At 37.6% G+C, this 57,349-nt stretch carries 61 protein-coding genes and 11 pseudogenes (2 of these 72 only partly in view); 43 read left to right on the top strand and 29 right to left on the bottom strand.

Features of this window, described 5'->3' with window-relative positions:
* A protein-coding gene (locus MTN95_RS00765; RefSeq protein ID WP_248336600.1) for a hypothetical protein crosses the window boundary here: on the bottom strand, positions 1–202 show its 5' portion. Its footprint begins 122 nt before the window's first position; only the first 202 of its 324 coding nucleotides appear in the window; it begins with the start codon at positions 200–202; its stop codon lies off the left edge, out of view.
* Positions 203–325: 123 nt separating this feature from the next.
* On the opposite strand from MTN95_RS00765, the gene MTN95_RS00760 reads away from it, so the two are divergent.
* The 3 genes and pseudogenes from MTN95_RS00760 (at position 326) to MTN95_RS00750 (ending at position 3,152) form a co-directional block, all read left to right on the top strand.
* The gene (locus MTN95_RS00760; protein ID WP_248336599.1) at positions 326–1,447 is read left to right on the top strand and encodes an amidase domain-containing protein; all 1,122 of its coding nucleotides are present in this window, start codon (positions 326–328) and stop codon (positions 1,445–1,447) included.
* A 692-nt stretch (positions 1,448–2,139) separates the two neighbouring features.
* Positions 2,140–2,661 (top strand): GNAT family N-acetyltransferase, encoded by a 522-nt coding sequence (gene satA / locus MTN95_RS00755; protein WP_248336596.1) that lies wholly within the window; start codon positions 2,140–2,142, stop codon positions 2,659–2,661.
* A gap of 258 nt (positions 2,662–2,919) precedes the next feature.
* Positions 2,920–3,152, top strand: a pseudogene (locus MTN95_RS00750) (SunI/YnzG family protein).
* 372 nt (positions 3,153–3,524) lie between these two features.
* Here the strand turns inward: MTN95_RS00750 and MTN95_RS00745 are convergent.
* On the bottom strand, positions 3,525–3,755 hold the full coding sequence (locus tag MTN95_RS00745; protein ID WP_248336594.1) for a hypothetical protein: 231 nt from the start codon (positions 3,753–3,755) through the stop codon (positions 3,525–3,527).
* A 107-nt stretch (positions 3,756–3,862) separates the two neighbouring features.
* Here MTN95_RS00745 and MTN95_RS00740 point away from each other — a divergent pair, with 107 nt between their 5' ends.
* The 5 genes and pseudogenes from MTN95_RS00740 to MTN95_RS00725 all read left to right on the top strand — a co-directional run.
* Positions 3,863–4,405 (top strand): GNAT family N-acetyltransferase, encoded by a 543-nt coding sequence (locus MTN95_RS00740; RefSeq protein WP_105954310.1) that lies wholly within the window; start codon positions 3,863–3,865, stop codon positions 4,403–4,405.
* Positions 4,406–4,728: 323 nt separating this feature from the next.
* Positions 4,729–5,085, top strand: a complete 357-nt coding sequence (locus MTN95_RS00735; RefSeq protein ID WP_024121536.1) for a hypothetical protein — start codon at positions 4,729–4,731, stop codon at positions 5,083–5,085.
* Between the two features lie 453 nt (positions 5,086–5,538).
* Positions 5,539–6,828: a Na+/H+ antiporter NhaC family protein gene (locus MTN95_RS00730; RefSeq protein ID WP_248336591.1), complete on the top strand. Its 1,290-nt coding sequence runs from the start codon at positions 5,539–5,541 to the stop codon at positions 6,826–6,828.
* A 956-nt stretch (positions 6,829–7,784) separates the two neighbouring features.
* Positions 7,785–7,904: a site-specific integrase gene (locus MTN95_RS21610; protein ID WP_227599419.1), complete on the top strand. Its 120-nt coding sequence runs from the start codon at positions 7,785–7,787 to the stop codon at positions 7,902–7,904.
* A gap of 123 nt (positions 7,905–8,027) precedes the next feature.
* Positions 8,028–8,215, top strand: a pseudogene (locus tag MTN95_RS00725) (peptidoglycan-binding domain-containing protein); the annotation flags it as partial.
* Between the two features lie 162 nt (positions 8,216–8,377).
* On the opposite strand, the gene MTN95_RS00720 reads toward MTN95_RS00725, so the two are convergent.
* The 7 genes from MTN95_RS00720 to MTN95_RS00690 form a co-directional block, all read right to left on the bottom strand.
* The gene (locus MTN95_RS00720; protein WP_227599420.1) at positions 8,378–8,938 is read right to left on the bottom strand and encodes a sugar O-acetyltransferase; all 561 of its coding nucleotides are present in this window, start codon (positions 8,936–8,938) and stop codon (positions 8,378–8,380) included.
* 121 nt (positions 8,939–9,059) lie between these two features.
* Positions 9,060–10,052, bottom strand: a complete 993-nt coding sequence (locus tag MTN95_RS00715; protein ID WP_248336589.1) for a carbohydrate kinase family protein — start codon at positions 10,050–10,052, stop codon at positions 9,060–9,062.
* The gene (locus tag MTN95_RS00710; RefSeq protein ID WP_248336587.1) at positions 10,027–11,526 is read right to left on the bottom strand and encodes a glycoside hydrolase family 32 protein; all 1,500 of its coding nucleotides are present in this window, start codon (positions 11,524–11,526) and stop codon (positions 10,027–10,029) included. The genes MTN95_RS00715 and MTN95_RS00710 overlap by 26 nt, the downstream gene beginning before the upstream one ends.
* Entirely contained in the window at positions 11,519–12,775 is a 1,257-nt protein-coding gene (locus MTN95_RS00705) for an MFS transporter (RefSeq protein ID WP_202853770.1), read from the bottom strand. The genes MTN95_RS00710 and MTN95_RS00705 overlap by 8 nt, the downstream gene beginning before the upstream one ends.
* 31 nt (positions 12,776–12,806) lie before the next feature.
* Positions 12,807–13,655: a carbohydrate ABC transporter permease gene (locus tag MTN95_RS00700; protein ID WP_105954317.1), complete on the bottom strand. Its 849-nt coding sequence runs from the start codon at positions 13,653–13,655 to the stop codon at positions 12,807–12,809.
* The gene (locus tag MTN95_RS00695) at positions 13,652–14,590 is read right to left on the bottom strand and encodes a carbohydrate ABC transporter permease (RefSeq protein WP_105954318.1); all 939 of its coding nucleotides are present in this window, start codon (positions 14,588–14,590) and stop codon (positions 13,652–13,654) included. Before MTN95_RS00695 ends, MTN95_RS00700 begins: the two co-directional genes overlap by 4 nt.
* Positions 14,591–14,602: 12 nt before the next feature.
* Complete coding sequence (locus tag MTN95_RS00690; protein ID WP_248336585.1) at positions 14,603–15,898, bottom strand: ABC transporter substrate-binding protein; 1,296 nt, start codon at positions 15,896–15,898, stop codon at positions 14,603–14,605.
* Between the two features lie 239 nt (positions 15,899–16,137).
* Between MTN95_RS00690 and MTN95_RS00685 the strand changes: the two genes are divergently transcribed.
* From MTN95_RS00685 to MTN95_RS00635, 11 genes and pseudogenes are all read left to right on the top strand, one after another.
* Positions 16,138–17,112 (top strand): LacI family DNA-binding transcriptional regulator, encoded by a 975-nt coding sequence (locus MTN95_RS00685; RefSeq protein WP_248336583.1) that lies wholly within the window; start codon positions 16,138–16,140, stop codon positions 17,110–17,112.
* Positions 17,113–17,457: 345 nt separating this feature from the next.
* Positions 17,458–18,030 (top strand): TetR/AcrR family transcriptional regulator, encoded by a 573-nt coding sequence (locus MTN95_RS00680; RefSeq protein ID WP_010788730.1) that lies wholly within the window; start codon positions 17,458–17,460, stop codon positions 18,028–18,030.
* 96 nt (positions 18,031–18,126) lie between these two features.
* Positions 18,127–18,651 (top strand): OsmC family protein, encoded by a 525-nt coding sequence (locus MTN95_RS00675; RefSeq protein ID WP_022553777.1) that lies wholly within the window; start codon positions 18,127–18,129, stop codon positions 18,649–18,651.
* An 84-nt stretch (positions 18,652–18,735) separates the two neighbouring features.
* Positions 18,736–19,100 (top strand): annotated as a pseudogene (gcvH, locus tag MTN95_RS00670) (glycine cleavage system protein GcvH).
* A 25-nt stretch (positions 19,101–19,125) separates the two neighbouring features.
* Positions 19,126–19,854, top strand: coding sequence for a DsbA family oxidoreductase (locus MTN95_RS00665; protein WP_248336581.1), 729 nt, complete (start codon positions 19,126–19,128; stop codon positions 19,852–19,854).
* Between the two features lie 136 nt (positions 19,855–19,990).
* Positions 19,991–20,326 carry a thioredoxin family protein gene (locus tag MTN95_RS00660; protein WP_127696734.1) on the top strand — a complete coding sequence of 112 codons (336 nt, stop codon included), beginning with the start codon at positions 19,991–19,993 and terminating at the stop codon, positions 20,324–20,326.
* 54 nt (positions 20,327–20,380) lie between these two features.
* Positions 20,381–20,815 carry an OsmC family protein gene (locus MTN95_RS00655; protein WP_248336579.1) on the top strand — a complete coding sequence of 145 codons (435 nt, stop codon included), beginning with the start codon at positions 20,381–20,383 and terminating at the stop codon, positions 20,813–20,815.
* Positions 20,816–20,850: 35 nt separating this feature from the next.
* A pseudogene (locus tag MTN95_RS00650) lies at positions 20,851–21,192 on the top strand (thioredoxin family protein); the annotation flags it as partial.
* Positions 21,193–21,235: 43 nt separating this feature from the next.
* Positions 21,236–22,171, top strand: a complete 936-nt coding sequence (gene trxB / locus MTN95_RS00645) for a thioredoxin-disulfide reductase (protein WP_248336575.1) — start codon at positions 21,236–21,238, stop codon at positions 22,169–22,171.
* Between the two features lie 481 nt (positions 22,172–22,652).
* Positions 22,653–22,970, top strand: coding sequence for a thioredoxin family protein (locus MTN95_RS00640; protein WP_248336573.1), 318 nt, complete (start codon positions 22,653–22,655; stop codon positions 22,968–22,970).
* Positions 22,971–23,194: 224 nt separating this feature from the next.
* Positions 23,195–24,259 carry an NADH:flavin oxidoreductase gene (locus tag MTN95_RS00635; RefSeq protein ID WP_227599431.1) on the top strand — a complete coding sequence of 355 codons (1,065 nt, stop codon included), beginning with the start codon at positions 23,195–23,197 and terminating at the stop codon, positions 24,257–24,259.
* A 132-nt stretch (positions 24,260–24,391) separates the two neighbouring features.
* Here the strand turns inward: MTN95_RS00635 and MTN95_RS00630 are convergent, their stop codons facing one another.
* Positions 24,392–24,865 (bottom strand): MarR family winged helix-turn-helix transcriptional regulator, encoded by a 474-nt coding sequence (locus MTN95_RS00630; protein WP_105954330.1) that lies wholly within the window; start codon positions 24,863–24,865, stop codon positions 24,392–24,394.
* Positions 24,866–25,080: 215 nt separating this feature from the next.
* Between MTN95_RS00630 and MTN95_RS00625 the strand changes: the two genes are divergently transcribed.
* Both MTN95_RS00625 and MTN95_RS00620 read left to right on the top strand, forming a co-directional pair.
* Positions 25,081–25,974 (top strand): DMT family transporter, encoded by an 894-nt coding sequence (locus tag MTN95_RS00625; RefSeq protein WP_248336571.1) that lies wholly within the window; start codon positions 25,081–25,083, stop codon positions 25,972–25,974.
* Positions 25,975–26,251: 277 nt separating this feature from the next.
* A complete protein-coding gene (locus MTN95_RS00620; RefSeq protein ID WP_248336912.1) occupies positions 26,252–27,541 on the top strand; it encodes a homocysteine synthase in 1,290 nt (429 codons plus the stop codon).
* Between the two features lie 320 nt (positions 27,542–27,861).
* Here the strand turns inward: MTN95_RS00620 and bglS are convergent, their stop codons facing one another.
* Positions 27,862–28,593 carry a beta-glucanase gene (gene bglS, locus MTN95_RS00615; RefSeq protein WP_105991897.1) on the bottom strand — a complete coding sequence of 244 codons (732 nt, stop codon included), beginning with the start codon at positions 28,591–28,593 and terminating at the stop codon, positions 27,862–27,864.
* Positions 28,594–28,707: 114 nt separating this feature from the next.
* Between bglS and MTN95_RS00610 the strand changes: the two are divergent.
* A pseudogene (locus MTN95_RS00610) lies at positions 28,708–28,883 on the top strand (hypothetical protein); the annotation flags it as partial.
* A gap of 40 nt (positions 28,884–28,923) precedes the next feature.
* On the opposite strand, the gene MTN95_RS00605 reads toward MTN95_RS00610, so the two are convergent.
* The 4 genes and pseudogenes from MTN95_RS00605 to MTN95_RS00590 form a co-directional block, all read right to left on the bottom strand.
* Positions 28,924–29,103, bottom strand: coding sequence for a hypothetical protein (locus MTN95_RS00605; RefSeq protein ID WP_024121541.1), 180 nt, complete (start codon positions 29,101–29,103; stop codon positions 28,924–28,926).
* Complete coding sequence (locus MTN95_RS00600; protein WP_248336569.1) at positions 29,093–30,229, bottom strand: response regulator aspartate phosphatase; 1,137 nt, start codon at positions 30,227–30,229, stop codon at positions 29,093–29,095. The genes MTN95_RS00605 and MTN95_RS00600 overlap by 11 nt, the downstream gene beginning before the upstream one ends.
* A 114-nt stretch (positions 30,230–30,343) precedes the next feature.
* Positions 30,344–30,484: a phage holin gene (locus MTN95_RS00595; RefSeq protein WP_227599435.1), complete on the bottom strand. Its 141-nt coding sequence runs from the start codon at positions 30,482–30,484 to the stop codon at positions 30,344–30,346.
* Positions 30,485–31,270: 786 nt separating this feature from the next.
* A pseudogene (locus tag MTN95_RS00590) lies at positions 31,271–31,635 on the bottom strand (YoqO family protein).
* Positions 31,636–31,748: 113 nt separating this feature from the next.
* On the opposite strand from MTN95_RS00590, the pseudogene MTN95_RS00585 reads away from it, so the two are divergent.
* Positions 31,749–31,894, top strand: a pseudogene (locus MTN95_RS00585) (hypothetical protein); the annotation flags it as partial.
* Between the two features lie 403 nt (positions 31,895–32,297).
* Positions 32,298–32,679 (top strand): annotated as a pseudogene (locus MTN95_RS00575) (hypothetical protein).
* A gap of 98 nt (positions 32,680–32,777) precedes the next feature.
* On the opposite strand, the pseudogene MTN95_RS00570 reads toward MTN95_RS00575, so the two are convergent.
* A pseudogene (locus MTN95_RS00570) lies at positions 32,778–33,377 on the bottom strand (ATP-dependent DNA ligase); the annotation flags it as partial.
* A gap of 38 nt (positions 33,378–33,415) precedes the next feature.
* On the opposite strand from MTN95_RS00570, the pseudogene MTN95_RS00565 reads away from it, so the two are divergent.
* From MTN95_RS00565 to MTN95_RS00545, 5 genes and pseudogenes are all read left to right on the top strand, one after another.
* A pseudogene (locus MTN95_RS00565) lies at positions 33,416–33,496 on the top strand (hypothetical protein); the annotation flags it as partial.
* A 193-nt stretch (positions 33,497–33,689) separates the two neighbouring features.
* Complete coding sequence (locus MTN95_RS00560) at positions 33,690–34,331, top strand: glycoside hydrolase family 11 protein (protein WP_105954339.1); 642 nt, start codon at positions 33,690–33,692, stop codon at positions 34,329–34,331.
* 305 nt (positions 34,332–34,636) lie between these two features.
* Positions 34,637–34,992 (top strand): annotated as a pseudogene (locus MTN95_RS00555) (hypothetical protein); the annotation flags it as partial.
* A gap of 308 nt (positions 34,993–35,300) precedes the next feature.
* Positions 35,301–36,203 (top strand): CPBP family intramembrane glutamic endopeptidase, encoded by a 903-nt coding sequence (locus tag MTN95_RS00550; RefSeq protein ID WP_248336567.1) that lies wholly within the window; start codon positions 35,301–35,303, stop codon positions 36,201–36,203.
* 402 nt (positions 36,204–36,605) lie between these two features.
* Complete coding sequence (locus MTN95_RS00545) at positions 36,606–37,007, top strand: UPF0715 family protein (protein ID WP_312842970.1); 402 nt, start codon at positions 36,606–36,608, stop codon at positions 37,005–37,007.
* 198 nt (positions 37,008–37,205) lie between these two features.
* Here MTN95_RS00545 and alr read toward each other — a convergent pair whose 3' ends face one another.
* Positions 37,206–38,387, bottom strand: a complete 1,182-nt coding sequence (alr, locus tag MTN95_RS00540) for an alanine racemase (protein WP_248336565.1) — start codon at positions 38,385–38,387, stop codon at positions 37,206–37,208.
* Positions 38,388–38,931: 544 nt separating this feature from the next.
* On the opposite strand from alr, the gene MTN95_RS00535 reads away from it, so the two are divergent.
* Complete coding sequence (locus tag MTN95_RS00535; protein WP_105991903.1) at positions 38,932–39,843, top strand: VanW family protein; 912 nt, start codon at positions 38,932–38,934, stop codon at positions 39,841–39,843.
* Between the two features lie 299 nt (positions 39,844–40,142).
* Here MTN95_RS00535 and MTN95_RS00530 read toward each other — a convergent pair whose 3' ends face one another.
* The 7 genes from MTN95_RS00530 to MTN95_RS00500 all read right to left on the bottom strand — a co-directional run bounded on the left by MTN95_RS00530 (position 40,143) and on the right by MTN95_RS00500 (position 44,835).
* Positions 40,143–40,934 (bottom strand): DUF817 domain-containing protein, encoded by a 792-nt coding sequence (locus MTN95_RS00530; protein ID WP_248336563.1) that lies wholly within the window; start codon positions 40,932–40,934, stop codon positions 40,143–40,145.
* Positions 40,935–41,067: 133 nt separating this feature from the next.
* The gene (locus MTN95_RS00525) at positions 41,068–41,289 is read right to left on the bottom strand and encodes a helix-turn-helix domain-containing protein (RefSeq protein ID WP_202853651.1); all 222 of its coding nucleotides are present in this window, start codon (positions 41,287–41,289) and stop codon (positions 41,068–41,070) included.
* Between the two features lie 10 nt (positions 41,290–41,299).
* Positions 41,300–41,782, bottom strand: coding sequence for a DUF2975 domain-containing protein (locus MTN95_RS00520; RefSeq protein WP_248336561.1), 483 nt, complete (start codon positions 41,780–41,782; stop codon positions 41,300–41,302).
* Between the two features lie 315 nt (positions 41,783–42,097).
* The gene (locus MTN95_RS00515; protein ID WP_105991906.1) at positions 42,098–42,775 is read right to left on the bottom strand and encodes an SOS response-associated peptidase; all 678 of its coding nucleotides are present in this window, start codon (positions 42,773–42,775) and stop codon (positions 42,098–42,100) included.
* 391 nt (positions 42,776–43,166) lie between these two features.
* Entirely contained in the window at positions 43,167–43,889 is a 723-nt protein-coding gene (locus MTN95_RS00510) for a YrpD family protein (protein WP_142396290.1), read from the bottom strand.
* Positions 43,890–44,251: 362 nt separating this feature from the next.
* Positions 44,252–44,455 (bottom strand): spore coat protein CotC, encoded by a 204-nt coding sequence (locus tag MTN95_RS00505; RefSeq protein ID WP_024121562.1) that lies wholly within the window; start codon positions 44,453–44,455, stop codon positions 44,252–44,254.
* A 191-nt stretch (positions 44,456–44,646) separates the two neighbouring features.
* Positions 44,647–44,835, bottom strand: a complete 189-nt coding sequence (locus MTN95_RS00500) for a twin-arginine translocase TatA/TatE family subunit (RefSeq protein WP_248336559.1) — start codon at positions 44,833–44,835, stop codon at positions 44,647–44,649.
* 264 nt (positions 44,836–45,099) lie between these two features.
* Between MTN95_RS00500 and MTN95_RS00495 the strand changes: the two genes are divergently transcribed.
* On the top strand, positions 45,100–45,498 hold the full coding sequence (locus MTN95_RS00495; protein ID WP_024121564.1) for a hypothetical protein: 399 nt from the start codon (positions 45,100–45,102) through the stop codon (positions 45,496–45,498).
* Positions 45,499–45,589: 91 nt separating this feature from the next.
* Here MTN95_RS00495 and MTN95_RS00490 read toward each other — a convergent pair whose 3' ends face one another.
* Positions 45,590–46,024 (bottom strand): SRPBCC family protein, encoded by a 435-nt coding sequence (locus MTN95_RS00490; RefSeq protein ID WP_105954350.1) that lies wholly within the window; start codon positions 46,022–46,024, stop codon positions 45,590–45,592.
* A gap of 367 nt (positions 46,025–46,391) precedes the next feature.
* On the opposite strand from MTN95_RS00490, the gene MTN95_RS00485 reads away from it, so the two are divergent.
* From MTN95_RS00485 to MTN95_RS00460, 6 genes are all read left to right on the top strand, one after another.
* Positions 46,392–46,580, top strand: coding sequence for a hypothetical protein (locus MTN95_RS00485; protein WP_105954351.1), 189 nt, complete (start codon positions 46,392–46,394; stop codon positions 46,578–46,580).
* Between the two features lie 69 nt (positions 46,581–46,649).
* Positions 46,650–47,450: a hypothetical protein gene (locus MTN95_RS00480; protein ID WP_248336557.1), complete on the top strand. Its 801-nt coding sequence runs from the start codon at positions 46,650–46,652 to the stop codon at positions 47,448–47,450.
* 4 nt (positions 47,451–47,454) lie between these two features.
* A complete protein-coding gene (locus tag MTN95_RS00475; protein WP_059291759.1) occupies positions 47,455–48,075 on the top strand; it encodes a DUF4166 domain-containing protein in 621 nt (206 codons plus the stop codon).
* Positions 48,069–49,697, top strand: coding sequence for a YndJ family protein (locus MTN95_RS00470; protein ID WP_248336555.1), 1,629 nt, complete (start codon positions 48,069–48,071; stop codon positions 49,695–49,697). The genes MTN95_RS00475 and MTN95_RS00470 overlap by 7 nt, the downstream gene beginning before the upstream one ends.
* A 109-nt stretch (positions 49,698–49,806) precedes the next feature.
* Positions 49,807–50,118 carry a hypothetical protein gene (locus MTN95_RS00465; RefSeq protein WP_248336553.1) on the top strand — a complete coding sequence of 104 codons (312 nt, stop codon included), beginning with the start codon at positions 49,807–49,809 and terminating at the stop codon, positions 50,116–50,118.
* 239 nt (positions 50,119–50,357) lie between these two features.
* Positions 50,358–51,116: a poly-gamma-glutamate hydrolase family protein gene (locus MTN95_RS00460; RefSeq protein ID WP_248336551.1), complete on the top strand. Its 759-nt coding sequence runs from the start codon at positions 50,358–50,360 to the stop codon at positions 51,114–51,116.
* A gap of 22 nt (positions 51,117–51,138) precedes the next feature.
* On the opposite strand, the gene MTN95_RS00455 is transcribed toward MTN95_RS00460, so the two are convergent.
* The 3 genes from MTN95_RS00455 to MTN95_RS00445 are packed head-to-tail and all read right to left on the bottom strand — an operon-like array spanning position 51,139 to position 52,099.
* Complete coding sequence (locus tag MTN95_RS00455) at positions 51,139–51,591, bottom strand: YndM family protein (protein WP_044155741.1); 453 nt, start codon at positions 51,589–51,591, stop codon at positions 51,139–51,141.
* An 8-nt stretch (positions 51,592–51,599) separates the two neighbouring features.
* Positions 51,600–51,899: a spore coat protein gene (locus MTN95_RS00450; RefSeq protein WP_059335692.1), complete on the bottom strand. Its 300-nt coding sequence runs from the start codon at positions 51,897–51,899 to the stop codon at positions 51,600–51,602.
* Positions 51,896–52,099 (bottom strand): DUF892 family protein, encoded by a 204-nt coding sequence (locus MTN95_RS00445; protein WP_024121571.1) that lies wholly within the window; start codon positions 52,097–52,099, stop codon positions 51,896–51,898. The genes MTN95_RS00450 and MTN95_RS00445 overlap by 4 nt, the downstream gene beginning before the upstream one ends.
* Before the next feature lie 196 nt (positions 52,100–52,295).
* On the opposite strand from MTN95_RS00445, the gene fosM reads away from it, so the two are divergent.
* Positions 52,296–52,718, top strand: coding sequence for a FosM family fosfomycin resistance protein (fosM, locus tag MTN95_RS00440; protein ID WP_248336550.1), 423 nt, complete (start codon positions 52,296–52,298; stop codon positions 52,716–52,718).
* A gap of 81 nt (positions 52,719–52,799) precedes the next feature.
* Positions 52,800–53,228, top strand: a complete 429-nt coding sequence (locus tag MTN95_RS00435) for a hypothetical protein (RefSeq protein WP_248336548.1) — start codon at positions 52,800–52,802, stop codon at positions 53,226–53,228.
* Positions 53,229–53,621: 393 nt separating this feature from the next.
* Here MTN95_RS00435 and lexA read toward each other — a convergent pair whose 3' ends face one another.
* Complete coding sequence (lexA, locus tag MTN95_RS00430) at positions 53,622–54,239, bottom strand: transcriptional repressor LexA (RefSeq protein ID WP_010334405.1); 618 nt, start codon at positions 54,237–54,239, stop codon at positions 53,622–53,624.
* Positions 54,240–54,395: 156 nt separating this feature from the next.
* Between lexA and yneA the strand changes: the two genes are divergently transcribed.
* From yneA to tkt, 4 genes are all read left to right on the top strand, one after another.
* Positions 54,396–54,707, top strand: coding sequence for a cell division suppressor protein YneA (gene yneA, locus MTN95_RS00425; RefSeq protein WP_059291742.1), 312 nt, complete (start codon positions 54,396–54,398; stop codon positions 54,705–54,707).
* 17 nt (positions 54,708–54,724) lie between these two features.
* Positions 54,725–55,378, top strand: a complete 654-nt coding sequence (locus MTN95_RS00420) for a YneB family resolvase-like protein (protein WP_024121575.1) — start codon at positions 54,725–54,727, stop codon at positions 55,376–55,378.
* Between the two features lie 63 nt (positions 55,379–55,441).
* Complete coding sequence (locus MTN95_RS00415; protein ID WP_024121576.1) at positions 55,442–55,675, top strand: DUF896 domain-containing protein; 234 nt, start codon at positions 55,442–55,444, stop codon at positions 55,673–55,675.
* Between the two features lie 174 nt (positions 55,676–55,849).
* Positions 55,850–57,349, top strand: the 5' portion of a protein-coding gene (gene tkt / locus MTN95_RS00410) for a transketolase (RefSeq protein WP_248336546.1). Its footprint extends 504 nt past the window's final position; only the first 1,500 of its 2,004 coding nucleotides appear in the window; it begins with the start codon at positions 55,850–55,852; its stop codon lies beyond the right edge, outside the window.

Below are 57,349 nucleotides of genomic sequence, written 5' to 3'. Positions count from 1 at the left end.
TCCCTGATGATTTGTCACCTTCCCTTTTTTGAAGGATTGTGAAATAGCTTTGATATGGGTATCCCATTTTATAGATTTCGTGTCTTATGGCTCCTTTTTCTGAAGAAGTATTGAAAAAAACTGGTGAAAGGGGAGGCATTAAAATTAATATGATTAATACTGTGGCTAAAATAGATAGCAATATTTTGGTCCTTTTTTTCATTTTTTCCTCCTATGTCTTTTTTTGTATTTGATTTCATGTTATATTATTACATGTATTTTATGCCATATTTCCGTTGGTGTAAATGATCAAAGTTTCCTATATTCTGAAAACATGGAGGGTGTTATGAAAAAAGTACTGTTGACTTCTTTATTTTGTTGCTTGTTGCCTTTACTGTTTTTGTCGAATCATGTATTTGCCGCGTCTTCCGAAAATGAAGAAAAAGGTAGAACATATGTATCAAATGACATTGGTATGAAAGAGCTTAATACAATGTTAGAACAACAAAAAAGAGATTTTGAGAACAGTGAGCCTTTTGCTCATAAAAATGTTTCAAAATTAACTGATTCTGATGAAGGTGTTTTGTTGTATTATGCTTTCACCACAGTTGACAAACAAAAGCTGCATGAATTTACATATAAAATTAGTGATGTGACTACTTATGAAGAAAACAATAAAACATTTGTAGAGGCCTATATTGTTAGAAACTTTGTTTTTGGTGAAGAAAAAGTAGATACAGGATTAGGGGACAATATTAAATTAGAGATTTCTAATAATAATGTTTCCAAGAAACAAAGTCTTTCACCAGAAAGCAAAGTGGCACCTAAGACAAAAAAATCTTCTACGCTTCATTATGAGAATGAAGGTGACGATTCGTCAAATATAAAATTGGATGAGTTTTTAAAGAATTACAAGCAAGAAGTTGAAGAAAATAAGGAACTGTCAACACAACAAAAATCTGAAAAAAAGATCAACGAGGCGGAAGTCTCTGCATCTGCTGTAAAAGGATATAATCGTTGGAAAGCCATGGAATACGCTGACAAATATGCTTTGTCACCAAATAAAAATTATAAATATTATAAGAATGGAGACTGTACTAACTTTGTATCTCAGGCTTTAAGAGCGGGTTCAATGCCTTATTTCAAAGAGTGGAAGCCTTATACAAATGCATGGATTAATGCAGGTTCTTTTAGAAACTATATTTTAGAACCTGGCGGCATAAAAATGAAAACTGTAAAAGACGTTTATACGAATGTTGCGCTTGGTGATGTATATCATTATGATACTAGGAATAAAATAGGTCTTCCTCGTCCGGATGGTTGGATGGAGCACACTGCTATTGTTACTAGCCGAGCTAATAATAAGATTCTCGTGAGTTACCATACTACCAATAGACACAATGTCCCTAGAGAGTATTACACTTCCAAAGAGGGTGGAAAACGTTACGCAAGTAGCATCCGTATGTAATTAAGATTTTTGATTTGATGAAAATTATATAATTTTAGGACGTGGTGGCGCTGTTGGACTTTTCATTTCCAAAATCGCCACTACTTTTTTTGTTTAGTGACTGCGTGATATATCAAAATATCAAAAATAATCAATTATAAAGATGGAGAAGGGGAAGCCCGAGAACATGCATATTTTTCATAAAGAAAAAGCCACCATTTACCTTCCGTGTCCAAGCTCTTTTTAACAAGTGTTTGGTATAATTATCACAGGTAAAATAAACCGCTTTTAAGGACTGTCCGCCTAATTGAAAGAAATTATATAGTACATGTATGTTGTTAATTCTTTTGCTAATGAGCTGCTGAATTAAATTCTTATGTTTTTGTTTCCACGAATATTTCTTCTCCCTTATGCATCCTTGTTTCAAGTAATGTTTTTCAGAAGATGCAGTACAAATAATGATCTTGTGTGTGGTATATCAGCAAATTTAGGCCAGAGAGTTCCCTCATATACTCTCTGGTTTCTTTTATTTAAGCTGTTTTCGCAAAATTTGTTGTTTTCGGAAGGTGTTATTGATTCATCCTATAAATGACATATAATAGAATCTAGGTGTTCTTGAGCAAAAGAGGCAGAATAGTTGAAAAAAGTCGAAGTGAAAATAACGATATAATACAAGTTGTACTACATATCATTTCGTTTGGAGGCAGATTGATGTGATAATTAAAATGACTCAATTTAATATGAAGGATTTTAATAAACCAAACGAAAGTTTCATTGTATCAGGGAGAATTATCCCAACATTTAAAAACAATGTTTGGAAATATACAGAAGAGATATTTTTTGAACCTTATTTCAAAAAGTATGAAGATGATGAAGTTGATATCAGTTATATTCAAGAAGAGGGGAAAGCTGTATTTTTTTATTACGTTGAAAACAACTGCGTTGGTCGGATTAAGCTTCGTTCTAATTGGAATGGATATGCACTAATTGAAGACATGGCTGTTGCAAAAGTTTATAGAAAAAATGGTGTTGGGACAGCATTATTAAATAAAGCTATTGAGTGGGCAAAGGAGAATAGCTTTAGTGGTCTTATGCTTGAAACACAAGATATTAATGTTTCAGCTTGTCATTTTTATGCCAAAAATAACTTTGTAATAGGTGCAGTCGATACTATGCTTTATTCAAACTTTCCAACAGCCAATGAAAATGCGATTTTTTGGTACTATAAATTTTAAGTTTTAATAGATGCATTTCAATTATTTGAGAGAATTTGATGTATCTTCTTGTTGAAATGATGGACCATCAAACGACGGTCTATTTATATTCCCTTCAAGAATTCCACTGTGGTTTTATTTTTTGGGCGCTAGAATAAGCATATGGTCTTTTATTTGCCTTTTCATAAATATAGTCCACAGCATGTTCTTTTTTCAGTCTATGTTTGATCAGATCATGTTAAAATTTCACTGAATTCAAGTCAAAAGGGGAATGTGTTTATGCTGGGAATCAAAGTTGAAAAATCAAAAGAAAACTTAATAATCAATTGGCAACTATTCCAAAATGGAAATTCCAATCAAAGAAATTAACGATGTATTTCTTGGCCAAAAAAATTGGGTTTCCTTATGGATCTACGGATAGGGTAGTGATTAAAACAGCAAATAGCACTTATATTTTGTTGACCATTAATGCTGCTTCAATAATGAATAAAATCGCATTCTTTGAATCTTAAACAGTATGTAAAAGTAAGTTGGTGAGACTATATGTAATTTCTGAATAAAATTCTTCTTTTATTTAGAAAAACCATAACAAAAAAGATAGAAGGTGGAACCTCCTATCTTTTTATCCTCCCTATTCTTACGAACTCGCCAATTAAAGAGCCAACAATGAAAATAGCCAGTGGAATCACAGTAAACTTGTTTCCCAGTACCCCCATGTAAACGAAATAGCACGCACATAAAACAAGGAACAAAAGGATATATCTTTTTATTATCCTATTAATAACTGTTGTTTTTTCTTGTTGCATATTTTCACCTCGTTTTTATGGCCGACAACTTGCCGGAATTGGTCTGCTTCCAAAGAATTTAGCGCTGTCTGCTGTTCTTCAGACTTTCTTTCTTGACGAGTCTTCATAGAATTTTGTTCTATTGGCATAAGGATATGCATTACATTTAAAGGCATAACGATACTGGAATACCGTATAATATGCAGTTGTTTGTGTACCTGCTAAAAATGATACAATACTTAGTATGACATTGTAAGGTGCTTTTGAGACTGCGGCGATTGCTGCGGTAGCAACACCAACTGAAACTCCCTTCAAATTGTATTTACCCATGTATTTTCCACCTGGGGGAATCTTCATAGTTGATGCATTTGAGGGTGATAAAATTCCATCTTCTTGCTTGATCAGATTATCGATAAATTTGAATTAGGAGATTACAAATGCAAAAAATTGAAACCCACCGATTAATTTTAAGAAATTTTTGCGAGGCAGATTCTCAAGGCTTGTTGGAATATTCGGCTAATCCAAGAGTAAACTGCTTTCTTGATGACAGAATTTCTACGTTAGAAGAAGCTGTCTTAAGAGTGCAAAAAAGAAGCAAAGATGACTCTTATATTGCAGTCTGCTTAAAAGATAGTGATGATATAATAGGAGAACTATTTTATTTTAAAGAAGAGCCAGATACCTATTCTATTTGTTGGAATTTCAATGCTCAATTCGAAGGGATGGGATACGCAAGTGAAAGTGCGAAGGCTTTCTTAAAGTATCTCTTTATGCAAAAAGGAGCAAGAAGGCTTTATGCATATGTTGAAGATGATAACTATAGGTCTCAAAAATTATGTTACAGATTAGGTATGCGTAAAGAAGGTTATTTTCTTGAATTTATTTCATTTACTAAATACGAGGATGGAACACCTAAATATGAAAACACTTTTCAATATGCATTGCTAAAAAAAGAATGGTTAAAACAACAGCCCAGTTAATAGAATTTAGGGGGAATAGTCTCTCTTTTTCACCCTAAAGTTTATAAAGAAATATACTTAAATAAAACGGGGAGCTATAAGGAGACTTATACGAATTAACACAATGTTAAAGTATTGTTGCTTTTTCGAGTAAGCATCCTCAATCTAAATAAAAGAATGGTTATAAAACAAAAGTTTGCAAATGAGGTAGAGAACATGCTTAATGCAGGTTCTTTTTTTATTCAATTATTAAATCATTTGAATAATTGTCGATATTTAACATGTGTAAAGATGGAAAGGGTGCTCTAAGATTATAAAAAGCTCTGAAAGGATTGTGGTTATCAGTGGTAAATGTAAACTCAAGTGATCTTATTTATGATCCAAAATTCTTAGCATTTTGCAGTTTGGCTACTGAAGGGTATGGAGGGAATAATCCAACTCCTTCATCCATTAGTTTTAGTGAATTCTGTGAAAAACTTGAGAAAAATGAGGTAGTTGAACCCGAGAATAAAAAAAGCTCACTTGACATAAATAAGTCTTTAGATTATTGGAAATCCAGATTAAATGGTGGAGGTAGTCTTTCTGCAATGGATTTGAAGGTATTAGATATTATTAAAAAAGCTTACAACTTGGGCATGGTTAACAAAGATAACATGTTACTACGTAACGAAGCAATTAGTGCTTACAAGAACTCGATTTGAATATGAAAATAGCGCCCTTTTAATTATTGAATTTATTTTCTTGTAAATGCTCCTCATGTTCTCTGATGCTGCTATTATTTGAATAACAATTGCTATGACCGCAGATTGAGTTGGTGCATAAAGAGGAAGGGTATGAACCTTTTCCTTTTTATATTGTATTATTGATAATAGCTTTAAACAGTTTTTATGGCCAGTATCGTTGCGTGTTGCCATCTTCCCCCTCAAACACTCCTCATCAAACAGTTGTATTTGTATATGGAACTTTCCAAATAATCTGTTGATGAAAGTGTTATTTCCTCTTCTTGAAAAATCCTTCTTTCTTTTCTGTTTTTAATTTAATAATTACTATACTATTTTTCCGCTTGACTTTTTTACTGTAGCCTTTTAAAGTATGGAATGTTGTTTAGACTATGTTTAACGACTTTGATACTGAAATTAAAGGTGGCTACTTAGATGAAACAAAATGGAAATCCTTGGGCGCTATTGCCACTAGTCTTATTTGTAGGCCTTTTTGTCGGCTCTGGTGTATTGACTGGAGATTTCTATAAATTGCCGATATTGATTGCGGCAATTATAGCATCAGCTTTCGCGCTTTCATTTAACCAGAAGCAATCTCTCAATCAGAAAATAGAATGGTTTGCTTCCGGGGCGGGACATCCTGATATTATCATTATGGTTATCATTTTTATATTAGCTGGTGCTTTTGCTTCTGCAGCTGAGACGATGGGAGCGGTACACTCAACCGTCAACCTTGCTTTGAGCATTATTCCGAAGCAGTTTATACTGCCAGGGCTTTTTATCATTGCTTGTTTTATTTCTGTTTCGATGGGAACATCAATGGGGACGATTGCCGCAGTTGCTCCAATTAGCGCCGGTTTGAGCGGAGAACTTGGCTTGTCTACTGCAATCGCTATTGCAGCTGTTGTCGGCGGAGCTATGTTTGGAGATAATCTTTCTTTTATTTCGGACACCACCATCGCGGCAGTACGGTCACAAAAAACACAAATGATGGATAAATTTAAAACGAATTTTTTGATCGTTTTGCCTGCTGCTATCATAACTATCATTTTATTATTTTTTATACCGACAGGACACGTAGGACATACCGGAGCTGAATCTTACAGCTGGTTTAAAGTACTTCCTTATGTTGCCGTGTTAGTCTTTGCGTTAATTGGTTTTAATGTGGTGGCTGTCATTTTTGGGGGATTGATTTTAACAGGAATTATAGGGTTTGCAAGCGGCAGCTTGACGCTTGAGTCTTATTTTAAAGCAATTACGGATGGAATTGCCGGAATGTCTGATCTTATCATCCTTTCAATGTTAATTGGCGGAATGGTCGGCGTCATGAAACAAAACGGAGGGATTGACTTTTTGGTGGGATTCATTTCAAAAAAGATCAATTCGAAAAAAGGTGCTGAAGCCGGTATTGCCGGATTGGTCAGTGTTACTAACCTAGCTACTGCCAATAATACGATTGCTATTATTGCAGCCGGACCGATAGCCAAAAATATCTCTGATGAATTTAAAATCGATAATAGAAAGTCGGCAAGTATCTTAGATATCTTTTCCTGCGTGATACAAGGCTTAATTCCTTATGGCGCGCAGATGTTATCGGCCGGGAAGTTTGGGAATATTTCACCTGTCAGCATCTTGCATTACTCTTTCTATCCTGTTTTAATCGGGATCTGCGGCATCATAGCAATTATATTCGGACTGCCAAAATTCACAAGAAATGAGAAATAAATATAAAAAAGGTGCCAAACGGTACCTTTTTCTTTTTTAACCAAAATTCGTAAAAACATATAGAAATGATGAAAAGGAAGATAGAGAGTGTAATGAAAACAAGCTTTCACAAGGGTCTTAAAGCCCTTGTTATTTTTTATGTCTTCTAATTTTTAGAGGTTTATTTATTTGGAGACGTGTAGATTGTTTTAAGGAAGGATCATTCGAGGATATGGAATAGCATTACCAATATTTACATCGAACTTTTGTTCTATTGATATTGGATCAATAAAGGAGTGAGCCAAATTGCTTAGAGATCGAGGGACAATCTTATCCAGACTATAATATAGGAGAGTGTTTATCGTATGTATTGATAGATACATTTTCTATATCTTTTTGTTACTTATTTATAAACAAGTCTGATATTCTAAAGTATACAAAGTAAGCATAATAAGGAGGTTGAGATGATTAAGTGTTATCAATGTTTTAAATTCAAAAGGGGAAATTAGATGGATTGTTGCAAGCAGCAACTTAAATCCCGTAATACCCGTTATGACGTATGTTAAGTATCTTGATCTCTTGGGCCGTTCTGTAAACACTTTTAAAACATATGCATATCATTTAAAACTATATTGGAGCTTCTTAGAGGATAAAAACCTCAATTACGATTTAATTGATTTAAATGTATTGGCCGAGTTCATCAGTTGGCTAAGGCATCTAAAAGGCTCAATAAATTTAACCTATGTTAATGCGACACAAGCTAAGAGGTCAGAAAAAACAATAAACCGTAAAGTGTGTAATTGGATTTTAAGACTACATGACAAGAAGAGAATATTTTGATAAGGATGTAAAATCAGCTCTCACCAAGGAAATAAAAACGAAAAATAAAACTTAATGAATATTATTAAAGTAAAGAAACCTCGAAGATACATAAAAACAATTTCTAAAGAACATGTTAAAACCTACTTGCTTCTTGTTTGTCAATTAGAGATAAACTAATCATCAGGATTCTATTCGAAACTGGTCAAAGGGCAAATGAGTTGCTTAATCTAATTCTGAGTGATTTTAATCTCAGTAAATGCAGTGTTTACTGGTGAAAACAGAACAGATTATATAACATCGGAGACTATAAATCTTTTTCAAGATTACATTATCGAATCGAAAATCATCCTACCGGCTTCCGACTGGCGTTTTCAAAGATGAGAAGGAGAAAGGTAATACAGATTCAAAAAGAACTGGAGGCTCTTTACTTCTATCTGGATAAGGGAGCAAAGAATCATGGCGTTGACGGGGTGTTGGGCCGAAAACAGCAAATGCATTCAAAACGGTTCAACTGATGAATGGATTAACTCCAGATGGCATCTATGCTCCAAAAAACAAGGCGAAATTGGAAGTGAAATTAAAGTGAAAATACCCCCTTCTGTAACAGTAGGGGGGGAAATTCAGTTACCTCACTTTAGGACCTTTTTTAATGTTGATTAATAAAAGATGCGGTTTGATGGCTTCAGCTGATGAAAAAGAATAAAGCCTAACTGATTTAAGAATCATAACTCCTCGAAACGCTAGTGTATTATATTTCGAGACGTTTAATTAATTTAGCTGGATTGCCACCAACTACAACATTATCTGGCACATTTTTAGTAACAACAGAACCAGCAGCTATAACAACATTGTTACCTATCATAACTCCTGGATTAATTACTGAGCTTCCTCCAATCCATACATTATTTCCAAAAGTAATGGGTTTTCCATATTCTAACCCTAAATTGCGTTCTGTTGGATGAAGTGGGTGTGTAGCCGTATAGATTTGTACACTAGGTCCAAGCATACAATTATCACCAAATCGCACTTCACATACATCTAAAATTGTACAATCAAAATTTGCGAAAAAGTTATCTCCTACATAAGTGTTATATCCATAATCAAACCTAATATTGGGTTGCATATATACGTTTTCTCCTGATGAACCAAGTAACTCTTTCAATAAATTAACCCGTTTAACCACTTCGGTTTCTGTAGTTTGATTGTAAATTCTAACAAGTTGACTTGCTTTTTGTCTGTCTTTTGCTAACTCGGAGTCCGACGGATCATATAAATCTCCGGCTAACATTTTCTCTTTTTCTTTTATCATTAATATCCCCCTTGTTATGTTTTAATAATGTCTAATTTTAAATTAGGTTTAAAAAGTTGGTACAGTGCAAGAGAAATAATCCACTCTTCTTTAGTGATATGAGTGGATTATTTCTAAGTTCTTATTTCTCTTGAATCTCCGTCCTCGCCGAAATAAAGTTTAGTACATGCTGTCTGCCCGGTGCAGCGTGAATTGCTCCTTTTACAGAAGCAGTGAGAGCTCCGCTTGCATTTGCAAACATCAGCAAGCGCTGGTGATGTTTACTTATTTGTTCGCACAGCGTCTCCTTTGATATGCCGATTGACATCAATTCAGATAAAAAACCGCCGATAAAGGCATCGCCTGCACCGGTTGTATCGGAAACAGCGACTTTAAACCCTTTATGTTCGTACGACTCGCCATTTTTTAAATAAACCGCTGCTCCGTCGCTTCCTTTTGTCAGAACAACGACATTAACAAGTCCGGTGAAAAGCGACGTGACTGCTTCTTGTTCATCATCAATGTTTGTGATAAACTGCAGTTCCTCATCGGACACTTTTACAATATCCGCAAGAGGCAAGAAGTTGAGAGTCGTCTCACGGCAGCTTTCCTCATCAGGCCATAAAGGAAGCCTGATATTGGGATCAAAGCTAATGATTCCACCAATTCTTTGAAAGTCCTCAATAACTTTGATATGTGCTTGTTTCATTGGACTTTCAACTAAATCTATTGAACAAAAGTGAAGCATATCTCCTTGATGAAACCTTTCTGACATCAACTCATCCGGTGAAAGCAGCAAATCAGCGGCATTTTTACGATAAAAATGAAAGCTTCTTTCCCCAGACTTGTCTACGGATACAAATGCCAATCCGGTTTCACCTTCATCGCTTTGAATAATATAAGAAGTATCTACGCCATTTTCTTTAAGTACGCCAACTATATAATCCCCGAAATGATCGTTAGCAATCTTCGTCAGCATGACGGCATGCGCGCCGTATTTTGAAGCAGCGATTGCCGCATTCATCGGCGCGCCGCCGGCAACGCGCTCAAAGGATGGGACATCTTGTAAAGCCCTTTCTTTTTGGACTGGAATGAAATCAATCAGTGTCTCACCGATGCAAAATATTTTTTTCAAGCGATTCATCTTCCTTCCAGATGTCTTTTAAAGTCCAATAGGTGAATTCCTCAACGCTTACAACGCCTTTCTCAGAAAACAGCTCAATTCCCAATCGGTCTTTTTTCGGATAAATGCGGCTAGTCATCGTTATTTCTCCATGATTTGCGAATACTTCTATTGATGATCTGTCAATAAATATACGCAGTGTCAGCTTTCCATTTGCTTCTAACGGCGCATTTCTCACACTGTCACGCGATTTCCCCGTCTTAGAGCAATCGAGTGTCAGCTTTTGATCAGTTATGCTGTATTTGATAGCTGTTTCTTCTTCTTCAAGGCCGCGAATCTTCAAACCTACTGAATCCGCACTGCAATCTGTTAAGTCATACACGACTTGAATTTCAAGAAGCTCTTCGGCTGTTTTTGCCAAGTAATTCCCTGAGATCAACTGATTAGCACATTCCAGATGGTATGATTCTCGCAACAACTTAGTTTCTTCCACAGGATTCATCAAAATTTTATGATCATCCCGCAATGTTAATTCTCTTGGCAATGTCAAAGCACCGCACCATCCATCTGCTTTTGTCGGCATCTCAGATTCCCACATATCCATCCAACCTATGGCAATTCTGCGTCCTTTATCATCTAATAACGTTTGTACAGCGTAAAAGTCATGGCCGTGATCTAGCTCTGTAAAAGCGCCATACACAAATTCGTTGGTTTCATCGTTATATTCTCCAATTAAATAGCCAGTTTGATGCAAATTTTTATATAAATCACCGTCTGCTTCAATGCCCTGAGGAGAAATCAGCAAGACATGTTTGCCGCCCAATTCGAAGAAGTCAGGACATTCCCACATATAGCCGAGATCGCCATTACTTTGGGCAAGAACACCTTTGTATTCCCAATCTCGCAAATTGGGCGAGCGGTATAAAATAACTCGTCCGACGTTTTCTTTCGTTGAATTCCCGACTGCCATATACCAGCTGTTACGATGCTTCCATACTTTTGGATCACGGAAATGGCGGGAGCTGTCTTCCGGCGGTTTCGCAATGACAGGGTTTTCCTGAAGCTTTTCAAACACGATCCCATCCTGACTGACAGCGATATTTTGATTTTGATAGAAAATGTCTTTCTCTTGATCTATTACATTATGCCCTGTATAAATTAAAGCAAGTTTTCCATTATACTCTACTGCGCTTCCTGAGAAACAGCCGCTTTCATCAAAAGAGTCACCGGGGGCTAAAGCGACCGGAAGATGTTCCCAATGAATGAGATCTTTACTTTTTACATGGCCCCAATGCATTTGGGCCCAATTCTCATCATACGGATGATGCTGATAAAAGACATGGTATTCTCCTTTATAGTGTATAAGCCCGTTCGGGTCATTTATCCAGTTTGCCCGGGGCATGATATGGTACCCTAATCGATAACGAGTATTCATCTTTTCCTCCGCTTTTTTCAAAGCTTCCTCTGCCTGTTGGATTCTATCCATTCGTGACATCCTCTCTATATCTGTTTTTTTGAAAAGGTTGAGTGTACGCAACGCCGTTCTTTGAGTCTAATAAAGTAAAAATTGAAATGATTGTGAAACATAAAGCCAAGGTTCCCATGAATAGATATGTTTGACGGAAACCTATACTGTCGTATAAACCACCCGCAATGGGGGAGAAAATCGATGTACCTACTTGAGATGCAAATTGAAAGCCGACAAGATAAAGAACTGATGAAAGACGTGTATCAAAATTCGCGGCTAAATACTTGAAAATCGCAATCAGCATGATTGGCAATTCTAAAGCATGAATAAGTTTCATCGATGAAATTCCGAACGGCCCGATGACAATTCCAGACCCAATAATACGGAAAGACATCAAAAGTCCCGCGAGAATCAAGCTTTTTTTAGGACCGAGTCTGTTAACAATAAAGGGGGCCAAAAACAACATGCCCGCTTCAAGAAATACTTGAAATGAGTTTAAATATCCAAAAATTTGATTCCCCATAGCTGAAGTGGGAAATAAAGAAGCGTAGTAAATCGGGAATTGCTGATCATAGACGCCGTACACGCATGTCACCCCGATTACGTACAACATTAAAAACCAAAAGTCTTTTAATAGAAAAAGTCCTCCTACGTCTTTTAACCGGATCGAATCCGCTCTTTCCTTATCATAATCCGTCATCTCAATTTTTATGGACATAATAATGGCCACCAATATAACTGCTGAAAGGGAGGCAATCCAGAAATTGATATTCGGATTGATATTGAACAGCTGTCCAGCAAAAAATGTTGCTGCCGCCCAGCCAAGTGAACCCCACATCCTTGTCTTGCCGTATTCGAACTGATATTTTCGGCTGACCTTTTCAATATAGGTTTCAATAGCGCCAACTCCCGCAAGAAAAGCAGTTCCTAGATAAATACCACCTACAATGGCGCCGAGGAAGACATCATATTGTAAAAGCGGCCCGTAGATAAAGATATAAAACGGCCCGGTAAAAACGATAAGTACACTAATCATAAATAATATGTTTTTCTTCAGCCCAAGTTTATCAGAGATAAAGCCATATAAAGGCTGCATGCATAAAGTAAAGATAGCGTTTACAGAAAAGATAATCCCAGTCGCCGATCCATTCAATTTGACTTCCTGTCCCAACCAAATCGCAAACAAAGAGTAGCTGGAAGACCATGTGAAAAAGAAAAAGAAGAGATAAGCGCTCAGTTTCCAATACAGACTTTTTGAGCCTTTCATTTCTACAGCTCCTTTAACCCAACATTGATATCTACTTAATACCTGTTCCTGAACCGCTAAGACCTTCCAAAATGTAGCGCTGAGCCACAATATAAATCAAGATCAATGGGATGGTGGAAATCGTCAATACAGCCATAACTTGATTTGTGTAGACAGGCTCTGTGCTGTTGATAGCTGTAATCGCAACTTGAATCGGAAATTTCGACTTATCCGTCAAAACCATTAGCGGCCAAATATAATCATTCCAGCTGCCGATAAAGGCTAAGGTTCCGACAGTGGCGACAGCTGGTTTAGACATCGGTATCATAATCCGCCAGAAGATTTGCCATGTATTTGCCCCGTCAAGCTTGGCCGATTCAATCATTTCCTCCGGAATTGCCATGAAAAAGTTTCTGAACAAATAAATATTGAATGCCCCCGCTAATGCCGGCAAAATAACGGCAAGGCGTGTATCGACCAAACCGATTTTATGAATAATTGTAAACTGTGAGATTAAAATCGTTTCAAACGGTACAATTAAAAGCGCCAACAAAATGCCAAAGAGCATCTTTTTCCCTGAAAATTGCAGTTTGGCGAATGCAAACCCTGCCATTCCGTTAATCACAACAGATCCGGCTGCTACGCACACACCATAAAAAAGACTGTTACCAATATACATAAGCAAATCAAACCGAGTCAGCACTTCCCTATAGGACGAAAACCATTCTGCCAGATGAAGAGAGGGCAGAAACGCTTTGAAGCTGTTCATATTGTTATAAATTTCCGCTTCCGGTTTCATTGAAGATGCAATCATCCAAATGAGCGGAAAGATAAATAGAACGGCCAGCAAAACAAGACACGTATACTCCAGAATTGTCAAAGGCCCGAACTTACGTCTCAATGGTCTTCATCCTCCTTAACCAGCTTGCGTTGTGCGAGTGTCACCAATCCAATAATCGTTCCAAACAAGAGCGCGATCGAGCTTGCATATCCGACCATCCGATCGGTAAATCCAGTTTGATAAATATAATAGACAACCGTCATCGTTGAATTGACTGGTCCGCCCTGGGTCATAACCATGGGCTGAACAAGGAGTTTAAACGCGCTGATCAGCGTTGTGATAAAGATAAAAACAGATGTCGGTTTTAACAAAGGTAATGTAATGTAAATAAAACGCTGCCATTTATTCATGCCATCTAATTGCGCCGCCTCGTAGACATCCTCGGGAATGTTTTGCAAACCAGCTAAAAAAATGAGCATCTGAAACCCTGCTCCTTGCCAAGCGGAAACGACAACAATCGTAAAGATTGCTTGTTTAGGGCTCGTCAAGAAAGGCTGTGGTGATAGACCGAAGTGCGCCAAGACATTATTTATCATACCTTCATTCGGATTCAGCAAGTACATCCACAAGACGGAGATGACAACCAGTGACATGACGACAGGACTAAAGTATGCGACTTTGAAAAAAGCATTGGCTTTGCGCTTTTTATTCAATAGGAGGGCAAGCCCGAGTGCTGTTCCGATCTGTAGCGGTATCAAAAAGACGACAAATGTAATGGTGTTGCCCAAACTTTTTAAGAATATTGGATCCTGAAAAAGTTTGATGAAATTATCAAAGCCGATAAACTTACGCAAATCAGGCGTTAACAAATAGTAATCTGTAAATGCGTAGTACACAGCCATGATGGAAGGAATCACAAGAAACATTAATAAAATAAGCAAAGCAGGCCCTAAGAACATATATGCGACTGCGTTTTCCCGCCAGCGTATTTTATTCACTGTCTTTCTTTCTAATGGAAAGGCCGGCCTAGTCTCTTTCAATATGGTTTTATTCATGGCGCCCACCTGTTAGTTTGCCTTATCGATGGCAGATTGCATTTCTTTTACACGTGTATCTAGCACGTTTTGAATATCCTGGTTTTGATCATAAAAGCTAATGTCATCGATTGTTTGCTGAAATGCTCGAGTTACCTGCGGATATGCCGGTGTCACCGGACGTGCATGACCCGTTTCTTTCAGCTGCTGCATAAAGACATTCATTTCATCAGAAAATTCTTTTGTCAGCACTTTCTCTGATGAATAACGTACAGGCAGGGCGGCGATTGATCGGCTCAATTCGATATTGGAATCCTTATTAGTCATCCAATCTACTAATTTTGCTGCCCACTCTTTATTTTCAGACGCTTGTGTCATTGCGAACTGCCAGCTTCCTGAAGGCGAGACAAGCTTTTTGGTTTTTGGCGATACAGGATATGGCATCACTCCATAATCGACGTTGGAAAAGTTTGTTTTCATATCGGTTATTGTCCACACGCCGCTCATCTTCATCGGGTATTTCTCCGTTTCAAACGCTTGTTTGACAGGGGTACGTGTTGTATAGCCCTCTTTAAGCATCGTTTGGATAAACGTCATCGCTTCAACGGTGTTTTTTTTGTTAAAGACGCCATCCGCTTTCTTCCCGTTTTCTGAAAGAATATCCCCGCCAGCTGACCAAACAAACGGTAAGAGCGCATAAGTCAATATTTCGTCTTTTGACTGTAATTGCATATCGATGGCTGGTTTATCGTATTTATTTTTCAGCTTTTTGCAAAGATCAAGAAATTCTTTCCATGTCCAAGGATCTTTTACTGTTGGTAGCGTTTTCAAATCAACCCCGGCATCCTTAAGCATTTTTTTGTTATAGTAGATGCCGACCGACGATTCACTGACGCCGAGGGCATACAGTTTCCCTTGGTAGGTGCCTTGCTGCTTAATACTTGGCAATAAATCATCCTGGTCTTTAATAAACTCATCCAAAGGTGCAATAACGCCAGATTTCGCATAAGCCGCAGTATTTGGTCCGTCCAAAGTGATGACATCAGGCAGGGTGTTCGTTGTTAATGCCGCATTCACTTTGTCTTCATAACCTCCACCGTTTCCGCTTCGGGGAATGAATTCAATTTTCGCCTCGACATCTGAAGCGTACTTTTTATTAAAAGCATCCACCCGCTTTTGATAAACCTTTCCTTCCTCATTATCATCCGATACGTGCACCCACATTGTAACCGTTTTCTTTCCGCTGCTATTTGCGCTTTCGCTTTTGTTACAACCCCAGACTGCAAACATGAGCAACAGTGACAAACTTCCTAACATCAACCTTTTCATATTCGTTAATTTCCCTCCTTTTGCACAAAAATGTAAAAGCGCTTTCAAGAAGAATTGTATGTCAACCGCTTTCTTATGTCAACCGGTTGACATAAATTTATGCATAATTCTAAATTTAAGAACAAACTTGTACATAGCAATATGATCTATGGAAAATCCTTGCACATGTCAGTCTGATTCTCTAAAATAAGTGCGTGACGAGAATTGTAAGCTATTTCAGTAAAGCAGGGGGAAAGGGAATGAAGCCTAGCATTCATGATGTTGCAAAAATAGCGGGAGTTTCATCTACAACCGTTTCGAGGGTATTAAATAATCGCGGCTATATTAGCGAAAAAACAAAAGATAAAGTTTACAAGGCGATGGAAGAAATCAATTACTTTCCAAATGATTTGGCCCGTTCTTTATTTCGAAAACGCACCAATTTAATAGGGCTTATCATTCCAAACTCCAGCAATCCGTTTTTCGGCGAACTCGCCTTTTATATTGAAAGCATCTGCACGTCTAGGGGCTATAAACTGCTGCTTTGCAACAGTTTAAATCGAATAGATAAAGAAGAAAAATATCTCGAAATGCTGATCAGAAATCAAGTGGATGGCGTCATCGCCGTCACTTACAACCGGGGAATACTCAATTATCACCAGCAAAATCTGCCGATTGTCGCAATTGACCATTACTTATCGGAAACAGTTCCTGTTGTCGGTTCAGATAACTATGACGGAGGCAAAAAGGCAGCAGAACTACTGATACAAAAGGACTGTCAGCACATCATTCACATCAATGGGCCGATTGAACTTGAAACGCCTGCAAATCTCAGGAGAAAAGCATATGAAGATGTTATGCGTGAACACGGAAGACAGCCTATTACATATGAAGTGTCATTTCATGAAAACTACAGGAACATCATTTCAAAACTATTTGATGAACAGCCTGCAGTTGACGGAATTTTTGCCAGTGATGATATCATAGCTGCAGGAGTCATTACGGAAGCCAAAAAACGTGGAAAAGACATTCCAGGTCAATTAAAAGTGATTGGTTATGACGGAACAGAAACCATTCAGGCTATTCTGCCAGAATTGACTACGATCCAACAGCCGATCGAATTAATTTCCAAAACGGCCATTGAGATTTTAGAAAAACAAATTGAAGGCGAATTTGATGATTTGCCACTTGAAACGTATTTGCCTGTACAGCTTTTCGAAGGTAGGACAACTTAAAAATTGCTGGAGTAGGTACTCTATTGTGTAATCGAGTAATATTATTTCTCAAAAATCAGGGAAGAGTGTCTGTTTCGAGCTCATTCAGAATCGTACACGATATGAAACGGGTAGGAATAGAATTTCTGCCGTTTATTATTTACATGGTGCTAGGAGCCGTTAAAACTGCTTCTATTTGTTCTGCTTTTATAATTTAAGGTATTTCTTAACTGTTCATTACATGAAAGTAATGTTCTGATGACTACACTAGATGATGGAAATATAAACCATTCCTAAATTTCTTGGCAAAACCTAATGGAATCATATAATATATAAACTAAACTTTGCGATTAAGGTGTGAGAAATTTGTCTAAAAAGCATGAAATAATATCAGCTGCAAGAGAAATTATTTATTCTAAGGGATATCAAGCAACCTCTATAAATGATATTCTTATGGCTGCAGAGATTGGAAAAGGCCAATTTTATCATTACTTCTCATCTAAATATGATTTAGGATTAGCAGTAGTGGAATCTATAGTCCATGAATGGCAAACAGAGTTAATATCAGATATTCTTCAGTCAGATAACACTCCAGTAAATAAGTTAAATATGATGCTGGACAGAACCCTTACTTTTCATACTGAAGTGAAGAATAAATCAGGTTGTCCTATAGGAAACTTAGCCATTGAAATGAGTGAGCATGATGAAACGTTTCGTGTAAAAATTCAACATTTATTTGAATGTTGGATAGGGGCTATAGAGATTACATTAAATGAAATGGTTGAACAAGGTCTGTTAGATTCCTTTGATACTAAAAAAGATGCTCAAGCAATTGTAGCTATGATTGAAGGAGGAATCTTGCTAATGAAAAACCAACAAAACGTCAACTTTTTAAGTGACATTATAGAAGTAATCCGAAAACAATTTAATCTAGAATAGTCAACTGTTTTTTTTCTTGCAATATTGTTTTTCTTATGTTAAGCTCTTTCTGTACCGACTGGTAGGTACAATTCTGTGCTGGAGGAGAGATAAACAATGGCAAAATTAAATGGTGTTGATATGAGTATTATTGAAGGTTTAGTGGAGCAATACAAAAAAAATCCTGCTGAAGGTACTGGAAGTTGGTCATCTTCTGTAAAATGGGATAACGGATTCCATGTTGAGGCAAAAGTAGGTGATCATGCTCCTATTCATGTTGATGAGCCAAAATGGTTAGCAGGTTCCAATAAGGGAGCAAACCCAGTGGAATATTTATTAAGCGCACTAGGTTCTTGCTTGTCAGTGGGGTTTATTGCAACTGCTAGTGGAATGGGAATCAAGATAAACTCATTAGAAGTAGAGGTTTCAGGACAACTAGATTTGAATGTCTTTTTAGGATTAAAGGAAGGAAATCCTGGTTTTGATGAAATCAATGCGCATTTTAATGTCGATAGTGATGCGGATGAACATCAGATTGAAGAACTTGTTGCACAGGCCATGAAACTTTCACCTGTAAAAAATACAATCCAAAGAAATGTTCATGTTCAGGCATCTTTAAGTCACAATAAGAAAAAAGAATAATTATAAGCGTATTTTTCAAAAGTTACTGTACCAAATAGTAGGTACAGTAACTTGCTTATAACTGACTGAAGGAGTACAACAGATATGTATTATTCTAAAGAACATTTATGGGTAAAGGTTGATAACAGCATTGCTACCTTAGGAATTACTGATTATGCTCAATCAACGCTTGGAGAAATTGTATTTCTGGAACTCCCAGAAATGGGAACTTCAACAGTGAAAGATGCTAGCTTTGGGAGTATTGAATCAGTTAAAACTACATCTGAGCTTTTTCTCCGATTAACGGACAGATTATAGAAGTGAATACAGAATTAGAAGATAGTCCAGAATTTGTGAATGAATCACCTTATGATAAAGGGTGGTTACTGAAAGTAAAAGCTTCTAACACAGAGGAGATAAAAGAACTTCTAAATGCGGAGGAATACGATAATTACGTAAGTCAAATTTAAATAATTTAATTAAAGGAGTGTTCATATGAAAATTGAAGTTTGGTCTGATGTAGCATGTCCCTTTTGTTATATAGGTAAACAAAATTTAGAAAAAGCATTGAAACAATCCCCTTTTAAAGATGAAGTTAAAGTTGAATATAAAAGCTTTGAATTAGATCCTAGTGCGCCAGTATATAACGGGCAAAGTTATTATGAAAAATTACTCCCTAAATTTGGGGATTCCGAACAAACAAAACAGTTCCTTGAAAACTTAACTCAAAGTGCAAAAAAGGTTGGATTAACATTTAATTTAGAAGGTTTGAAACCAACTAATACGTTTGATTCCCATCGCTTGACAAAATGGGCAAAAACAAAAGGAAAAGAAGCTGATATCTCGGAAACTCTGCTCTATGCACACTTTACTGATTCTAAGGATGTAGGTGATCATGAAACTCTTGCAGATTTAGCAGAAGCTTCTGGTTTAGATAGACAAGAGTCTCTGAAGGTCCTAAATGACAAGTCTCTTTATGCAGATGAGGTAAGATCAGATCAAATAGAAGCTAAGCGTTATGGTATCTCTGGAGTTCCCTTTTTAATTATAAATCAGAAATACGCCGTTTCTGGGGCACAACCAGCAGAGGCTTTCTTAGAGGCACTTAACAAGGTATGGGAAGAAGAAAATCCGTTACTGAAACTTAAGAATCTATCAGTGAATAGTGAGGATGACACACTTTGTACTGATGGAAGCTGCGGAATTCCTACAAGTAAAAAATAAGTGGGAGCAACAAATTTCTCTTAGATGAGTTTGTTTTTAAACTCTAACTTCTCTTCTAAAACTGATCTGATCTCTTTAGCAATGGCAATTTTAAGTTTAATCCTATTAAAGACTGGTATTAGGAGGGAGAGAACTAATGGTAGAAACAGTTGAATTAACATCTTTAGATTCAATAGATAACTTTATCCATCAAAATAAATTTAGTTTTTTGTATATCTCAAGGCCGGATTGTGGAGTATGCCATGCAGTCTTGCCTCAACTTAGAGAATTACTGGATAAATTTCCGCATATCAAATTAGGGTATATCAATGCTTACAACGTAGAGGAGATAGCCTCAAGGTTTTCAATTCTTACAGTTCCTGCACTCCTTTTATTCATTGAAGGAACTGAATATTTGAGAGAAGCACGCTTTGTTCATTTTGAACAATTAGAAAAAAGACTAGAAAGAGTAAGTAAAATATATACAACATGATGTTTTAACAATGTTAAAAAAGAATGGCAACCAAAAACTATAGGAGTGTTTAATATGTCTAATTTGAATGTAAAACTGAATGCTGTTTGGAAAGGAGGAGTAGAAGGAAACGGCACCATCAAATCTCAATATATTGATACACCCATTGCTATAGGAACAGAGTATGGAGGTAATGGGAAAGGAGCATCACCTAAAGAAATCCTTGTGTCATCAGTACAAGCTTGTTATGTAGCAACATTAGTGTCGATGGTTGAATCAAGAAAACTGCCAGTAGTGAGTATTGAGGTTGATTCTGAGATGGTTGCTTCTGACAGTAGTTTTGATATTATCCATTATCCTCGTGTTGTTTTATCTGCTGATGCAACAGAAAAAGAGGTACAGTCAATGGAAAGAGTGAATGAAGCAGCTGATAGAGCATGTATAGTAGGTAACATGGTCAAAAAAGCAGGCGTAGAAATAGAAGTCAAAGGTAAAGTGTCTACTATTTAATCGATTCAATTAATTATTAAGAAAGCTTTTTACAACTCAGGAGGAAAAACAAAATGACTATAATCAAAGTAACAGATGGTAATTTAGAAAAGAACTTAAATACAGATAAAGTGGTTTTACTAAACTTTTCAGCATCTTGGTGTGGACCATGCCGGGTTTTTGCTGAGACATTAGAGGAGTTTGACAAAGAGTATGGTGATAAAGTACAAGTTGTTAAAGTTGATGTGGATGAGAATCCGGAGCTTGCTGAAGAATTTGGTGTAATGAGTATCCCTAATACACGCTTCTATTCTAATAATAAATTCGATAAACCTTTTGCTGGTATTGTTGGTATTGCGCAATTAAAAGAAGAAGTTTCAAAAATTAAGTCCCTTTAAACAAATGTGCATTAATGAATTCTTTTAAAGGAGGGAGAACATATTGGAGGAAATGAAAATTTATGATGTCATCATAGTTGGGGCAGGACCCGCTGGAATGACAGCAGCAGTTTACACTTCACGTGCTAATTTGAACACGTTGCTTATTGAACGTGGAATACCTGGGGGACAAATGGCTAATACGCAGGATGTGGAGAATTATCCTGGTTTTGATCATATTTTAGGTCCAGACCTCTCTAATAAAATGTTTGAGCACGCCAAAAAGTTTGGTGCTGTATATGAATATGGAGATATAAAAGAAATTATAGATGAAGGCCGTTTAAAAAAAGTAGTAACTACAAAGAAAGAATTTTATGCAAAATCTGTTATTATCGCTACTGGGGCAGACCATAAAAAGCTTGGAGTTCCAGGGGAGAATGAGCTTGGTGGTCTAGGAGTTTCATATTGTGCCGTGTGTGATGGAGCCTTCTTTAAAGGACGTGAACTTGTTGTTGTGGGTGGAGGAGACTCAGCTGTAGAAGAAGCTGTGTACCTTACACGTTTCGCTTCAAAAGTCACCATTATTCACCGTCGAGATCAGTTGCGTGCGCAAAAAATACTCCAAGAAAGAGCATTTAGCAATGAAAAGATTGAATTCATTTGGAATAAAGAAGTTACAAGTATAAACGCAGGAAATGGAACAGTGAATACAGTAACGTTAAAAGATACAAAAACAGGGGAACAATCTCAATTCCCTGCAAATGGTGTATTTATTTACGTGGGGACACTTCCGTTAAATGGTGCATTCAAAAACTTAGACATAACCAATGAAGAAGGTTATGTAATGACGAATGAAGCAATGGCTACAAAGATTCCTGGTATTTATGCAGCTGGAGATATCCGTGAAAAAACCCTGCGCCAAATTGTCACAGCTACGGGTGATGGATCAATAGCAGCTCAAAGCGTCCAACATTATATTGAAAACCTTGAGAATTCATAAGAAACAACATTGATCTATGATCTATTTTGGTAATATATCATCACACCTAATTGTACCAACTGGTAGGTGCAAAAAAGTTTAGTTGTTGATAGAAGGAGGTTACAGTAATTACACCAACAGAACTGTATTATTCCAAGGACCCTATTTGGGCAAAAGTTGAAGATCAAGTACGTTTAGGGACAACAGATTACTCAAACAACGATTTGATGAAATTGTATTCTTAGATCTTCCAGAGGAAGGGAATTCATTAACGATAAACAATAGCTGTGGTGATGTGGATTCAATACTCCGAACTTATCTCATCCTTAAATTCCAAAAGTAAACACAGAATTAGAGGATAGTCCTGTATATGTAAATGAATCCCCTTATGATTAAAGATGGATGCGAGAAGTTCAAATGGATAATATAAATGATATCCAACATCTTATACGTGCTAAAGAATACAAGGATTATGTACATGAAAAAACTGGAGGGAATCTTGATGGAAAAATTACAATCAATGGATCAATTTGAGAAGTTAAAAAAAACAGAGCGCGTTGTCTTTATGTTTTCAGCGGACTGGTGCCCAGACTGTCGGGCGATCGAGCCAATTTTGCCGGACATTGAAGCAAATTATTCGGAATATCAGTTTATTTATGTAGACCGGGATGACTTTATTGATTTGTGCATCGAACTGAATGTATATGGTATTCCAAGTTTTATCGCTTCTCATAACGGAGAAGAAGCAGGGCGGTTTGTTAGCAAAGCTCGGAAAACACAAGAAGAAATCGAAACATTTCTTAATAGCTTGTCCGCTTAATCTACTAACATAAAATTGTACCAAACGGTAGGTACGGACGAAAGGAATTAGAGGAAAGAATTATTAGTCAAGACGATGTTAAACAAGTTAAAAAACATAGAGATTCCAAAGAAGAAGTTGCTGAATCAATTATGGTAGCAACTGCCTTGAAAGTCGGATCTGCTCTTGATCATGGAGTTAATGAATAATGAATAAGTCTTAAAGTATAAAACTTGGAGGTTTTTATGAATAATTTTCAGTCAGTTGAAGCTCTTTTTAAACCATTCGAAATGGGAAATCTGAAACTATCTAATCGTATTTTGATGGCACCTATGACGCGAAACTTTTCTCCAAATGGAGTACCAGGGGAGGATGTCGCTGCGTATTATCGTCGTAGAGCTGAAAATGGTGTTGGACTTATTGTGACAGAGGGTATGTTTATCAACCATCCTGATGTTGCATCCGAGGTGCCAGCATGGCAGGAGGACGTACCACACTTATACGGAGAAGAGGCGCTAAACGGTTGGTCAAAAGTAGTTGATGGGGTACACGAGGCCGGTGGGAAAATTTTCTCTCAATTGTGGCACATGGGTGCCCGAGGCAACGCTAATGATTACTCAAAACAAGAAATTTTGGAATTAGTTGAAGCTTTTGCACAGGCAGCAGCCAATGCTAAAAAGGTTGGTTTTGATGGCATTGAGATTATGGCAGCCCATGGATTTTTAATTGATCAGTTCTTTTGGGAAAAAACAAACACACGTACCGATGAATACGGTGGAGACATAGTTAAGCGCACACGCTTTGCGAGTGAGATCATCGCAGCTTGTCGACGTGTTGTTGGACCAGATTTTCCAATCTCGTTGCGAATCTCACAGTGGAAATATGATTTCTATACAGCAAAATTAGTAGAAACTCCAGAAGAACTAAAACGTTTCTTAACGCCATTAGTTGATGCAGGCGTCGACATCTTTCATGCATCTATTCGTCGCTTTTGGGAACCTGCATTTGAAGGATCTGAACTGAATCTATCAGGATGGATTAAAAAGTTGACAGGAAAACCAACAATTACAGTTGGCTCTGTCGGTCTTGATGGCGCTGATTTCGTGGATTTCTTCGCTACTGGAGAAGAGGCCAATGGCAAAGCCAACAAAATGGGCAATTTGATCGAGAGATTAGAACGTGAAGAATTTGATTTGATAGCTGTGGGGCGCGCATTATTGGCTGACCCTGACTGGGTAAACAAAATCCGAGATGGACGAACAGAAGAATTAATTCCGTTTACGCGTGAGGCAATTGAAACATTATATTAAACAGCTTAAAAATAATAAAGAACCCATTTTGATTGATTTTTTTCAAAATGGGTTCTTTTAGTTATTTTCAGATAAAGATCCCATAACACTATTATTTATATTTTAGTGAATGATTTTTTAAGGTATATGAAATTAACGGAAACTTTTTCGAGTTGAGTCTTTCATATGGTCGTTTACTACAGAAGCAATTTTCATGAAGTTTATAAAATCTTCTGTTGAAAATTGATTCAGTCTACTCAATATTTTTCCATATTCTTTTCGATCAAGTTCTTTGTGATACTTATAAGCTTGTTTCCCTTTTTCCGACAACTCTATGATAACTTCTCGGCTATTGGTTGGATTTTTATATTTTATAACCAACCCTTTTTTTAATAATTTATCCACCATTTGAGAAATGGCACCTTTTGTTTTATTGGTAAGCTTCACAAGGTGCGAAGGACTAACTTTCACATTTTCTCCAATTAAATCAATGGTATGTGCTTCAACCATATATAGTTCATCTTCTGTTCCATATTTTCGAGGTATGTTTTCGTATGCGCTCGTGTTACGAGAGAGTTCATAAATAGATTCTAGTAGCTCATTAAAAATTTCTTCTCTTGTCTTCATACATTTCACCTGGTATCACTTTAGTTATTTATTCCTCAGTATAGCATACCTATTTACTCTTAATTGAACATGAACAACATAGCCTATATTTAACCTTTGAAGGTAAGCCAGATTTAAGACCCCATACTCAAATTGACTCCTAACAGTTTAGGTGCTAAACTGTTAGGAGTCAATTTGAGATTTAATTACTCATTTAGAAAGGATATGGTAAAGATATGTCTTTCAAACAATTTAGCATCTTACTATTGCTGGCTAGCCTTTTTGGTGCATCATTTTTATTCATCAAAATAGCTTCACCTTCATTAGGCCCTTTATTTCTTATTGAAAGCCGTGTAGGAATTGCAGCTATCTCTCTTTTTATTTTTGCACGATTACTAAAACAAAAAATAGAAATCAAGTACAAATGGAAAGAGTTAATGATTCTGGGTGCCATTAATGCAGCCATTCCATTCGTTTTAATTGCTTACGCTGAGTTAAACATTTCCGCGTCACTTGCTGCTATTATTAATTCTACAACGCCCTTGTTTTCCGTAATCATATCTATTTTATGGCTTAAAGAAGGTAAAAATATGCGTACTTTCCTTGGTATTATTATGGGGTGCATAGGAGTAGGAATCCTGGTTGGTTGGAGTCCTATTCAACTAAATGTAAAGGTTATATTATCAATAGTAGCTATTTCTTTAGCAGCTTTATTCTATGGAATAGGAGGAGTATATAGTAAAAGAGCTTTTCAAGATATGAAATCTTTTGATTTAGCTATTGGACAGCAATTAGGAGCAAGTATTGTTTTACTGCCTTTTGCACTCCTTGATATGCCTAACAAGTTACCAAGTATAGGTGTGACTATTTCAGTTTTAGGATTAGCCATATTTTCTACAAGCGTTGCTTATCTTCTCTATTTTTATCTGATAAAAAATATAGGGCCAACTAAAACCGTTAGTGTAACCCTATTGGTACCCATATTTGGTATAATATGGGGTGTTTTATTTTTAGATGAACGAACTACCTTGAGTACTTATATAGGCTTATCGGTAGTATTAATGAGTATACTCTTAGTGTCTAATACAAAGCAGAAAGCATCAAATATACCCGAACAATTAGTTAAATAGAGAAACTCTTCTTAATTTAATGGGTTGCTAGATCCCTAACTGATAGAAGGGTGAATAATTTGCTGTTGACTCTTTAGTTACTCTATTCTTCATAATGAGAAAGAAAATCTGAAATCAATATTTATAAATTGTTTATTTTAACCAGATAAATTAACATAAGTTTAAAAGAAAGAGCCATTAAACCATTTCAAAGCAAAATGGATAGTAGAGAAGTAAACTCTGTGATATCATTACGCAATATTCAGAATATAAAGACGAGTGAAACGAGGGTATAATGATGGAGAAAAAGCATTCATTAGGGTTTGAAACAATTGCTCTTCATGGAGGACAAGTACCTGACCCCACTACAAATTCTAGAGCAGTCCCTATTTATCAAACAAGCTCATATATCTTTAACGACACAGATCATGCTGCAGATTTGTTTTCTTTAAAAGAACCAGGAAATATTTATACACGTATCATGAATCCTACTCATGATGTTTTTGAGCAACGTGTTGCCCTAATGGAAGGCGGCGTAGGGGCATTAGCAACTTCATCGGGACAGTCAGCTATTACATATTCTATTTTGAATATTGCAGAAGCAGGAGATGAAATTATCGCTTCCAGCAGCCTGTATGGGGGAACCTATGCTTTATTTGCTCATACTTTGCCAAAGCTTGGAATCAAATTTCACTTTGTTGATGTAGACGATCCAGCTCAATTTCAAGAAAAAATGAATGATAAAACAAAGGCTGTGTTTATAGAAACGATTGGAAATCCTCGAATTAATATTGCGGATATTCAAGCAATTGCCGATATTGCACATGCAAATAATGTTCCGCTTATCGTTGATAATACATTTGCCTCCCCATATTTATGCAGGCCAATTGAGTATGGCGCAGATATTGTGGTTCATTCAGCTACCAAATTTATTGGCGGCCATGGAACCTCTATCGGCGGTGTTATCGTAGATTCTGGAAAATTCAATTGGGCTAACGGAAAATTTTCAGGTTTGTCAGAACCAGATCTAAGTTATCATGGGCTAGTTTATACAGATGCACTGGGACCGCTAGCTTATATTACAAAAGCACGCGTTACGTTGCTTAGAGACATTGGGGCTTCCGCTTCGCCATTCAATACATTTATGTTTCTTCAGGGATTAGAAACTCTTCCTCTACGGATGGAGCGCCATATAGAAAATGCCCTTAAGGTTGCACAATTTTTAGAAAAACATCCCTATGTCTCATGGGTTAATTATCCAGGCCTTGCATCAAACCCTTATCACGAACTTGCTCAAAAGTATTTGCCAAAAGGAGCAGGATCCATTTTCACATTTGGTATTAAAGGCGGTGTGGAAGAAGGGAAGAAATTTATTAACAGCGTGAAGATTTTCAGTCATTTGGCGAATGTTGGCGATGCGAAATCACTGGTTATTCATCCTGCCAGCACGACCCATCAACAGCTGGATGAAGTAAGTCAGGTAAAAGCCGGTGTTACTCCGGATATGATTCGTCTTTCTATTGGTATTGAAACGATTGATGATATTCTTTACGATTTAGACAACGCTCTCCAAGCCAGTCAGCAATAACATTACCTGCAGCTCATCGTAAAATAAATTTAAAAAACGCCATTCTATCCTTACAAACCGATAGTGACGTTTTAAATAGAAGAAACAACGGGTTTTTGAGAATTATTATGGTGTTATCATGTAACAGCTAGCATATTGAAGATCTCCATTTTACGTATCATTGATCAATTCTTGATTTCAGTTATTAGAAGGCAGGAATATGTTCGTGGCTAATTCAGATGGTTATATTCGACTGAATCTGGCATGTCCGAGATCAACTTCTCATTACAATCATAAGAGCCTGGCTATATTGAGACTGCAGGCTCTTATCACATATGGTATTATTTTTTTGTATAACGCACCCAGTCGTAATGAGCGTATAGCGGTGTTACACCATTGTAGGAACCGAGCCATTCATCTACACCCGTACCATTCCACAAGTTCATCATGATCTTTCCTGGTGTTGTCGGAATTTGGCTTGTCGCAGTATGTTTTAATTGCCCATCGACATACCATTTAATAGAGTTTGGCTGCCAATCGAACGCATACGTATGATTGGCATTGGCTGCATCAAATCCGAGATCCACAATCTTCTCATGGTTTCCTACACCATTTGTATAATAGTTAAATTGAACCTTTGTTGTGTCTTTTCCTAAAAATTCGATATCAATCTCATCCCAAGGAGTTCCATCCGTTGGACCTGTGTAGGTGAAGAACGATGAAACGATCCCTGCGTTTTTAGCTGGTTTCATTCTGACTTCATAAAGTCCATAGCCATATGTTTGAACAGAGCGGTTTTCCCCGCAGTCAAACTTGTTATAAGATGGACTTGTTAGCGCCAAACGCATTTCACCTAATGACGTCACTGAGACGTTATTTGCACGCCAAGTGCAGTTGAACATATTTCCATTCGAATAACCATTTGCTTTTTGCCATAATCCGGAGTTATAGCTGTTAAAAGGGTCAAAAAACGATCCGCCGGTTTGAGCCGAGGCAGTAGAAGTGACTGCAGACAAACTCATAAACAATCCAGTGACAAAAAGCAACAACACTCGTTTCATACGATTAGACATGTTGGTATCCCCTTTCTTTGAAAGCGTTTTCTATATCGATCATACATGATTCTTTTAAAAGGGAACATCAGTCAAAATAATGATAATAACAATCTTCTTACTAGAATCATGTAAGTAAGAAGTATCTCAGTTATTCTGTCTAATATTGAAGATAACTCTAATCAGTAAGCGGTCTGTAATGGATGAGATAGAAACAAATATGAATCGGAAGCGATTCTGAGAGCAGTTTCTTATACACCTGCAGGAATGCGCTTTAGAAAGCAGGTCTAACTGGTGGACATAAATCGTAAAAATAACCCCTTCAAAATTTGAAGGGGGAATGATACATATTTAAGAAGTATGACCTCTACTAGCAACTTCAAATGAATGTCCATCAGTGAAATAACCAATACTTGCTGTATGCCCTCTACGTGCTTCTTGGACATCTTTTTGAGTGTTAGTTAAATAAATGCTGACAAATCCAATTAAAACAATGGCTAAAATAAAGACAGATGCATGCTTAAGTTTCATAAAGACAATCCCCTCTCTGAATTTGTTTACGGGCACAAAGCACTTTCTCATAAAAAACATTAGCTACTTTATGGTCTTCTTTTTCATTACAATACTTCGCTGCATCTGAGGCTAAATCCTCCACGTCAGAAAGCATTGATTTCGATTCTAAATAATTTAGAATCGAATTTAATTTTTCTTTGTCGTCATCAACATATAAGGCATTAATGAATTCAAACATTTTAGCCATAATTTCATCATTTAAATTCTTGGACAAAGACAGACCATGTGCACACCAAGAAATTGCTTCTGATTGATTCCTCATTTTAAATGTGGTTTTTGATAACATTAACAAGATATCTAATAAACGATTTGAATGCTCATACCCGTTGTTTTGGTATTCTAGTATACCTTCTTTAAAGTACTCAGCTGCCTTTTCATAAGCTTCCTCAGCAAATGAACATAAGCCAAGATTATATAGGGAAGAACCGATTAAACGTGGCATGTTGATTTCTCTTGCATTGTCTAGAGCTTCTTTAAAATGAGGGATCGCTTTTTCAGGATATTCCATATCTAAATAGTTAAGTCCAATAACAAACGAACATTGAATAACCCTTACAGTATATGTTTCATGTGCTTTATAACTCTCTATTGCTTGAACAATATGATGCATCGACATGTGTGTCTGCTTCATATGATAATAAATCTCTGCAACTTTGTAGTGGAATTCTGCTCGCTCTATCTCATCTGCGACAAGTGATAGCTTTTTCTCGGCTTGCTTATAGAAGCTTATGGCATTAAGATATTCGTACTGTTCAAATTCATACATACCCCGGAAAAAGTTAAAATAATATTCAAGAATTCCCTTCAAATCAGTTTGGTTACTTTCGATCTTTTCTAATAAGTCGGAAATTTCAAGGCGTTCTTCGTTCATTGTTTTGGGTTCAAGGTAATCCAGCATCAGCTGATGGCGAAAACACATGAGAGAATAGTACAACAATAAATCTTGATCTTCTTTCATATGCTTTATTTCTTCCTCGACCTCAGCTTTCAATATTTCCGAATCTGGGACACTAAACAATCTTATGTATTTATACCACTCATTTATTTTCACTCCGACTTTAGAAGAAGAGATCATTTGCTCCAAGACAAGCCCTCCTATATTAAATATGTAATATTTTATCATATTTAAATGAATAAGGAAGATTAATGTTATCTTAAAACGAAAAAATACCCTCCTCAATTAAGAGAAGGTAGGGGTTTATTGTGGAGATTCGTCATCCATTGCTTGTTCACTGTCAGAAATGCCTTGAGTTGTGGGGTCAACCACAATTCCCATTGCAGTTAAAAAAGTTAGAAGTGCATTAAATTTCTCTGTCAAATTGTCAACAAATACAATCAAGTCATATATCGTACACGAATAACATGCTTATCGTAAAAATTAAAAAAGTGTTTAAAAAGGCGATAAACATAAGGATATTTGCTAATTTGATTGGTGAATAGGGATTAAACGATCGTAAAACGTAAGAGGGAGTAGAGGGAAGTGGCTGCTATAAGTAAATATTGAAGAAAAAGAGGGAATTTTAAGAGAGAAAAACATTGGTACTATGCGGTTTTACGATAGCGATTTCGATATAAAATAGGGTGATTTTGAGGCGTATTTAGATGTAAATATGCCCCCATATATTTGGTATTTAAATCTCCATATAATAGCTCTTATACCTGCATTTTAGTTGCATATAATGGATATGATCTAATATTTTATGAGTGCATATATAAATGTGAAAATCAAGAATGTTTTTTTAAAAAAACAAAATGAAATGATTTCTGGCTTGAGTAGAGACAGATATCTATGTTTTTGATCGTTTTCGTAACAGGAAAGATTAAAACGAACACTTTTTATACTTTTATAAGAAAAAGTTATTCTGATGCACTATATATATTCAATCTTGTCTTTAATAATGAAGATGGAAAGTCCATCGTTTTCAATAAATGGAGACTTTAATTTTAAAGACGAACTTATTTAGCGATCACATCAATGGTATGATCAAGTACTTATATTGCAGCTAAGGGTGAATCAGTCGAGACCATAACAGAAAAGAAGGAATTAGGGAAAGTTGATATTGCATTTGATTTCATACATAAGAGACCAATAGAAAGAGGCACTTAGCATAAAAAAGGAATAGAGTTAAAACTCTTTTCCATGAGGTGTTTTCCTTAACCGATTCGCAATAAGCTTCATTAAGTTTACTGCAATAGATACCAAAACAATGATCAAAGCGATCTCAAGTAAGATGATAAGTCCAATATTTAAGTTTAGCCTCTCAAAGTAATCACTGATAAAGGAAAGGAGTTGATAAATACCTAGCATTAGAGCTATAAAGATTGCTCCTAAGACAATTAGAGATTTTTTAGAGAAATCCTTGGCATGTAAATGATTAAGAATACAAATAGAAAAGCCATGGCAATCTCATGAGTCAACGAATCACTTGCTGAAAACCCTTGCACAATTAAGGAAACAATTAATCCAATTATTCCGATTATTTTATTCAAGACATCACCTGCTTTGTATGATCCTAGGTGTCAGCTTACCAATTAAAGGGGAATTTCTCAAGACGATGTACTTTAAAGTTAACTTAAAATCGTGATTCCAAGGAGTGAAGATAATGAACGCTTATGTAGTCGATGACAGCAAGTATAAATGTATTTATGTAGGAACTGAATAAGCAGCAGCTTTAAATAATGAATTTGAAAACGAAACAAGAGTAAGGGTTTGATTCGAAGGCAATACATAAAAACATTTGAGAAAGAACTGTTAGATACTATACGACAAGCTGAACAAGTCTAAATAAAAGATAGTTTTTTAACTAAACATATAAGGATGGATCGTTATCGGAAAAACACACGTATCGATAACGATCATAGAAGGATGATTTAGTTTCTATGGCGGCGTCTATCTTCGAAGTGATCTGGATACTCATTCTGTTTTGATTTGGACTTGAATACAAACCAAATTACAGCAGCTAGTGTATAATCCAGTGACTTTATCAAAAGTCCAATTCGCAAAATCCAGAAGAAATTTCATTACATTTCACCTCCGACACAAAATGTAATTGAAATATAGGAAACTAAAAAGGATTTAAAAAAAATCACATTAGAATCAAAATAAAATATTTATTTTATTGAAAGGGGTAAGGGAAGGGCAAATTATACGCATGAATGATATTAATGACCTGATAAAGCTTTATGCAAGCATTGAGCGTCGAACTTTCTATAGCAAAGAAAACATCTCAGGACAATCCAATCAAAAAGCGTATTTCAAATTCAGAACACAGCTATTCTTTGTTGATAATTACACGGGGGAAGACGTTTATCCGTATGATTTTCCACGATCCAAACGGCTTCTCACACGGAGGTAACGTGTGGCAGCTGATCAATATTTTTAGAGAATTCATCATAACAGGGAAATGCGGCGACCTGAGGGATTATAAAGAAATATGGGCGTACAGCTATGAGGGATGTATGAAAATTCGCAATAAAGGAAAGGAGATTGGATTTGTAGAAAGTATCGTTTACCCTTATAGCTTTGATGAATAGATGAAAATTAAATAAACTAATTAAACCATGTACTAAATTTTCATCAAGATTTACAGGGCTTGGCACTAAGGAGTTATGTAACGAAGAGTTTATACTCTTCAGAATTTGAAGGAAGGCATGTGGAGTTTACCGTGTTTAGTCTTAAATCTGTGCTTAACCTTACATAAGATAGGTTCAATAAATACATAATCATCAGATTCAGTCTTTACTTGTTTCATAGAGTGGAACTTACTTCGTTCTGCATGTGGCATGAATTCCATAAATCCAGCTGACGTTCCATCGGGATAGGATAGAAGAAATTTTATATCCTTCTTGGTGTAGCCGGTTATGAGAACTTCAGTGTAATCATAATTAATCACTTTTAGCCAATTGTGTGAACGTTTATTAATTTCATAAGGGGAGTCAGCTTTCTTGAGCACGATTCTCTCTAAATTTTTTTCTTTGGCCAAGGCAAAGTAAGTTAGTCCGTTACCATGAATTCCTTCGATAACAAAGACATTAGGATGATTCAGTTCAAGTGAATTCAAAACTGTCTTACGCACAGTGAGCGTGTTAGAGGCAATTGACTGACCGTCTTTGCAAATAACATCGAAGACACAGTAAACAATCTTATGAGCTGATTTTTTGGATATGAAATGTTCCATTGCAGCTTCAAAGTCAGGAGCACCACCTGGAGAAGTTACAATGACTTCACAATCTCTAGTGTATATTTCCTTTATAGGAAATGGTTCGAATGGGGTTAATTACAGATATTACTCCATCAGATTTAGAAACAAGAATTGTGATTCTGCGAAAAAAGGATCAGGCTAAGGCAGAACAAGACCACTTATAATATAATTTTTAGGTATTTGTAATTAAATTACAAATGTGCTTAATATTTGCTCGTGAATTCGTGATATTATATTGAAGGGAACGATCAAAAGCCTTGGCGTTAGTAATGAACAATGTTTTAAATATATACGAGTGCTACCTCATGTCAAAGTCAGAAAAAATATTATAGGAGGTAACATATGTTTAAGTTTAAAAAGAATTTCTTAGTTGGGTTAACGGCAGCTTTCATAAGTATTAGCTTGTTTTCGGCAACCGCCTCTGCAGCTAACACAGACTACTGGCAAAATTGGACTGATGGGGGCGGAACAGTAAACGCTGTCAATGGGTCTGGCGGGAATTACAGTGTTAATTGGTCTAATACCGGAAATTTCGTTGTAGGTAAAGGATGGACTACAGGTTCGCCATTCAGAACAATAAACTATAATGCCGGAGTTTGGGCGCCGAATGGCAATGGATATTTGACTTTATATGGTTGGACGAGATCACCTCTCATAGAATATTATGTAGTGGATTCATGGGGTACTTATAGACCTACTGGAACGTATAAAGGTACTGTAAACAGTGATGGGGGTACATATGACGTGTACACAACTACACGTTATGATGCACCTTCCATTGATGGCGATAAAACTACTTTTACGCAGTACTGGAGTGTTCGCCAGTCGAAGAGACCAACTGGAAGCAACGCTACAATCACTTTCAGCAATCACGTTAACGCATGGAAGAGATATGGGATGAATCTGGGTAGTAATTGGTCTTACCAAGTCTTAGCGACAGAGGGATATCAAAGTAGTGGAAGTTCTAACGTAACAGTGTGGTAACAGATTATCTTTAATTAAGGGTAGCTAACGGGCTGCTGATCGTTCCTTGAGAAGTTTTATAATCGTTGTTATTGTGAGTTTATTAAGAGCGACGGCCTTTTAGTTGGAATCCCAATATATGCCTCGGGTATGGTAAATGATTATTAAAATCGTTAGGAATGGTTAAAGGTCGTTTTCTACTAGGCGAACGGCCTTGGCATTGCTGGAGGTAGGGTATTCTCCCATCAGGTTTTATAACTTTCCCTATAAATTTACTGGAATAGTATTAAAATGAGAATGTTATCAATTTTTTGTTTAACAGCGATATTTTTTGTAGTCTGCGCTTGCTCACAAGAGACACCTTCATTAAATTAAATTTATCAGATAAAGATTTATACATATTGTTGATTAATTTCGAATTGCTTAGAGACAAAAATAAACAATATGCCAATGTTCTTTAGGAGCTGTAAAAAGTTGATCCTTATTTGTTTATTAGGGCTTTAAAAGAAGGATATGCCGTATTGAATTTGATGAGGCCATTGTACGTTTCGTTAATGGAGAAGAACTGGCTATTGTACATAAAACAACCGGCTAGAGGTTCGATGTTGATGTGAAAATGCAGAAGCTGCCTGAGGGATTTACTTTACAGACAATGGATATGTGGTTGTGGAGTGAAATTGTTGAATGCACACAGCCCTTAGTTTTTGATCAGTTAGAAGCTTATTTTAAGAAAGAGTCAGCAACTTCAGAAGATATAGTTTGAAAATCCGAATAACTCTGAAAGTCGTTATATGTTCATATATTAAGAATGTAAGCGTACCGGCAACTGAAGTTAGGACGCTTTTTTTGTGATGGCACCTCAATAAAACAACAATTTTAATCAGAAGGGAAGTGGGATATGCAGGAATTTGAAACAATAACAGTTATGGAACGTATAGTGACTGTAGAGGTTATAGTGCTTCATATGAATGTTGTGAAAGGGATATCCAAATGCAATTTCATCATACCAAAAGCGGAAAACAAAACAATCATCCAAAATGGTTGGTAACTATCTTGCTAAGTTGGGGAACATTCGTATTTGCTTTGTTTTTTGCTACTTTAATCGGTTCAATAGCCCGCCAAGCAGGAGCTTCTAAACTCTTACAGCAAGATATCCAATCAGGCTTAGTAACATTAATTACTGTTCCATTACTCTACTTTCTTCTCAAACGGACGTCTAGTAGGCCATTCTGCTCTATCGGACTGTCTGGGTGGAGGCAAGCCGTTCCGAAAGCCATTATGGGTGCAATGTACGTCATTATTCTTTCCGGATCTGGATTCACAATCGCCCATTTATTGGGCTGGGTCAAAATTACACAATTTCATTTCTCTATCCATTTAGTTACAGTGTTGCTCTTAAATATGATCATCGCTTTCTTTTATGAAGCTTTTCCAGAGGAATTAACTTTTCGTGGGACGGTGTACTATGCTCTAAACAGGCGATTTAACTGTTTCATGGCCTTGCTCCTGCAGCCGATTCTGTTTGTGCTTGCACCAATAGCTGTAAGTGGTTTGCAATATATAGCTGGAATTGAGTCACCTGCTATCACATTAGATTACATCGTTTTATTGTTGTCTTTTGGATTCATCCTTCAACTCCTGCGTATTGTAACAGAAAGCTTATGGACGTCAATCGCTTTTCATCTAGCCTTTCTCGAAAATTCTCGGTTCTGCGTCCTGCAGGGGGAGGAACGCATTATTACCTATGAAGAAATTGTTCCGGGAACAGGTGAGTTGTTTGTGATCTTTTTTATGTTGCTTATTGTCGGTACTCTGCTATTAATACCTGTTGCAATAACTCGCCGAAATGCTATTCAATGGTTTAAGAATAAGAAAGACACCCAAGATGTTTGATATCTGAATAAAACAGCAATTTTAATGAGACATAATCTCTTGGCACAATAAAGGGAATAGTGCGGAGGGATTGTTTAAATTTGATAATTCTTTCTTTTGAATTACATGTAGCGTTTACTGCTAATGTGGCTTTTCCAATTGATTAAGATATTCAGATGGATATGCTCATGATGAATAGAGCGATACTCAAGACAGCTGGCTACACAAATTTCTTCATCCAGGATACATACTTTATAGATAGAGATCACAATTCAGTTTATTGTTCTTGTTACTTTGAAAAACAAAGTAAATCTATTTGTAAAGTTTGAACGTGACGGAGCTTTAGTCTAGTCTAAATTTAATTCAGGAAGTAGGTATTCCAATTTTAACAATAATTGAGATCATCATAGTGATGCTTACATTATGAAAGGGGATTTAAACATGCAAGTTTTAAGGATCCTATTTGTTCATGTCTTGTCTGCGTTATCAGCTGCTGTTGTTTATGTTTTTGGCATTGATTATGATGGCTACATTCCATACTTCTTCATAAGTGTTATTCTGTTTATCTTTTATGTAATCTTTGCTGCACCTGTTCAATATTTCGTAAATCGCAATCCAAAGAGGTTTAACCCGAAATATTTACTCATATACATATTCTTTTCCTTCTTAGTATGGTTATTCTTCGCTGTAATTACTGATCCAAAGAACACCTTAGACTTTCTAATGGAATACGAAGTTTACTTATTTAGTATATCATTTGCTGTAATCTTTTGGATCTGGGACTCTGTTTTTCTGCAAAACGAGAAAAAGGCAGCCACTAAGTAGCTTAAGTATTCATAATACTTCTTCTTAATCAATCGAGAAATAACATCTAAAATTTCTATCTGGTATTGTGATCCTCTTTCTAAAATTGCAAACGATAGGGGGATAAGTGTGTAAAACTGAATCCCTCTTATTATAGGATCTTAAATCAGCATAAAAGAGGGATTGACCTCACATTTGCAAAAAAATGAAAGAAAAAATCTACACGTACATTACTGGAGTTGATATCTTAAAAATCTCGCCATCTCTTATATAAAAACGGGGGATGCGGCGGCTTAATGTAGACACCACTTCATAGTTAATTGTATTAAGCATTTCAGCAACTTCATCAACGGGAATCTCAGCTCCCTTTTGGTGACCGTAAATCACAACTTCCTCTCCTTGTTTGCCTTCACTCTCTCCTAAACTAACCATGATCATATCCATTGTCACTCTTCCCGCCACTGGCACTCGTTTTCCGCGATGAAGAACAAACCCGCGATTGGAAAGTGCGCGAGAATAACCGTCAGCATATCCGATCGGGAGTGTAGCAATGACTTCACCGGGATTTGCGATGTATGTAGCACCATAACTAATGGTACGGGGTTCTGTCAGCATGGTTTTCACATAAGCGATACGCGCCTTTAAACTTAATGCAGGTTCAAGCTTAACGAGATGTAGTTGTTTTATATATGCTGAAGGATATAATCCATATAAGCCTATACCTAAACGAATCATATCAGCGCTAAATTCCGGAAAAGCGATAGCCGCAGCCGTGTTGCTCATATGCACGGTGGGCAGCTCAATGTCTTGGTTTTTTAAAAAACGGAGAAAACGGAGAAATTGATCGTGCTGCAGTCTGGTTAGAGTGGTGTCTTCTTCATCAGCTGTTGAAAAATGTGTAAAGATACCTTCCCATCTTAGGAGTTTACTTGCTGTTAATGCCTTCACTACTTCTAAAAGTTCTTCTTTTGTACGTACACCTAAACGGCCCATACCAGTATCCACATTAATATGAATACCTAATCGGTTAGTACTCGCTTCACTTTCCAATATATCGTTAGCCTTTTTAATCCAATCAACCTGAAATGCTGATAACTCTATATTCCAAGCTGCTGATTTTTTCACACAACTAAGGGATGTAAAACCAAGCACAAGGATAGGCGCTGTAATTCCCGCTTTTCGTAAAAGGATTCCTTCCTCCACGCTGGCAACAGCGAGCTCACTAGCCCCATGTTCCAGTGCATGGCGCGCCACTTCTACAGACCCATGACCATAACCGTTCGCTTTTACGACAGCCATAATTTTGGTCTTTTTTGGTATATGATGGCGTATTGCTCGCAAATTTTTTTTTATGGCATCAAGATTTACTTCGATCCAAACTTCTCGGCAGAGCTTTGTCATCGACGCTTCCTTCCTTCTTATAGAATAGTGTAAAGCGCATTTAGCCGTTAATAATCCTGTAACATTGATGGTTGGATGCTTTCAATCTGATTTTATTCAACCTTAACTGAAATCATTCAACAGCAAATTCTTGATCTAACGAGAAGATGCTAACCGATGGCCGAAGTCGACAGCACTTCCATTTTTTGCATATTTTCTGATTAGTTCAATTTTGATTTTCTTCACTTAGGTTGAGGATATACGACGAATGAGGATCAGATAGTACATCTAAACAAAAATAGCCTGCCTATGGCAGTAACTTCATTTACTGATTTAATTCAACGATTGCTTGACAACATTGGTATTGGTTAAGGCATGATTTCATAACACTAGGCGTTGTGGATGCTGAAGTAGACATTGACTACTCACTTAAGTCAAAGCTCTATTAGCGAGGGCTCACGTTGTGCTCAAACAAAGACCAGGCGCTTAAGAACGATATGATAAGACGAGATACATCAAAGGATAAGCTCCTGTTCATACTAATTGTCGGGAGGTATGCCGACTTATGATACACATTTGGATCACTGGCCTTTTATTATTGGCTCAGCCCAGCGAGCCATCTGACAGTTTAGCGATCACGCAACAAGGACGGACGATTGCTACTGTTCACCGCGAAGATTTTACGATGCCTCTTCCCGGTACCCCAATGATTGATCATGAAAAATACCGTAAGTTTATCAAACAGCTTGATCAACAAATTTACCGGGAGCCCATAAACGCCAAGCTTAACGATCAAGGAATCATCATCCCGGGGAAAATGGGTTACAGACTTTATCAACAAGCGTTTAAGGAGAAATTTTATGCCTATTTCTTTGGTCATGGCCCATCAAAAATAGAAGTGCCGGAATTAAACATCTATCCGAAAGTTGACAGCGAGTTGCTTGCTCACATCAGTACGCTGCAATTAGGCAAGTATGTAACTTATTTTAATTCAAGCAATAAAAGCCGTTCACACAATATTTCCCTTTCTGCAAAAGCAATTGACAATCATGTTGTTTTTCCAAATGAGACGTTTTCATTTAACCAAGTTGTTGGGATGAGAACTCAGGACAAAGGATACATGCGTGCACCTATTATCGTGAAAGGTGAGTTGTCTGAAGGTGTAGGCGGGGGAATTTGTCAGGTGTCATCAACATTATTTAATGCTGTCGATCGTGCAGGGCTGCAAATCGTTCAGCGCTATTCTCATACAAGAAGCGTACCATATGTGCCGTCCGGACGCGATGCAACCGTAAGCTGGGGAGGCCCTGACTTTCGCTTTCATAATCAATATAACCAACCGGTCCTAATCCGGGCCAAACGATATGAGGGAAGTATGATTGTTACGCTATATTCCTCTGATGTCATCAATATCAAACTGCGAAAAGTTCCCAAAGCGCCATCACAGCTACCAAAAGAAATAAATGCCGAGCGATAAAGATATAAGCTATTCATTCACCTTATGCAACCTAACGACTTCTTTTACGGGAGGGTGAGTTAGAAAGACATATGTTTAAGTCAAAAGACTGAGCTCTTAAACGAAAGCTGATTTTGATTAAATCATTACTTCCTGGTCGAAATCTTACTGAAATAGCCGTCTATAATTCCGGCAGCTATTTATAAAGAAAAAAGCAACAATTCAAGCGTTGCTTTTTCCATTTTATCTTATTCAGAATGTTGTACGCTAATTCCTTACTATGCGGGATCCAACTTTTATTAAAGAAGATTCTTAAACGATTATAAAAATGGACTAGTATCTATCCTGGTGGAGTTTTTCCCCTTAACTTGTTTTAACGTCGCTACTATAAGAAAGCTGACAATCACTAACAAGAGCCATGAACTCACTTTTCCTAGATGAACGAGACTCCATGTATCGGTTTGGTTTGGGTATTCCCAAGCCCCAAAAAACGTTGCAATATTTTCGGCTATCCATATAAAAAATCCGATGAGCATAAATGAAAGGGCGAGCGGCATACGGTAACGAGTCCCATTCACCTCGTATGTAACCCATGATTGCCAAAAGACGATCAAGACAAGTCCAGATAACCAAAAGCGGACGTCAATCCAAAAATGGTGGATGAAAAAATTCAAATAAATCGCAGCGGCGAGAGGTACAACGGCCCAAAACGGCGGCCACTTAACCAGTTCAACCTTAAGCCTCCTCCATGCCTGGCAAAGATAACTGGCTACACTTGCGTACATGAAGCCGCTATACAAAGGCACTCCAAAAATTTTGGAATATCCCTCCTCCGGATAAGACCAGGAGCCCATATGTACCTTGAAAAGTTCAAGAGCAAGTCCAATAAGGTGGAACATGGTGATCACCTTTAGTTCATCCCGTGTTTCAAGCCCTGAATACACCATCCACCATTGCATGAGAAGGCAGATGATGAGCAGCCAGTCATACCGTGGCAGGAGGGGAAGCGGTATGATTTGTGTAATTGCCAAAGAGGCAAAAATAACGACAGGAAACAGACATGATAGGGCCTGCTCCCAGCCAAAACAAACGAGCTGTTTAAATACTTTCATGAATTTTGCCTCCAAAGGTTTTTTTGATTAAATGGAAGGCCTGTTTAGTATAGTAGCTAAATAGACATAGGGTTATGACCATAGAATCACCGCCGAGTAACTATCTTTTCCTTGCATGATTATTCCTGCTTTATTAATCTGGGGTGTCTTCATCACTTCGGTATTCCAAAATATCTCCGGGTTGACATTCTAAAGCCTTACAAATCGCTTCTAAAGTTGATAATCGAATGGCCTTTGCCTTTCCATTTTTCAAAATAGAAAGATTAGCCATCGTGATTCCAACCTTCTCCGACAGTTCCGTTACGCTCATTTTCCTTTTAGCCAGCATCACATCAATATTGATTATAATTGCCATTGTTTTCACCTCAGACTGTTAAATCATTTTCTGATTTTATATCTATAGCTTCTTGCAAAAGCCTTTGGAGAACAGCAGCAAAGACTGCGATAACCATTGAGGCAAAAATAAGGACCAATCCGATTAGTATAATACCTGGAGCATCGTCCATCTCCGCGATGAGATAGAAGAGTGGCATGCCTGCCGCAAGTAAAAGACTGATGGTGATTGCACAGTATTTTATTTTCTTTAAAGCTCTTACTGATAATTCCGAGAAAGCTTTATTCCGGTCAATATAGCTTAAAAGTGTAAAGGCTTGATACAGAGCGAAATAAAAAGGTATCGCCGCTGCATACAAATCGATATAAACAAGATATTTCAGATAAGAAATATCTGGATACAATTCCGCTGCAAAGTTCGCTATCTGCGGCACCAAAAATATGCACAGAGCAAGAACTGGAATACCAATAAGAATAACAGCTATCTTTAAAAAGAGTGTTGATCCTCGTTTCATAAAAAGCACCTCACCTAATATTGTCGATTTGAATTTAACATATTATTTATCGTTTTACAATAAAAAAGTATTGAAATAGATTATTTTCTTGTTGTTTTAAAACTATCCTTTTCACTTTGAACAAGAAAAAAGCATTCCTCATTACAGAGAAACGCTCTATATCTTTAATCGATTCAATTTAAAAATTGGACAGCTGACTGAATCATTATGGTTTAAAAATAACGCGTGGCACATAAGGGGTTGTTTTTGAATCATGTACACGTTCGTTTATTTTGCTTAGGCGAAGGTGATATATAAAGCAATCTGGCAGGGTACTTAATGGGCTTCAATAAGCTCAGGTGAATTGTTTTTAGGTGAGTTAACTAATGATGAAACCTGGTATGCTTCCATGTCATCAGCATCATATGGCAAAAGCAAGCTTTTGAGAAAATCGGGATCTGTATTTTTAGGGTTCAGCCATTCTTTTTCATGATCATCGTGACTCAATATAACCGGCATTCGATCATGGATATTTTCCATAAGCGCATTAGGTTTTGTCGTAATGATTGTGCAAGTGTAGAGCGGGTAACCTTCAGGCGTATTCCACTTTTCGTATAAGCCGGCAAAAGCGAACAGATTGGATGATTTCAGCTTGATTCTCATAGGAATCTTAGTTTTTGGATCAAGGCGTTTCCATTCATAAAAACTGTCGGCCGGAATGATGCAGCGTTTGCTGACAAGCGGTTTTCGAAAGCTGGGTTTCTCGGCCAATGTTTCAGCACGAGCATTGATCATTTTATAACCGATCTTTTCATCTTTAGCCCAAGGAGGAATGAGACCCCATCTTAATTTTCCAAGGCGGTTGCTTGATCCATCATTAATAATGGTAAGGATGTTTTGTGATGGCGCGACATTATAGCTGGGGTGATATTCGTCTTCAGGCAAGAAGTGATCTATGTTGAATTGCTCAATGATGTCGTCAAATTCTGAGAATAAAGTGAATCTGCCACACATGTTCATCATCCTTTTGGGTTTTTGAATATTGTACAGGGTTGGTATATGAAAATCAAAAAGGGGAATGTGATGCAGCAAACAGTGAATGTTAAAGAATTAAAGTGTGGTATTAGATCCGAAGTGGAAAAATAAAAGTTCACAGCTATTAATTAAGGCAGGGTTCTTGAAGAGAACGGAATAGCAAAAATGTGAAATACATAACAAGAACAGACTATATGGGTTGGTAATTTCGAAATCTTTTAAGCTAAACACAAAAAGGGTGTGGTATTGAGTTAATCAGTGTGAGTTTATATGGATTTACATTTATCAGGCTTCTGAGGACAAATAAAGTGTTCAGGTTATACAACCAAAAAAGGCCGCTGGCAATGCCGGCGGCCCTTTGCAGCATTCCTTATTTATTAACAGAAATCGTGACATTATTTCCAGAAGGGAGGACTTTTGCAAAATCCTGTGTATCTACGACAGGTGTCACTGCTTTATTGTCGATTGTGATATTGTTAAAAGTTGTTGAAAAAGTTGCTTTAATGGCAGAGCGTTGGCTTTCAGCTGAAACCGCAGCGGTGGCAAGTGTTTTCCATTTCGACAGAGTGCCGATGTTTGATCCTTGAATTTCCATGATAATACGTCCGGTATAACCGTCATTGTTTGTTCCCCAGAGGGTCATGCGAGTATTCCCGTTCAAGTTTTTGTAGATCGTCATTTGCACTGTGCTTCCGGGACGAAAGCCTTTATTATAAGTGAATTTCTCTTTTCCTTCGATATACGTTTCATCATTTTTAGAACCGACTTTCATGAGCGGTTTCCAGACGTTGTATTGTTTGCTGTACTGAAGGCCGATATCTGCCTCAGTTCCGTTTTTTGCGCTAAAGCCTGAATAAATATAAGGGGTAGAGACAGAGTCTTGGATGTTCACAGTGTCGGGAAGCTTAATTTTAGCCGTGAATACAGCGCCTGTACTGTTTATGTAGGCGCGTCCGCCGATTCCCTTAGGCAGCTGAGAAGCCGCTTTTGCCACTTGAGTGTCTGCTCCTGGAAGACCTGGAACTCCTGAAGAAATGGTTCCGAAAAGAATAGCTGTTCCAACTGCACCTGCAATTAATACTTTTTTCAACAAAATTCCCCCTTTTAAAAGTGGTTTCGCCAATTATTATACCTTATTTTGGAACTGCTTTTATTAAGATAAATCGACAAAATCGTTAAAATCTCATGTTTATGAATGGGTTATGTTTATATATTGACACCATAGACCTAAAAATAAACTAATTAAACTATGTACCAAATGTTCAATTTTTTTAAAAAATCAGCATTAAGGGGCAAATAATAATTGTAAGACATTCACCAAAGGTAAAAAAGCTTTATCCTTTTTAACAAATTAGACCTATGATTCGTTTAGACATTGAAGTTACATAGTTTTTTCTGCAAAAAAACCCCCGGCCATTGACCGGGGAAGCAAAATTGAGGAGATTAAATGGAGTATTAGCAGTGTTTCTTACGCTTTTTATACTCTACAACGTAGTCATAGTCTTTTTTGTCGTGATCATAATGTTTTTTGTCATAATCACAGTAGTAATCTTTTTTGTCATGGTGATCATAATGTTTTTTGTCATAGTCGTAATACTTCTTGTAATACGTTTTCTTAACCGTATAATACTCTTCTTTATATTTTTTGTAATAACCCATAAATACCCCTCCTTTTATGATCATACGCTTTATTATATGGAAGTTAGAGCTTGCGGATTGGACAGTTTAAAGTGCAAAAGTAAAAAAGGGCTGTCCAAAAAAGAAGTTGAGAAAAAATCAGAGGAAAACTGAGGGATCATGCAGAAACAACAATATAAAAAGCCGATGTGCATCGGCCAAATCATTTTACCTTACATTTGCTTGTCTTCTTTGTTTTCTGAACCACTACTACTTATGTCTTGAGTCAATCCGCTGGTCGCTTTTTTAAATTCTGATAAGGCTTTTCCGGCAGATCGGCCAAGCGCAGGCAGCTTATCAGGACCAAACACTAAAAAGCCTACAAATAAAATAACTAACATTTTTGTGACGCTTAATTCCATGATGCTTCTCCTCCTCTTGTTTGAAGTACGAACCCTTATTAACAAATTATAAAAGATGGCGGTTCAAATGAGAATACGTCTGATTTGAATATTTTGTATAACACAGGCGAAGGGAGAATGATGTGATTTATTCAGGAAAAAATGCTGATGATAAAACGTATGAAGCTTCCAATGCCATACACATACCTGCAATTTTATTTAAAGGGGGGTGATATATATATAACTGTAAGTTGCTATGATCAAAATAAGGGGGAGATATTAATTATGAGATGCAATAAGCTAATAGGGTACCTGTCTGTTTTCATGTTCGCTGTGGCTTTTCCATTATCTGCACATGCAGAAAAAGCGGGAACTGCTGGAGCCGGAGAGTGGGATAAGCTTGGGACTTACACTTATACTTATTCAAGTCCGACGGTATACTCGAGCGGAGGTGATTTTAGAGTTTGTCTTTCAGGAAGTACACCTTTCTCCGTATCGCTGCATCTATATGAGGATGATGCTGGTGACAACCCTGATGAATATGTGGGTTCTAATTATTTTTCACCCGGAGAATGTCATACCTTTAGCAGTATCGGGAAATTTGTAGATGGAAGCAATAACAAGGCAGAGTTCTTTGTTACTGATTACTCTGGTAAATCAAAAACAGTTACGTTTTATGATTGATTCGGAGATACAGTTCAGTGAATTTAACTTTGTCATGAATAAAAGAGAGAGGGAGCTCTCTCTTTTTATACTGTATGAGCAATGAAATACCTTACTCTTGAACAGCCTTGCGAAGTCGTTCATTCACAATGCCTGTCCAGCCGCCATCCATCTTATCCCGAATGACTGAGCTTTTCTCGTTTGCCTTACCGATCATTTCATCCGGCTTCTTCCAACCGCTGTGGATGAGAGTGAATTCTGTTTTGTTCCCTACGTCTGTTAATTGAAATGTAACAATCCATCCATCAGTATCCCATTCAAAAGAAAGCTCTTCGGGAGCATGAACCGTCAAAACTTTGCAAGGTGATGGTCCAAATGGTGATTGTAAATGAAATTTATATCCTTCCTTCAGCTGAAAATCATTCGGCATAAACCACTTGGCTATGCCTTCTGAAGTTGAGACTGTCTCCCAAACCTTTTGAATAGGCGCCTCTAATGTTATATGTTTCGTAATGTCCGGTAATGTTTTTTCTTGATATTTATCCATATATTGCTCCTCTTTATCCAATATATACTTTCAAGCAAATTTTATATCATCTAACGAAATCATGTCCAGAGTTAGCATGAATTATGCTGAATCTGTTGTCCGGTGTTTCATTCTAAAAATTTAACGATCTTGATGATTTATCTGGCTGCAATGGGCTTTTATGAACAAAGATTTCTTTTTAATCAATTAGCATTTCGGGTATTTGTGCACTGATCAGTTTTGTGTTATGGGGGCCAATGTGCTGTTTTTCTGGAGAAAAAAGAAGAGCATAGCATATGTCTCAGGCATTTTGGCTGTAGTTAATGTAATTATGCTGATATTTCTGCTTTTTCTATCGTGATGAGAATGTAAAGAAGGAGGGTTCTGCGTGCTCGGTAAAATAAAAGCGGCCATTGATAATAGTCCGGGAAAACCCGCGAAGATTGTAGTTAATGAAAGCACACTTCAGCAGTTAAAAGAAGAGATGCGTTTTGTTTACGTTTCCAAACCTAAGACCATTATGGGGATAACTGTGGAGGTTTCAGATGATGTAGAAGGCTTTGAACTCAAATTTTAACGTTAATCTATTTTAATACTATAAATATGCTAATATAGGAACTGCTAGAAAAAGAAGGGAGGAGGGGCTGTGAAACAGAAGCCGATTTATGTCGAAATCGAGATGACATCTGACCTGGACAAGCTTTGGGAATATACGCAAAACCCATCGTTACATAAGGAATGGGATCTGCGGTTTTCTGACATTACATATTTACACAGAAGCGTAAATGAAGCGCAGAGGTTTCTTTACGAGACAAGAATTGGCTTTGGATTAAAGGTGTCAGGTGCTGGTGAAACCGTGGGAACGAAATTGCATTCCTCTCAAAGAGTATCCTCCCTGGCCTTTTCCTCCAACCATCCGTTATCCTTGATTAAAAAAGGCAGCGGGTATTGGAAATACATACAGCATGATAACGGGAAGCTTACATTTATGACGCAATATCAATATGAAACGGCATATGGCTTTCTGGGAAGATGGATTGACCGTTTATTATTTCGGCCGCTGTTGGGGTGGGCAACAGCATGGAGTTTTGATTCATTGAGACTTTGGATTGAACAAAATAAACATCCGAAACAATTGATCCGTTATGCGTTTGTCTATATGCTGACGTGCTTGTTTTTTAGTCTGTTTTGGTTTTACCACGGGTTTACAGATCTTGAAACGAACAATATGGCAGGAGCAGCGAAGATAGGATTGGGCATTTTATGGCTGAGTCCATTAAAGAGAAAATGGACACTTCATGCTGTGCAGACCTGTATCTTTGCTGTCTTCGCTTTGCTGGATGCCGGAATATGTTCTTTACTGTTAAGTGTGGTTACTGCGGCAAGCGGCTTGATCAGTCTCCGGCTTCCAAGTGCTCGGCATACGAAACGAAAAAGAAAGAAGTGAAATGGTGAGTTCAATGTATAAAAAAACAATTATAAATTATCATCTATTACATCCCAAGCTGCAGAAACGTTATCAATTAGACAGGTCACATACATTCAGCGGAAGAGGAACGATGTCAGAAATAAGCGGAGGGTCTTTTTTTGTCAGAATGCTGCTGAAGTGCGGGGTGTTTTTTAGATGTTTCTTTTCAGAAAGAGGAAAGGACATCCCTTTTACAATTAAAAACAGAACATGTCTTACGAAGCAGGAACATACGGGGATTGAATGGAATCGGACTTTTGTCTTTAAAGATAAAAAGCGTTTCTTTGATGCAGTTATGGTATACGACGAAAATGAAAAACGAATACTTGATTTTTTCGGCCAACCTCATATTCTGCTGTCCGTTTTAACTTTTGAAGCACTCTCTGACGGGTCTCTCCACATTACATCAGGGAAGCAATGGCTATTAATATGCGGAAAAAGAATTCCTTTGCCAAAATGGCTGAGCGGTAATTCCACTGTTTGCGAAACTTTTGATGAAAGCAACAACTGTTTCACTATTCAAGTTCATGTGGAAAATGCAATTCTTGGCACTCTTTTTTATTATAAAGGGACGTTTCAGGAAACAGAGGGAGAAGTATGTTAAAACGAAACGGCCTCATTAGTGCGCTTTGTTTCATTTGGTTTCTTGTATCTGAAGCTCCCGACATATCAGTTGCGGAGGCGCTTGTCTTGTTTTCCATTCTCTTTTTTGTGCCGGGAATTTTTCCTTTTGTTTTTCATCAATCAGCTCACAGGACTATTCAATTTTCGGAAAAAATATTGATGCACATCTATCCGGCAGCAGCTGTTTTCGCGGTATTAGCCCTTGTAACAGACGTGGGGTATTTTGCACTGATCTGGTGGATATACACTGCTTTGTTGGCTTTATATGGTTTGTTGCGGCTCTCGAAAACAAAAATACATAGAATCGAAGAAACATCTATTTTGTTAGGACTCGTTTATTTAGGAGGAGGGGGATTTTGGTTTTTTGCCTATGCTGCGCATTTACATATCCTGCACTTCGGTCCTCTTATTATTTTGCTCACAGCGGTTCATTTTCACTATTCTGCTTTTCTGATCCCGATCTTTCATGGTTTACTTGGCAGAGTCAATAGAGAAAAACGGGTTATGTACGGTTGGGTGACATGGATTATTTTACTGTCGCCGCTCCTCATCGCACTCGGAATAACATACTCAAAAACACTTGATATATTTGCGGTTAGTATCTATATGGCGGCACTATATCTTAACTCATACTTAATATTTAAGACAGCTTTTCGCAGTAAGACAGGAAAAGTGCTTATCCGACTGTCTTCTGTCGTGTTAATGATAACGATCAGTTTCTCTTTCATTTACTCATTCGGTGTATTCCGGCAAGAAGTCACGCTGACCATCAGCCAAATGATTTGGATACACGGTGTCGTGAACGCATTCGGTGTTATTTTGCCGGCTCTTGCAGGATGGAGAAAAGAAAATCCTCAGCCCTCGGATGCGAGTGTCAAGGTTTTCAGCCGTATATACGGAAAGAGAACAATCGGAAAGAACTTTTTGCACAACATTCACGCTGAAAATAACATTCGATATAGCGGACTTGTGGATGATATGAGAAGCCTTCGTTCGAACGATTTTTCACCGGAGCACTTGACACCGTTGATTGTTTCTTTTTATGAACAGACGAAAGATTATGAGGTAAAAGCAAAAGTGACGTGGAGCACTTGGTTTCAGCCCTTTGCGAAAATGTATGAATACATCAGCAAAAGAACCGGACAAATACATCTGTCAACGAATCCTGACTGGTATAGGATGCACAGTACAATAAAAGGTGTCCATTCAAAAAAAGACGGAAGAAAAAAGGTACGTGCCTGGATCAGAACAAATGAAAAAAACGAAACCATTTTTACCGCGCTGTATTCTGTATATCGCTCAAAAGGGGAGGGGTACATGAATATTTCTCTGCCGCTTCCTTTCAGTAACATGACAGGCATTTTAAAGCCTTATCATCACAAAGAGAACCTGATTTTGACCAGCAGGCGGAGAAAAAGCGGTGCTGGGGATGAAGGGATTTATCTTAGAACAAGAATCGGGACCTGCCCGCTTCCATTATCTGAAACCTTTCTAATAAAGGCTCCGGGTGCAAGCAGGTTAACAGCTGTTCATGAAATGTGGCTGTTTGGGATTCAATTTCTAACTGTAGAATATGACATTACATATTGCCCGTCCAAATGAATAATATAAAACAAAGACAATAGTTCATCTGACAGTCTCTCGTCCGGCAAACAACGGTTCGGCACATTTTCATGCTGCGCCTCATACAGACGGGGAAGGAAGGATTTTTATGTTTTATATCAGTTTGTTTCTGATTGTATGGCTGGCTGCGGGATTTGCAGTGGGGATGAAGCAAGTTTATGTCGATCAGCTGTTCGATAAAGATGTAATCGAAAGGCTTGAAAAAGAAGCAGGTGACTATGATCTTGTTGACCGTTTTATCAAACACCGTTTCATTTATATTACAGCAGTTACTTTAAGCGGGTTTATTGCTGTTTATAGTGAAATAAAAGCCATGCCGCAAAAGCGGAGAATAAGAAAAATTGAAAAAGACATTTATAAGCTCAATAAAGTAAAGAAACGCGGGAATAACAGAAAGTAAAAGGTGCACAAGCCAGCAGGCGGGTGCATTTTTTTTATGTAATGCGGGAATGAGAATAAAGCCGGTGCGATCTTACTTTTTGCTAAGGAGTATAAATTCATAAATGTGAAGAACAGCGCCCGGGCTAATGGTATATAATATTGTGAATTTAACAAAAATTTAACAAGGAGGACGAGATAATTCGTGCTAAAGCCTCAAAGAGTCCAGCATCCTGTGTTTTTGGTTTTGAGGCGGAGTAGATGAAACCGGCCAAAGTATCCCTGCTCCGCCGTTTGCTCCATTCCTTGAAGCATGTTGATTGTAACATAGTCAAACGTTTTCCATCAACTTTAAAAAATGTAAAATTGTTGTTAATTTTCTTGTTGTTTGTTCCGGTTTCTTCTGTATATGCAGAGGATATCTATCAGAATTTCGAGGAATTAAAGAATCACGAAGATCCTTCAGATTATAACATTGCCACAAAAGAAACCGGCAGCTCTGTGCTTGTTTTAGCTATTCACGGAGGAGGTATTGAAGGCGGCACAAGTGAATTAGCGAGAGAGCTCAGCAAAGAATATTCCATGTATTTGTTTGAAGGTTTGAAGACGTCTGGAAATTCAGTACTGCATATAACAAGCACACATTTTGATGAGCCTCAGGCACTGAAGCTTGTAGCAAGTCATGAGTATGTCATTTCATTGCATGGATATGCAGGAGAGGACCAACAGATACAAATCGGCGGAACAGACCGATCAAGAGCGGCAGAATTAGTTTCAAAACTGCAAAAAGCCGGTTTTCCGGCTGAATTGCTTGGTACGGATCATCCGCATGCAGGCGTAAGTCCAAACAATATAGCGAATAAATCAAAAACCGGTTTGAGCATCCAATTAGAGATGAGTACAGGTTTCAGAGAATCTTTGTTTGGCATCTTTTCTTTAAAGAGCAGATTCACGACTCAAAATGAGAGGTTTTATGATTTTACAGAAGTGATGACCCATTTCATAGAAAACAGCTATTAAAATAAGGAGGCTTTGCGCCTCCTTATTTTTCGTCCTTCTGATCATTGGCTTCAGGAAACAATTCATCTGATGCCTCAGTTTGATATTGCAAAGTGTTATCTTTGACAGTCAGTTCGTTTCGGAATGTTTCATCCAGCACATTTTTCAGTAAATACCGGTGAAAAAAATATTCAAAAACAGTAAGGCAGACAGACGCAATCAGAGCGGCTGCAAACGGTGAGAAACCGTTTCTAGTTTGCGTTTCAAGAAAGACCCAAAGAATAACGAGTGAAAGTCCGAAGTCAGCCAGTGAAGCTGTTATATTGCTGGTTCTCGGCAAGATCAGGATGTCACCGGAAAGGTATGTTACAAAGCTTAAGAAAAATGCAATAAACAGCACACTTAAAAAGGAAGCATGGTAAACTCTATCCAAAATCACATACAATAGGGCAAGAGTTAAAGCTGTCTTAGAAGCAAGAGCGATAATATGTTTCATTTGATCACCTATATTTGTGGCAAATCTTTAGCGGTATCTGCAGCCTCAAGATCGACACTTATTTGCTGAGTTAAATCTTTAGAATGATAAAAACCCTTTGCAGCCATATAATGAAAAATTTGTTCATGGGTATTCATCGCGTCATGTAAATATTGCTGCAGTGTTTCTCTGACTTCTGGGGAAGAAGATTCTGTGATGGCAGCTGCAATATTTCTTACGCCTGTCTTTGCCGATATTAAAAAATCCGTTGCGATCACTTGTTCGGTCATGCTGCCCATTCCGGCTAATTTTTGAAAGAACTCATTCACGCTTGTTCACCTCTCACTGACAGCAATTCCTGCAAACGCGCAACCTGCTGTTTTGTTTTTTGAGCATCCTGCTCAAGAATACTCTTTAATTCTTCATCTTGTACAAGTCCCGTCATCGTTGAAGATTTTGTCAAACAAAGGTTCTTAAACGTAAGCAATTCGTGCAATTCTAACGTTTCATGAAGGCCGTAGCCATTCATAACGGTCATTCCCTTCTGAAGTAATATGGTTTATTTTGAACAAATTGCTTTTGTTTACACTGGTATTTTTTGCTGGTCGCTTGAAACTTTCTGGCTGCAATGTCTGTACACAAGGGGTGGGGGTGAGCTTCTGTTAAACAAATCAATCTTTCATGGTTTTTAATCATCTATTTTTAAATACTAAGGAGGAGACACAGTGGAGATCAAAGAGATCAATCACTTGTTATTTTCTGTTTCTGATTTACTGACTTCCATCGAGTTTTATCAAAATGTCTTTGATGCTAAACTGCTTGTTAAAGGAAGAAGCACTGCATATTTCGATTTAAACGGCATATGGCTGGCTCTCAACGAAGAGCGTGACATTCCCAGAAATGATATTAACGCTTCTTATACCCATATCGCTTTTACAATTGAGGAAAGCAAGTTTGAAGAAATGTCCGCAAAATTAAAAAACCTTCATGTTACTATTTTGTCTGGGAGAGAACGAGATGAACGTGATCGAAAATCAATTTATTTCACTGATCCTGACGGCCATAAATTTGAATTCCATACAGGAACTCTCCAAGACAGACTTCAATATTATAAGCAAGCTAAAACCCACATGGATTTTTATGATTGAAAAAGTACGGGAAACAGAGTAACAGGAGATATACATATTTATCTTCTGGGGTTAATATATGGTAAAGGAGGGGGATTGCAGTTGAGAAATAAAATATTACTCATGACAGCTGTTTTGCTATGTGTTTTTGGAACCGGGACCATTCATGCAGCAACTTCACATTTTGAGCATAAAACCGACTTTATTCTAAATGACGGAACAAAAGCGCTTTATGTAGAAAACATTAGTGATGTACCGGCAATGGATTATTTTTTAGGATACCAATTTACGATATTAGGAGTGAACACTTGTTCAGTTAACATTAAGCTTCAGCGAATGGGACTTGCAGGGGATTATACTACGTTAAGCACAAAACAATTCACCGGTAATTGGTTTGACTTTAGCGCTCAAGATAAGGTTTCCATTGAACCTTATCACCGGTATCGAATATTAGCTGAAGAACATTCAGAAAACTGTGCAAGTGTTCATGTAAAAGGCCGCTATGGTGTAGAATATTTTAATCTTGATTGATGCTCACATTTTTGAAAAGAAGTGAGTTTTTTTTGCGGAATAAATTAACTAAATAAACTATGTACTAAATATTCAGTATATTTCCTTTTGCCTCGCTCAATATAAAAGAGGAGAGTATAACTCATCTTTTCACGTCCGAAAATCGAAACATTTATAAGAAAAGAACGTCTAATTTTTTAAACAGCACTTTTTTTTAAAAAAAGTTTCGTTAAGGAAAGAAAATTTCTTGACTTCAACAATTAAATGATGGATAATTATGGTGTAAACATGATGTTCTTTTTCCTCCTATTCAGGTTCGCACCTAAGCCAGGGCGAGCCTGCTTTTTTTAAAAACAAAACCCCCACTCCACAAAGGAGAGGGGGTTTATTCTTTGTAACTGATAGTTCAATAGTTTAATGGACAGTTCTGAACACACCAATTACTTTTCCTAATATGCTGACATTCTGCAGTATGATCGGAGCCATGGTTGGATTTTCAGGCTGTAAGCGAATGTGTGTATCCTCTTTATAGAAACGTTTTACCGTAGCTTCATCATCTTCTGTCATCGCCACTACGATTTCACCGTTATTCGCCGTGTTTTGCTGTTTTACAATTACATAGTCCTTATCAAGTATACCTGCGTCAATCATACTGTCACCCATGATCTCCAGCATAAACACATGCTCATCCGGAGGAACCATACGGTCAGGAAGCGGGAAGTATTCTTCAATGTTTTCAACCGCTGTAATAGGTGAGCCCGCCGTTACTTTTCCGATTACCGGTACATTAACGACTTGGCTTTTTGGAATCTCTACTTCTTCATCCAGAATTTCTATCGCTCTTGGTTTTGTCGGATCGCGTCTAATCAGCCCTTTTGTTTCCAAACGGGCCAAATGGCCGTGGACAGTAGAACTGGACGCAAGGCCGACAGCCTCTCCGATCTCTCTAACCGAAGGCGGATATCCTTTTGATTTAACCTCTGCTTTAATAAAACGGAGGATATCAAGTTGCCTTTTTGATAGCTTCGTCATTTTTTGCACCTCTAAACGTCGATTTTAAATAGATTATAGCATGATTTTCCTGACAGTACAAACATAGGTTCGAAAAAAACAATTGACAGAAACATTTGTTCGTATATACTGAAGTTATAAAAATGCGAACAAACATTCTTGTCGGAGGTTGTTATCATGAATAAAGAATCTATTATTTTTGTCGGCCTGTTCACTGTGATTCTAAGCGTGGTTATCCTTCTGTTGTCATATACAAGCAGCGACCAGGAGCTTAATCAATATGTTAAAATAAAAGTTCAGTCTGGGGATACGCTCTGGTCGCTCGCTGATCAGGTGGATGACTCAAAAAAGATAAATAAAAGTGATTTTGTTGAATGGGTAGCTGAAAAAAATAATCTCCAGACGTCAGAGATTCAGCCTGGGGATGAATTGGTGATTCCATTAAAAAAGGAGCACCCGGCTGCATACGAACTGGCTACTGTTAAATAGAGAGGAAAGGTAGAAAGGTGAAAGCACTCATTTATGCCCGAGTAAGCACAAATAAAGAACAGCAAGAAACCTCATTAAAGCGGCAGGAGGAGGAGCTTACGGCCATTGCTGCCGAGAACGGCATGGAAGTCGTCAAAGTGATTTCTGAAAAAGCCAGCGGATATGAAATGGACCGGGATGGTGTATTTGATTTGCTTGATCACATCAAGAATTCAAATATTGATGTGATTTTAGTTCAGGATGAAACAAGACTCGGCCGGGGAAACGCGAAAATTGCACTTCTTCATTGTATTTACAGGGAAGGTGTGAAAGTATATACGACCGCTCACAGAGGTGAGCTGGAGTTATCAGAGGCTGATTCTATGGTGCTGGAAATCGTCAGCATTGTGGAGGAATACCAGCGGAAAATCCACAACATGAAAATCAAACGCGGAATGAAACGTGCAGTGAAAAATGGTTTTAAGCCACAAAAGAACCTGAAAAACCAGCATGAAAACAGCGGAAAAGAAAGAATAGAAGTTCCGATCTCGGAGATTGTCCGGTTGAGAGCGAATAAACTGACGTTTGCTGAAATCGCGGCTACGTTGAGAGGTTTTGGCTATGATGTGTCAAAGGCGACAGTCCATCGGCGTTTCCAGGAATACATAGAGAATGAGCAGACAGGCGAGTGAATCAGTTGTAAAACTCCTCTTGTTTTAGTAGTATATAGACAAAATGCAATAAAGGAGTTTATCATGATTTCAAACGAAAAAATTGCCAGAATCAATGAACTTGCCGCAAAAGCTAAAGCTGGCGTTATTACAGAAGAAGAAAAAGCTGAACAGCAAAAGCTCCGTCAAGAGTACCTAAAAGGATTTCGTTCTTCTATGAAAAACACATTAAAAAGTGTAAAAATCATTGATCCTGAAGGCAATGACGTAACACCTGAAAAGTTAAAAAGAGAAAAAAATAATAACAGACTTCACTAATATAAGAGGAATACGGCAATATCGTATTCCTCTTTTGTATATACTACAAACAACAGCGCTTTCTTCAAGCGACAAAATTCATCAAGTTTCTCTCAAATTTAAGCTGAAACAGTTGAGAAAAAGTCGTCAGACATTTATGATGAAAGGGTACAACATATAAGGAAGGGGATTTTTATGGATACAATTGAAAAGAAATCAGTTGCTACCATTCGCACACTATCAATAGACGCTATTGAAAAAGCAAACTCTGGTCACCCTGGTATGCCTATGGGGGCAGCGCCAATGGCATATACGCTATGGACAAAATTTATGAATGTAAATCCGGCAAACCCTGGGTGGTTTAACCGCGACCGTTTTGTTTTATCTGCGGGACACGGATCAGCACTTTTATACAGCATGCTTCATTTAAGCGGGTATGATCTCAGCATTGAAGATCTTAAGGGATTCCGCCAGTGGGGCAGCAAAACACCGGGGCATCCGGAATTCGGACATACAGCCGGTGTTGATGCAACAACAGGGCCGCTTGGACAAGGAATCGCAATGGCGGTCGGAATGGCTATCGCAGAACGCCATTTAGCCGAAACTTACAACCGCGATTCATTCAATGTAGTCGATCACTATACATACAGCATTTGCGGTGACGGCGATTTAATGGAAGGTATTTCTTCTGAAGCCGCTTCACTTGCAGGCCATCTTCAGCTTGGCCGTCTGATCGTATTATACGATTCTAATGACATCTCATTGGACGGAGATCTGGATCGTTCATTCTCTGAAAACGTGAAACAGCGTTTTGAGGCGATGAATTGGGAAGTTCTTTACGTTGAAGATGGAAACAATATTGAAGAATTATCTGCGGCAATTGAAAAAGCACGCCAAAACGACAAGAAACCTACATTGATTGAAGTAAAAACGACAATCGGTTTCGGTTCTCCTAACCGTGCCGGCACTTCCGGTGTTCACGGTGCTCCGCTTGGCAAAGAAGAAAGTAAATTAACAAAAGAAGCTTATGCATGGACGTATGAAGAAGATTTCTACGTTCCGTCAGAAGTATATGAGCATTTCGCAAAAACAGTAAAAGAATCCGGCGAGAAAAAGGAACAGGAATGGAATGACCAATTCGCTAAATATAAAGAAATTTATCCGGAACTCGCTGAACAGCTTGAGCTGGCTATCAAAGGAGAACTTCCGAAAGACTGGGATCAAGAGGTGCCTGTTTATGAAAAAGGAAGCAGTCTGGCATCCCGTGCCTCTTCAGGTGAAGTTCTGAACGGTCTTGCGAATAAAATTCCGTTCTTTGTCGGCGGTTCTGCAGACTTAGCAGGATCAAACAAAACGACGATTAAAAATTCCGGTGATTATACAGCGCTTGATTACTCAGGAAAAAATTTCTGGTTTGGTGTTCGCGAATTTGCTATGGGTGCAGCCTTAAATGGTATGGCGCTTCACGGCGGACTTCGTGTATTCGGCGGAACATTCTTTGTCTTCTCTGATTACTTGCGTCCGGCCATTCGCCTTGCAGCATTAATGGGTCTTCCTGTGACATATGTCTTTACTCACGACAGTATCGCGGTCGGTGAAGATGGACCGACTCACGAGCCGGTTGAGCAGCTTGCTTCATTACGGGCAATGCCTAACCTTTCTTTAATCCGCCCTGCAGACGGTAATGAGACAGCT

Source organism: Bacillus sp. 2CMS4F (assembly GCF_023161785.1).
In the GTDB taxonomy this organism is placed as follows: Bacteria; Bacillota; Bacilli; order Bacillales; family Bacillaceae; genus Bacillus; species Bacillus halotolerans.
This window is presented reverse-complemented; position numbering and strand designations above follow the sequence as displayed.

Coding starts and splice junctions, on each gene's coding strand:
- MTN95_RS00560 (WP_105954339.1), top strand. CDS start 33,690: ATGTTTAAGTTTAAAAAGAATTTCTTAGTTGGGTTAACGGCAGCTTTC.
- yneA (WP_059291742.1), top strand. CDS start 54,396: ATGAATAAAGAATCTATTATTTTTGTCGGCCTGTTCACTGTGATTCTA.
- MTN95_RS00535 (WP_105991903.1), top strand. CDS start 38,932: ATGATACACATTTGGATCACTGGCCTTTTATTATTGGCTCAGCCCAGC.
- MTN95_RS00665 (WP_248336581.1), top strand. CDS start 19,126: ATGAAAATTGAAGTTTGGTCTGATGTAGCATGTCCCTTTTGTTATATA.
- MTN95_RS00705 (WP_202853770.1), bottom strand. CDS start 12,775: ATGAAAGGCTCAAAAAGTCTGTATTGGAAACTGAGCGCTTATCTCTTC.
- MTN95_RS00530 (WP_248336563.1), bottom strand. CDS start 40,934: ATGAAAGTATTTAAACAGCTCGTTTGTTTTGGCTGGGAGCAGGCCCTA.
- MTN95_RS00720 (WP_227599420.1), bottom strand. CDS start 8,938: ATGATAAAAGAAAAAGAGAAAATGTTAGCCGGAGATTTATATGATCCG.
- MTN95_RS00630 (WP_105954330.1), bottom strand. CDS start 24,865: ATGAAGACAAGAGAAGAAATTTTTAATGAGCTACTAGAATCTATTTAT.
- MTN95_RS00460 (WP_248336551.1), top strand. CDS start 50,358: ATGAAACCGGCCAAAGTATCCCTGCTCCGCCGTTTGCTCCATTCCTTG.
- MTN95_RS00415 (WP_024121576.1), top strand. CDS start 55,442: ATGATTTCAAACGAAAAAATTGCCAGAATCAATGAACTTGCCGCAAAA.
- MTN95_RS00470 (WP_248336555.1), top strand. CDS start 48,069: ATGTTAAAACGAAACGGCCTCATTAGTGCGCTTTGTTTCATTTGGTTT.
- MTN95_RS00710 (WP_248336587.1), bottom strand. CDS start 11,526: ATGGATAGAATCCAACAGGCAGAGGAAGCTTTGAAAAAAGCGGAGGAA.
- MTN95_RS00505 (WP_024121562.1), bottom strand. CDS start 44,455: ATGGGTTATTACAAAAAATATAAAGAAGAGTATTATACGGTTAAGAAA.
- alr (WP_248336565.1), bottom strand. CDS start 38,387: ATGACAAAGCTCTGCCGAGAAGTTTGGATCGAAGTAAATCTTGATGCC.
- MTN95_RS00660 (WP_127696734.1), top strand. CDS start 19,991: ATGGTAGAAACAGTTGAATTAACATCTTTAGATTCAATAGATAACTTT.
- MTN95_RS00740 (WP_105954310.1), top strand. CDS start 3,863: ATGCAAAAAATTGAAACCCACCGATTAATTTTAAGAAATTTTTGCGAG.
- MTN95_RS00520 (WP_248336561.1), bottom strand. CDS start 41,782: ATGAAACGAGGATCAACACTCTTTTTAAAGATAGCTGTTATTCTTATT.
- MTN95_RS00625 (WP_248336571.1), top strand. CDS start 25,081: ATGTCTTTCAAACAATTTAGCATCTTACTATTGCTGGCTAGCCTTTTT.
- MTN95_RS00515 (WP_105991906.1), bottom strand. CDS start 42,775: ATGTGTGGCAGATTCACTTTATTCTCAGAATTTGACGACATCATTGAG.
- MTN95_RS00500 (WP_248336559.1), bottom strand. CDS start 44,835: ATGGAATTAAGCGTCACAAAAATGTTAGTTATTTTATTTGTAGGCTTT.
- MTN95_RS00690 (WP_248336585.1), bottom strand. CDS start 15,898: ATGAAAAGGTTGATGTTAGGAAGTTTGTCACTGTTGCTCATGTTTGCA.
- MTN95_RS00605 (WP_024121541.1), bottom strand. CDS start 29,103: ATGAAACTTAAGCATGCATCTGTCTTTATTTTAGCCATTGTTTTAATT.
- MTN95_RS00640 (WP_248336573.1), top strand. CDS start 22,653: ATGGAAAAATTACAATCAATGGATCAATTTGAGAAGTTAAAAAAAACA.
- bglS (WP_105991897.1), bottom strand. CDS start 28,593: ATGTCTAATCGTATGAAACGAGTGTTGTTGCTTTTTGTCACTGGATTG.
- MTN95_RS00495 (WP_024121564.1), top strand. CDS start 45,100: ATGAGATGCAATAAGCTAATAGGGTACCTGTCTGTTTTCATGTTCGCT.
- MTN95_RS00730 (WP_248336591.1), top strand. CDS start 5,539: ATGAAACAAAATGGAAATCCTTGGGCGCTATTGCCACTAGTCTTATTT.
- MTN95_RS00745 (WP_248336594.1), bottom strand. CDS start 3,755: ATGGGTAAATACAATTTGAAGGGAGTTTCAGTTGGTGTTGCTACCGCA.
- MTN95_RS00675 (WP_022553777.1), top strand. CDS start 18,127: ATGGCAAAATTAAATGGTGTTGATATGAGTATTATTGAAGGTTTAGTG.
- MTN95_RS00550 (WP_248336567.1), top strand. CDS start 35,301: ATGCAATTTCATCATACCAAAAGCGGAAAACAAAACAATCATCCAAAA.
- MTN95_RS00445 (WP_024121571.1), bottom strand. CDS start 52,099: ATGAATGGCTACGGCCTTCATGAAACGTTAGAATTGCACGAATTGCTT.
- MTN95_RS00455 (WP_044155741.1), bottom strand. CDS start 51,591: ATGAAACATATTATCGCTCTTGCTTCTAAGACAGCTTTAACTCTTGCC.
- MTN95_RS00620 (WP_248336912.1), top strand. CDS start 26,252: ATGGAGAAAAAGCATTCATTAGGGTTTGAAACAATTGCTCTTCATGGA.
- MTN95_RS00545 (WP_312842970.1), top strand. CDS start 36,606: ATGAAAGGGGATTTAAACATGCAAGTTTTAAGGATCCTATTTGTTCAT.
- MTN95_RS00695 (WP_105954318.1), bottom strand. CDS start 14,590: ATGAATAAAACCATATTGAAAGAGACTAGGCCGGCCTTTCCATTAGAA.
- MTN95_RS00490 (WP_105954350.1), bottom strand. CDS start 46,024: ATGGATAAATATCAAGAAAAAACATTACCGGACATTACGAAACATATA.
- MTN95_RS00685 (WP_248336583.1), top strand. CDS start 16,138: ATGAAGCCTAGCATTCATGATGTTGCAAAAATAGCGGGAGTTTCATCT.
- MTN95_RS00655 (WP_248336579.1), top strand. CDS start 20,381: ATGTCTAATTTGAATGTAAAACTGAATGCTGTTTGGAAAGGAGGAGTA.
- lexA (WP_010334405.1), bottom strand. CDS start 54,239: ATGACGAAGCTATCAAAAAGGCAACTTGATATCCTCCGTTTTATTAAA.
- MTN95_RS00465 (WP_248336553.1), top strand. CDS start 49,807: ATGTTTTATATCAGTTTGTTTCTGATTGTATGGCTGGCTGCGGGATTT.
- MTN95_RS00760 (WP_248336599.1), top strand. CDS start 326: ATGAAAAAAGTACTGTTGACTTCTTTATTTTGTTGCTTGTTGCCTTTA.
- MTN95_RS00525 (WP_202853651.1), bottom strand. CDS start 41,289: ATGGCAATTATAATCAATATTGATGTGATGCTGGCTAAAAGGAAAATG.
- MTN95_RS00635 (WP_227599431.1), top strand. CDS start 23,195: ATGAATAATTTTCAGTCAGTTGAAGCTCTTTTTAAACCATTCGAAATG.